The sequence below is a fragment of the Hassallia byssoidea VB512170 genome, assembly GCF_000817785.2.
Lineage (GTDB): Bacteria > Cyanobacteriota > Cyanobacteriia > Cyanobacteriales > Nostocaceae > Hassallia > Hassallia carrinoi.
The window spans coordinates 1-52,789 of record NZ_JTCM02000044.1 but is presented as its reverse complement, the minus strand read 5'-3'; the positions used below and the strand labels follow the sequence as shown (position 1 = coordinate 52,789).

Below are 52,789 nucleotides of genomic sequence, written 5' to 3'. Positions count from 1 at the left end.
AAGATCCTCAACACGATAGCGAGTCACAAAGGATGTTCGCGCTTCGCGTCTGGTGAAGGAGAAGCCTGTCCATTTTTGTCCGGGTTCAGTCCAAGGGAAAAGCCCAATTACCTATTACCAATTACCAATTCCCACTCCCCACTCCCCACTCCCCACTCCCCAATCCCAAATGGAACGTCCAATTTTATACATTGCTATCACTAATCATGGCTTTGGTCATGCTACTCGCACTGCATCTGTAGCGGCAACAATTCAAAAGTTATGTCCAGAAGTTCTGTTAATTATGGTGACGACTGCCCCACGGTGGTTGCTAGAATGCTATATAGAAGGAGATTTTATTCATCGTCCCCGCGCATTTGATTTGGGTGTTGTGCAAGCAGACAGCTTGACAATGGATAAAGCAGCCACTTTGGAAAAGTTGCTGGAAATTAAGAAAAATCAGAATTCGTTGATTGCCTCTGAAGTCAACTTTATTCGCCAAAATCGCGTTAATCTAATTTTGGCAGATATTCCCTTTCTTGCTTCGTTGATTGGCAAAGCAGCTAATATTCCTTGTTGGATGATGAGTAACTTTGGCTGGGACTTTATCTACCGAAGTTGGGGAGGTGAGTTTGAAGAAATTGCTGATTGGATTAGTGAATGTTATTCCAAGTGCGATCGCTTGTTTCGTCTTTTCTTCCACGAACCGATGCAAGCTTTCCCAAACATCACAGATGTCGGCTTAACCGGTGGTTCTCCTCATTATCCGGCAGATGAATTACGATCTACTTGGGGAATAACTGCCCCAAGAGAAAAAACTATTTTACTCACTTTTGGTGGCTTGGGTTTGCAGCAAATTCCTTACGAAAATCTGCGACAATTTCCAGATTGGCAATTTATCGTCTTTGATAAATCTGTCCCGGATTTACCTAATTTTGTGAAAATAACTGATAAAGCATATCGACCTGTAGATTTTATGCCGATTTGTGGACGAGTTGTTTCTAAACCTGGTTTCGGTACTTTTGCTGAAGCCACACGATTAGGAGTGCCCATTGTTTCAGTAACTCGTGATAACTTTGCCGAAGCTGCTTTTTTGTTAGAAGGTATTACTAATTACAATCAGCATCAAATCCTTACTCCTAGAGAATTTTTTGCAAGTAATTGGGACTTTCTCAATCAGCCACCCCAGCAACCAAAGCTATCTCAACCTGTTCCTAAAGATGGCAATGAAGCTATAGCTAAAGCCGTTATCGAATACTTACAGAAAGCTGAAAAACTGAACAACTAACGACTATCGACTATCAACTAACCACTAATCACTAACTACTAACCACTAACAATTTTATGCATTACCAAAAATTACTGAGAATTCCCACCACTGGCAAATCTTTGTATAATATAACGCCAAAGATTGAGGCTATAGTTGCAGAATCAAGTGTGGAAATCGGGCTTTGTACGCTATTTTTACGCCACACATCAGCTAGTTTACTAATTCAAGAAAATGCCGATCCAGATGTGCTTTTGGATCTAGCTAATTTTATGGCAAAAATCGTGCCCGAATCAGCTAAGTACATCCACGATGCTGAAGGTCCCGATGATATGCCGGCACACATCCGCACTGCCTTGACTCATACCTCAGAACACATCCCCATCAATCGAGGTCATTTAGTGCTGGGAACTTGGCAGGGAATTTACATTTGGGAACATCGGCAACGCAGTCATACTAGAGAATTGGTTGTCCACATTTCTGGATGAAAAATTGAATGCAATATTGTTGAATTGCTAGAATTTCTTTAGTTCTTTCTTCTGGTGTGAGAGTGAGATATTTTTCATAACCTCCCTCCTGCATTATGCGTGATGACTCTTGTGCTAAACTTTCTGAATCTATAGGAAATTCAAATAACCCAGAACGCCAATAAAAAAAATCTGGCGCACGTTGAATAAAATATTTAATTGCAAATATCGGTAGCAAAAATACAAAACAGATATTAAAGTTATCTTTAAACCGTTCTCGCTGTTGATTAAGGTTAATTAAAACAGGTGGTACACCCTTCCAACTATATGAATATCTATCTATGCTATTCCAACCTGTTAAGCTTTTGCATTCTTCATATTCATAAAATGAATGCTCTAATCCTGTAATAAATAAAATATTTATCTCTTTTTTTTTATTTAATTTATCAATTTTTTCATATAAATTAGTGACGGCTTGCTCTAGCCGTAGAACTTCGATATTTTTATTGGTAATATTTTCTTTTACTTTAGTAATTAACTGCTCACCCTCAGCCGGTGCGTCCATCTTCTTGAGAGATAGGTACAATCCGGTCTAAGTTATCAGCAATTAATACAAGTTGAGAATATCCTGAAGGTAAGTGCTTTTTGGCATCTTGAATAAACTCATTTAAAGCTGTAATCAAAGTAACTGTATGGGGATTGACACGCTCCCGAATTTTTTGGCGTAGAGTAGGTTATGCTCGCAAATTTGCTGTTAATTTGGCGAATTGGGAAATTTGCGCTTCTATACTTAAATCTTTTAAAGAGACTTCAGTTAATGCTAAATCTTTTAAATCTTGCCAACGGTCCTTTAACCAGTTCAACAAACTAGCTGAATTAGTGCTACCTTTTAATCTTTCTAATAAGTGGCGGGTACAAGCTAAAAGAATATCAGTATATTGGGCATCTTGTGGATCGATATCTTGTTCATCGGCGGGAAAATAAACAACAAAGCAACCTTGCTGATCTAAATGTTGCTGAAGACGCAGTAATTCTGTAGATTTTCCAGCACCGCGATGACCTGCATACAGTTGAGAGGTCATTCTGTTTGACAACAAAATCTCATTACCTACTTCTAGTAATATGTCACCATCTCCCCGCACTTTTGTACAATCAACGTAAGCGGGATCTCCTGCGGGTAAGGGGCGAGATGGGTCAAAAGCATTGTATATCCGCTTGAAAAAGGCAAAATCCTGGGTCATAAATCTAAATTTCTCAGGTTAGCGCCATATTATCGCAAACTTACAGAGATAGGTAGAAGAGGCAGGAGGCAGAGGGCAGGAGGCAGGAGGAAATAAAAGAGAGAAGGAGGGAAAAGGATTAAAAATTATATAATAAGCTTTAACATCAAACTTCTGCCTTCAAACTTCTATTTATGAGTTATAGAGACCAATTTATTTGGAAGCGTGGAATTCAACTTTCTATCAACTGTTATCAATTAACCGAAAAATTCCCCAAATCGGAATTATATGGACTAACAAGCCAGATTAGAAGGGCTTCTGTCTCCGTCCCGTCTAACATTGCCGAGGGTTACGGAAGAAGAACTCAAAATGAGTACATTCAGTTTCTTCACATAGCATTAGGCTCTCTTAGAGAACTAGATACGCAGCTAATTATAGCTAACAAGGTAAAATTAGCTACTTCTGAGTTATTTAACCCAGTTTTAGAAGAAGTAGATAGGATGCAAGGAATTTTAGTCTCTACTATTCAAAAGTTAAAGTCTTAATTTCCCCTCCTGCCTCCTGCCTCCTGCCCCCTGCCTCCGCACTGTACTTAGCCTACGGACGGGGAAACCCCGCCGCTACTTTATGAAAATTGCTGATTTAATTACTTGGTTTGAAGAATGGGCAAATCCTGCTTGGTGTGAAAGCTGGGATAATTGCGGGTGGCAAATTGAACCAGGAGTTTTGCAGAAAAATGCACGGGTGTTGGTTTGTTTGACACCTACTTTAGCGGTGATGGAGGAAGCGATCGCCTTTCGCGCTAATCTCATTTTTGCTCACCATCCGCTGATTTTTAATCCGCCGAAGTCTTTACGCACCGGTGAAGCGATCGCTGAAATGGTGCGGTTAGCTTTTACCCACAATATCGGCATTTACAGCGCTCACACCAACTTTGACCAAGTTGATGATGGCACTGCTGATGTTTTAGCTCAAATTTTACAACTTCAAGAAGTCACCCCGATAGTACCCACACAAGCTAATTTAGGATATGGGCGCGTTGGTGTTTTAAATCCATCTCTGAGCTTACAGGATTTACTGGCGACAATTCAAACCCGACTCGCTCCGCCAAAGGTGATTTTTTCCCCCACGGCTGATTTACAGCAGATAATTTCGCGAGTTGCTGTTTTAGGTGGTTCGGGAGCAAGTTATATCTCAGCCGTCGTCAAAACTGATGCCCAAGCTTATCTGACTTCTGACTGTAAGTTCCATCAATTTCAAGAAAGCCGCGATCGCAATCTTATTTTAATTGATGCCGGACATTACGCTACCGAACGCCCCGCGTGCGATCGCCTGGTGCAAAAATTCCAAGCTTTAAACCTCGACTGGGTACAGTTGAGTCAAAAGGATGAGGATTTCCGTCAGTTTTTTCTTTAATCAAATGTAAATATTGTAATAGTATATAATTATACTACGTTACATTAAAAATTTTTTGTATGTTTTTAAACTTTTAACCTAAGCATTAATTGGGTGTAATAAAGGATAAATTTGGCTCGTTATGCTTTATTGATAGGTGTAGCCATAAGTTTACTTCTTTGACCGCCTGTGATTAAAATCACATCAATGGTATAATTATAATCACTACTAAATACTGTTTGATATCAACTCGCAGACTAGGGAAATGTTGCAAACTGTATTTAACACATTGCTAACTATGCCCTAATTAAAATGATTCGCGCACTCATTGAATCTGCTTTCCAAACTGGATGTCTTAGTGTTGAATCCGAGGGTCTACTTCATCAAGTTTTGGCTACCAAAAGCTATGATTCAAAGGATTTAGCAGCTTTGGCAGCACTAGATGAAGCAGTTCGCGCCGGTCAAATTAAACGAGAGGCATCCTCCTCAAGTTTATTAATGAAATTTCCCACACAATACAAACGAAGCTGACAGAAGAAGACTTTCTTGAGGGGGGGATGGGGAAGACAAGGGAGAGGGGGAAGACAAGGGAGAGTTCTTGAGATGGGGAGATGGGGAGATGGGGAGAGTTCTTGAGATGGGGAGATGGGGAGACAGGTGGAAAGAATTATTCTCCTTGTCCTCCTTGTCCCCCTTGTCCTCCTTGTCTCCCACGCCCGTCGCCCTTGTCCCCTTGTCCCCCACGCCCGTCGCCCTTGTCCTCTTTAGTGACTGTCTTGCTTTGTGTCACCGAAAAAGATAAAGACGCAGTAAAGAACTTTTGGGGTGTTGTTGTTTAAAACCATTAAGGTGACAGGAGAATGAGTTAAGATCAAATACATAGGGGTAAAGACTTCCCAAAAATGCCAATGATTACAAGTAGGCAACTTAAACAACCGCACTTACCACTTGTTTTGGAGTATTATTTATTACATAATGGTAGAAGTATTCACCAGAAAATACTCACGCTTGTCAGGACAACTCCCGAATTATGTACAGACGTTGCATCTAACGTCTCTACTATATAAGTAGCCATTTCTAATGTTACCCCCAAAGAGATTTCGTTGAAGTGGTGGAGTAACCAAGCTGTATGCGATCCAATCATCAAATATGACGGTTTGGATCAAGATATGCACTTGTTCACCAACCGTGAAACTAGCTTCTTAAGGGTACTATATATTGGGATAAAACCCAGATGTTGACAGGTTTAACTACGTCGTTTAAAAAGGCAGAAGCAGTACATGCTACACCGCAAGATTTATCAACTGTGTTGCGACGGGCGGGAGGTATGTGTATTCTTGCGGGACCAGCAACGCTGGATTGAACGCGCCCGCATCCTCGACATAGAGGGAGATTTAGTCACCCTACGCTATGAAACAGAAGAAGAGGACGAAATTTGTTCTTGGGAAGAGATGGTTCGCCTTGAAAGTATTGGCGCTGTAACGCAAAAATTAGCTTCAGTGCCCCGTGGTAATGTCGAACCTCTTATGACTGAAGATTGTCCAGAAGCTGAACGCATCCGCAATCGTTACACAGACTCAAATCCAGAGTAAGTGGTCATTGGTCATTGGTCATTGGTCATTGGTCATTGGTCATAATATTTTGACTCTTGACTGTTGACTGTTGACTCTTGACTGTTGACTACTGACCGTCACTTAACCGTTCAAAGGCAGGGCAGTAACCTTCAAGAGTAACCTTGAAGTTATACAGGGGGGAAGCGGGGTTCCAACACCGCTGCCCCCTTTGATGTCTACAGGTACCGCAGCAATCGACATCAGACCAAATAAAGCGATCGCTATTTTGATTGAGTAGTTCTCGTTGCGACAAACCGCGCAATACGAGTTCTTCTCCCTGCCAACGCGCTTCGATTAAGCCAGTATCGCCAAATTGTTGCCACCTAGGGTCAGCGGTAACGGCATCCGGGAGGGTAATTGTGATTACCGTTCCCAATTCTGTTAATTCACCCTCATAATTAGTCTCTGGGGCTGCTGGTTGCAAAAATGTATCGCCAATCGGCAATTCTACTAATGTACCACTGGGGGGCGAATGTACGTGGTAGCGATTTTGCAATTCTTCCAAACTAGTCAGGTCTGCCAAATAACCTGGGGAACCGTGGACAAAAATGACGTGCTGGGGTCGTAAATTATGAATTAGCTGGGTGGTACCAGGACCATCGCTATGCTGTGCCAAAAGATAAGTTTCGACACTAGTTTGTCCTGGGTTTGGCATCTTAATTTGTATATGACTTTTTTCTGGTGAGAGAATTACCCAAGAATTCATACCTAGTTGGCAGTATTCACCCAAATCAACTATCGAGTCAGTCAGGACAATACAAGGATTGTTACCAACAGTGTGACGATATTCTGGTTGCAAACGACGCACGCGGGGACGCACTCGTTCATCCCAAAACAACGGTTGATGACGGGCGAAGTTTTGTACCGATGGGGGCAGGTGGGGTAACAATTCTAAATAAGCATCGCATCCGGTGGCGACAGTACCATCAACCCAAATATCTATGTCGCGTCCGGTGAAATGGTGATGGCTGCGTAACAGCATCAATAATTCTTGACCTAGACCCAATGCTGGTGTAGGTAGTAGTACGGAGGAGCGGTCAGCGATCGCCCGATTAATTCGTTCTGCTAGTTGATTTTCTTGATTGCGGCGGTGCGGATGACGCGATGTGCCATAACTGCCTTCAATAATTAGCACATCCAATTCTAATCCGCGCAATTCCTCTAAACGCAAACCTTCTACCAGCCGCGAATTCGATAAGAAAAAGTCACCTGTATAAAGTAATTTGTAAGAGCGTTCCTGGGTGGTGTAGGTGAGGAGAATCGCCACCGCTCCGGGTAGATGACCTGCGGGGTATAATTCTGCTACTAAACCTTCTTTAAATTCCACAGGCGATCGCAACGGCAACGCTTGACAAAATTGGGGAATTTCCTTATTTCCTTGGTCTTGCCAATTCAGCGGTAGTAACTTGGTTGTCACCTCGCTGGCGTAAATCGGTAATAGAGGAAAAGCCTCATGCAGTGCTAGCAACCCGCTAGCATGATCTGGGTGAGCGTGACTTACCAAAACTAAATCTGCTGGTAAAGGCGAATTGCCTCGCTTTGCCGACTTTTTCAGCCCCTTTACCAGCGATGAAATATCTTTTAAGCCACAGTCAAGCAGAATGCGGTGCGGTCCCATCCGCACTAATAAACAGACACCTTCATCCTTATGGTGGACACCATAGGGAAAACATTCTAATTCATTCGTCCCCTCGGCTGCATCAATGCGAGAGGATACTGACAGATCCTCACTCATGGTCTTTTCCCCTCAAACCTCATATTTGTTGCACATTTCCCAAAAGCCTAGATTTACGCGGTTTTTGGTCTTGTGACCTTGGGGTAAGTTCCTAAGTGCGTCCCTGCCCGAATGCGGATTAGGGAATTGGGGAGGACGCCTCCGAACCCGCGCTGGTTCGGAAAAACGTGGATAATGACAACCCATCAAACTAGGGGCTAAGGGCGTTTGTTAATGTGCCGAGCCATTACCGTGGTAGTTGTCTGAGTCATAAAAGCCATTTTTCGTGCCGAAAAATAAGCAGGCAACGGTAAAGATAACTGTTAATCCAACTAATATCAATTTTACATCCATTTGTTTGTCGCCCTCTACTAAAGACGTCTTTATCTTAATAGAGCGATCGGCGCAATTGAGCCGAATCACCAAAATTTTTTACTATGTTTGGGTTGATTGGGCAATAGGTAAGATTACCACAATTGAAACTGATTGTAGAACTTTTCGGTTCACCTGTCTATCTATCTGGGAATAGAGGAGGAATGCGATCGCACTTAAAAGTCTTGTAGGGGCAATTCATGAATTGCCCCTACGTGTTGTTCTGGAGAAATATTTATATAAAATATTACATGTAGTTCTGAAGATTATTGGTAAAAATTCAACAACCATTAATAGTGTGGTTTACTGATTAAAATTGTAATGAAGTAAACATCACAATATTGGGAGATACAATGTTCGGCTTGGGAATTACTCGTTTGTGTCGTGTGTTGTTGGGTATTGCGATCGCCGCCGTATCGCAGACACTCGCTGTTTCTGTAAATTACGCTAATGCTCAAATTACACCAGATGGCACTCTACCCAATAATTCCAATATCAGTAATATAGGTAGCACTTTTAACATCACTGGCGGAACCCAAGCTGGAAGCAACTTGTTTCACAGCTTTGGGCAGTTTTCTGTACCTACTGGTGGCACTGCTTTCTTCAACAATGCTGTTGATATTCAGAATATTATTGGTAGGGTAACAGGTGGTTCAATCTCTAACATTGATGGTTTGATTCGCGCTAATGGTACTGCTAATTTGTTTTTCCTCAATCCGTCGGGGATTGTTTTTGGTAAAAATGCCAGTTTGAATGTTGGTGGCTCATTTCTGGCAAGTACAGCTAGTAGTCTGAAGTTTGCCGATGGTTTTGAGTTTAGTGCAACTGCTCGACAAAGCACACCCTTGCTAACCATCAGCGTTCCCATTGGTTTGCAATTTGGAGCGAATCCGGGAAGCATCCAAAATCAATCTGTTGCAACTAATAGTAACGGTGAAAGTGTAGGTCTTCAAGTCGAGCCAGGAAAAACCTTAGCCTTGGTGGGTGGTGAGGTGAGATTGGATGGTGGGTTGTTGCAAGCTGCAAATGGTCGAGTCGAGTTGGCAGGAGTAGCAGCTTGGGGAACGGTAAATTTTCAAGTTAATAATAACAATCTTTCCTTAAGTTTTCCTGTAGATATACCAAGAGCAGATGTATCCCTATTAAACGCTGCTAAAGTTGATGTGACTGGTAATGGTGCGGGTAGTGTAGGAATTACTGCCCGTTCCATTGATATTTTGGGAAGTAGCAAGATTTCTGCTGGATTAAACAAAGAAGCGGGAATTGCCTCTGTGCCAGGAAATATTACGCTCAATGCTACAGGGGTAGTAACAATCAATCAATTGAGCAGAATAACCAATATCAGTGCTGAGGGTACTACAGGTAATGCGGGTAACATCAGTATTCAAGCAGGTGATATTTTCGTCGATAATCGGGCTAGTGTTCCCGATGGAAATGAGATTTTTGCAGCACTAGATACAAGTAGCAATGGACAGGGACGTGCTGGAAATGTATCACTCTCTGCTACTTCTGAAATTACTTTAATTGGACAGGATGCCAACATTCAGGATAAAGTGATATCTACCTACGGCAGCCAAGGACTCGGAGGTGGAGATATATCACTCTCTGCTGCTGGCTCTATTTTATTATCCAATGCTTATCTGCTAGCTGGCGGTGGAAAAGCAAATGGGGGAAACATATCACTACTTGGTAACAATGTATCCATAACTGATAATAGCTCGTTAATAACCGGAACTGGTGGAGGAAATGCAGGAAATATTACAATCAAATCGCCTGGTAATGTCTCTATCAAACGTAGCTTGGTTTCGACTAACGTTGGTAGCGACATCACCGTTAATGCTGGTGATATCAATATAAGCGGACGTTCTGTTTCTGTAACTGAGGGGGCAGAATTAACAGCTAGATTGTCTAGGGGTAGTGGAAAAGCCGGAAATATTTCGATTAACGCTGTTGATAAAGTGGAAATATCAGGCAACGATCCATTTCATAAGATGGGTGGCGATCGCGCAGGGGACTTCCAAAATACTGTGTTAACGACGCGCACTCAAGAAAATGCCATAGGAAACGCAGGTAACATCAGTATTCAAGCAGGAGAGATTTTTGTCGATAGTCGCGCTAGTGTTCCCGATGGGAAAGAAAGACCTACAACACTAGATACACAAAGCAGCGGACAGGGACGTGGTGGAAATGTATCACTCTCTGCTACTGGCAAAATCACTTTAATCGGACAAGATGCGAACGTTCTGGATCGGGTAATATATACCTACAACGAGCAAGGACTCGGAGGTGGAGATATATCACTTTCGGCTGGTGACTCTATTTCATTAGAGAATGCTTATCTGCAAGCTGGCGCTGGAAAAACAAATGGAGGAAGCATATCACTATTTGGTAACAACTCTATATCCATAGCTGATAATAGCTCACTGATAAGCGGAACTGGTGGAGGAATTGCCGGAAATATCACAGTCAAATCTCCGGGGAATGTATCTATTCAAAATAGCTTGCTTGTTAGTGCTGTCAGTGGCGAGTTAGCGGGTCAAGCCAAAGGTGGTGATATTAATATAAGCGGGCAATCTGTTTTTGTGACTGACGGTTCTGAACTTACAGCTCAGTCGTCTAAGGGTGGTGGAAACTCCGGCAATATTAACATTAATGCTAAAGATACAGTGCAAATCTCTGGGAAAGAACCAACATCCTCACCTCCAAGACAGGATCGATCAGGAACCTATTTTTATACTACGTTAACAACGCTCAGTGATAAAGATGCTAATGGTACGGCAGGTAACATCAATATTAATACTGATAAATTACGTATATTAGATGGGGCAGCTATAGCAGCCGACACTAAAAGCGACTTCGGGGGCGGTGATATCATGGTTAATGCCAAAGTCGTTGAGCTTTTTGATGGCGGACAAATTCTCACGACTGCTCGAAGTAGGGGTAATGCGGGTAACATCTTCCTTAAGGTAGGTGACAATATCGTGTTATCAGGCACTAACCCAAATTATGCCGCCGATAAAGTTACATTTCCCGACAAAGTGCAAGCAGATAGCGCTAGTAGTGGTTTATTTGCAAATACTGAAGCTGGAAGTTCAGGCAATGGCGGCAGTATAGAAATTAACTCAACCATCCTTAGCATTAATAACGGCGCAGGTATTGGAATTAATAGTAATGGTCAAGGTAGTGCTGGAGGATTTTTAAACATAAATGCTCGTGATTCAATTACCCTTGCCAATGGCTTTATTACCAGTGGCTTAGGTAGTCAGGCAATCGGTCAGGGAGGTGAAATCAATCTGAATGCTGGTGAGCTCTCTCTCACCAATAACAGTGAAATTACTGCTCAAAGCCAAGGAAAAGGTAATGCGGGCAACATTAATATTGATGCGCCAAATGGTTCGGTCAGCATTTCTGATTCGAGTAGACTGTTGACCCAAACGAGTTCTGATACAGGCAAGGGTGGTATTATCACAGTCACGACCAAAGGCTTTGAAATTAGCAATAATGCGACTTTGAATGCCACAACCAATTCTGCAAGTGATGGTGGTAGCGTTATTATCAATGCTAATACTTTTGACTTGTTTAGTGGGGGCAAATTACTAACCACGACATTTGGTAGTGGAAATGCCGGAAATATTAGTGTTAATGTAGGCGATCGCTTTTCCATATCCGGTGCAGGTACTGATTTACTTGCAAATACTGGTGCTGAAAGTTCCGGCAATGGCGGCAGTATAGAAATCAACTCAAAAACTGCCGTAATTCAGGATGGCGCAAGGGTGAGTGTAGACAGTCAAGGCGCTGGAATTGGTGGTAACATTCAGATTCAAGCAGACAGTTTGAAGTTAGATAACAGAGCTTTTCTATCAGCAGAAACCGTTAGCACCCTTGGTGGTAACATTGAAATTCAAAGTCAGGACTTGCTACTTTTACGCCGCAACAGTCGGATATCTACCAATGCAGGCAGAGGACAAGGTGGTGGAGATGGGGGTAACATCACCATCAATTCTCCCAATGGATTCATCGTTGCCGTCCCCCAAGAAAATAGCGACATCAGCGCCAATGCTTTCACCGGTTCTGGAGGTAGAGTTAATATTACAGCAAGTGGGATTTATGGCATTGAGCCTCGCCCACGCCCAACTGAGCTTAGTGACATTACTGCTAGTTCGGAAAGTGGGGTACAAGGCACTATAGATATCAACACGCCCATTGTTGACCCGAATCGAGGATTATTGCAATTGTCCGCAGGTGTAGTAAATACTCCAAGACTGGTTTCGTCTAGCTGTGCTGCTTTTGACAAAAAGGGTAGCGAGTTCACTGTCACCGGACGCGGTGGTTTGCCTCTAAGCCCGGACGATTTCCTTAGCAGTGACGTTATTTGGACTGATACTCGTCTACTAAGCGCTACCACTGCACAACAATCCAGGACATCTGCGGCTAAACTAAGCATACCAAAAGTGGAAATTGTGCCTGCTACGGGTTGGGTGTTTAATGGCAAAGGGGAGGTAACGCTTATCTCTTCAGCGTCTGACGCTACAGCTAGTGTGTCTGTTCCTACTTGCGCTCAACAGTAAACTAGTAGAGAAATTGTGGATTGCAGCTTTCGCTTTTCTGTTTATTTCATTTTTGCTATATAGCGATCGCACTTAAACCTATATCAAATTTCACGCACAGTTATTAATATTCTTGGCAAAAATCAAAAAATCTGACATCCCTATGATTTACTCATTAAGAGTGTAATGAAGTAAACATCGCAATACTTGGAGGGAGTGCAATGTCCGGCTTGAGAATTACTCGTTGGAGCGCTTTGTTAGGTATTGCGATTGTGTTATGTGGAAATTACGCTAATGCTCAAATTTCACCAGATAGCACTCTTCCCAATAATTCCAACATCAAATTAGAGGGTAGCACTTTTAACATCACTGGTGGAACTCAAGCTGGAAGCAACTTGTTTCACAGCTTTGGGCAGTTTTCTGTCCCAACTGGTGGCACTGCTTTCTTCAATAATGCTCTTGACATTCAGAACATTATTAGCAGGGTAACAGGTGGGTCAATCTCTAACATTGATGGTTTGATTCGCGCTAACGGTACAGCAAATCTGTTTGTAATTAACCCATCGGGGATTGTTTTTGGACCTAATGCCAGTTTAAATCTTGGGGGTTCATTCTTTGCCAGTACAGCTAGTAGTCTCAAGTTCTCTGATGGTAGCGAGTTTAGCGCTATTAATCCTCAAGCACCACCGTTGCTGACAATTAATATTCGTCCGGGATTGCAATATGGAGTCAGTCAACCAACGGTAGGTATTGCCAATGCAGGAAATTTAGCACTAAAGCCAGGACAAACTCTCACTCTATCGGGTAGCACTGTCACCAACACTGGTTCACTCACAACTGCGGGGGGGACTGTGGAAGTGTTAGGCGATCGCATTGGCTTATTTGATAATGCCCGAATTGATGTATCTAGTCAAACTGGTGGTGGTAAGGTATTGATTGGTGGTGATTTCTCACCTAATGCAACCTATATTGCACCGACTGCCAGTATTAATGCGGATGCACTCAACACTGGTGATGGTGGGCAAATTTCTGTCCGAGCAAATGAATCGCTACGAGTTTATGGTACTCTCACGGCGCGGGGAGGAATTGGTGGTAATGGTGGATTAATTGAAACCTCAAGTTCAGGATTTCTCGATGTTTCCGGAATTAATGTTAATGCTGCTGCTGTTAGCGGTAATGGTGGAACATGGTTAATCGATTCGGGTAATATCACAATTCAAAATGCCGATACGGTGAATGGCAATTTTAACGGTACTAACCCTGATGTGTTTGCACCAACTTCTGATGATGCAGTAATTAACAGTGCAGATATTGAAAACCGATTAAATACAGGCACAAATGTGACCATCACCACAGCGAATACAGGCGTTGGCGCTGGTAATATTACAGTTGCTAGTTCGATTGCCAAAAACCCGTTTAGTAGTCCGGCAACTTTGACGCTGCAAGCTGCTAATGATATCACGATCGATAACAACGTTGACATCCAGACTTTTTTTGTGCCCAGCGTGTTTAATGCTTTAAATATCGTCCTGAAAGCTGATAGTGATAATTCTGGTAGTGGTAATGTCAACCTGAATGGAAATCTTCGTTCTAATGCCGGAGATATTAGCATATCCGGTCGCTCAGTGCTACTAAATAACAGTTTTGTCTCCAGTGGTTTAGCTAGTACTCCCGATGGTGCTGGGGGATCTGGAGCTGTTAGTGTGACTGCTGACTCTGTTTCTCTAGAAAACAGCACTATCCAAGCAGACACCTATGGGGGGGGTGATGGCAAACCAATCAATATTACTGGGAAATCAGTTTCTCTGGCAAATAATAGTAGGATCAGTAACATTACCTGGACACCAAATAATAACGCTGGTTCCATCACTGTTACTGCTAAATCGTTCTTGCTTGACAACAGTTCAATTTCTAGCACTTCAAATGGCTTCAATAACAACCGTTCGGGGAGTGCTGGATTTATCAACATCACCGCTGATGGAATTAACATAAAAAACCAAGGCTTTATCGGTAGTACGGGCAACGCTGGAGGAGGAGCGGGAATCACTTTAAGTGCTAATGTTGACTCCGTGGTAATTGACAATAGCTCTGTCAGCAGTGATGGTAGAGGGGGCAATGGAGCGTCGATAACTATCAAGGCTCCTGAATCAATTTTGATTACAAACGATAGTTTTATTGATAGCCGCACTATTGGTTTTGATGGAGGACCAATCGCAATTGCTGCTAAATCAGTTTTAATTGACAACTCCCTTATTACTAGTTCAGCGTACTCCGGTAGGAGTGGCTCTGGCAGAGGAGGAGACATTACAATTAATGCTGCTGATATAGCGATCGCTAACGAAAGCTATATCACTAGCGGATCTTTTGGTCAAGGTGATTCTGGCTCAATTTTTTTAAATACAACTTCTTCAAGCATTGGTTCAGTCTTGATTAGCGGTGATAGCGCTCTGGGCAGCATCACCAGCCAACAAGGAAGAGCTGGTTTAATTGCGATTAAAACTAATTCTGTTTTGCTTGACAATAGCCGCATTCTCAGCACTGTCAACTCAGGTGCCTCTGGTAACGGTCAGGAAATTAAGATTGATGCCCAAACCCTCTCGCTAACTAACGGTTCACTAATTTCGGCGGCAACTTCTGGGCAGGGAAATGCTGGTAATATTGTAGTGCGAAATGCGGACTCTGTTTCTTTGTCTGATAGCTTAATTTCTACTGGTGTAAACCAAAATGCCAGGGGTGAGGGTGGCAATGTTGATATTCAAACACAATCTTTGTCTCTAACTAATGGGGGACAAATTAGTGCCAGCACTGAAAGTCAGGGAAATGCGGGTAAGATTCGTATCGATGCGCCAAATGGTTTGGTTAGCATTCGGGACTCTTCAAGTGGACTTTTTAGCGAAACTAATTCTAATACAGGCAAGGGCGGCGCGATCGCAGTCACTACCCAAGCTTTTCAAATTGGCAATAATGCGACTTTAAATGCCACAACCAATTCTGCAAGTGATGGTGGTAGCATTACCATCAATGCGAATACTTTTGACTTGTTTAATGGGGGCAAACTACAAACCACGACATTTGGTAGTGGAAATGCCGGAAATATTAGTGTTAATGTAGGCGATCGCTTTTCCCTTTCTGGTACAGGTACTGGTTTACTTGCAAATACTGATGCAGTCAGTTCCGGCAATGGCGGCAGTATTTTCATCGACCCCAGAACTGTGGTAATTGAAAATGGCGCAGGAGTGACTGTAGGCAGTCAAGGCGCTGGAATTGGTGGTAACATTCAGATTCAAGCAGACAGTCTTCAGTTAGATAACAGAGCTTTTCTATCAGCAGAAACCGCTAGCACCCTTGGTGGTAACATTGAAATTCAAAGTCAGGGCTTGCTGCTTTTACGCCGCAACAGTCGGATATCTACCAATGCGGGCGATGGACAACGAGGTGGAGACGGGGGTAATATCACCATCAATTCTCCCAATGGCTTCATCGTCGCCGTACCTAATGAAGATAGCGACATCAGCGCCAATGCTTTCACCGGTTCTGGAGGTAGAGTTGATATTACAGCAACTGGGATTTATGGCATTGAGTCTCGTCCACGCCCAACTGACTTAAGTGACATTACAGCTAGTTCTGAACTTGGGGTACAAGGCACTATAGAAATCAACACGCCCTATGTTGACCCCAGCAGGGGGTTATTGCAACTGCCCGCAGGTGTAGTAAATACCCCAGCACTAATTGCCTCTAACTGTACCGCATTTGACGAGGAAGGTGCTACCTTCCTCGTTACCGGACGCGGTGGTTTACCCCCCAGTCCTGACGATTTCCTTAGTAATGACGTTGTTTGGACTGATACTCGCCTCAGTGCCGCTACTGCACAAAATCCAGATCGGATACCTACGGCTAAACTAAGCATACCAAAAGTGGAAATTGTGCCTGCTACTGGTTGGGTGTTTAATGGTAAAGGGGAAGTAACGCTTATTTCTTCAGCGTCTGACGCTACAGCTAGTGTGTCTGTTCCTACTTGCGCCAACAAAGAGTGAAAAGCGCAAACTTCATTTATCGATTTTTGCTCGTAAGTCTAATAACAGCGGTCTTAACGACAAATTAAATGTTGCTTGTAACTGTTTGAATGTTAAGAACGATCGCACTTATGTTGGTAACGACAACTTCTGCATTTATAATGACAGCGCATGAAGTGCAGAGAACTGGTAAGCCGATACTAACTTTGTTGTGTAATTGCTTATGTCAATCTGAACACAACAAGCCTTAACTCAACTAAAGAGCGGATATAAGCGATCGCTTTTCTGCTTATTTCATTTTTGCGAAAGCGCGATCGCTTCTTTGCGAGGCGAAAGCGCGATCGCACTTAAACCTTCACTCTTATCCCACACAAACGCATAATCTGCCACATCTATTGTCTATTAATTAATAGTGTGGTCAAATAAATATGCAATACTTGGGGAGGGTGCAATGTCGGGAATAAGTAATCGTTGGCACTGGTTATTGGGTATTGCGGGCTTGTGTACAAGTGTTTTTTCTCCAAACTGCGTTGCTCAACAAATTTCACCCGATGGCACTCTACCGAATAATTCTAACGTCAGTAAGATAGGCAACACCTTTAACATCACTGGCGGAACGCAAGCTGGAAGTAACTTGTTTCACAGCTTCCAACAGTTTACTGTTCCTACTAGCGGCACTGCGTTCTTCAACAATGCTGCGGACATTCAAAACGTTATTAGTCGGGTAACAGGTGGGTCAGTCTCTAATATTGATGGTTTGATTCGTGCTAACGGTGCGGCTAACCTATTTTTAATCAACCCGTCGGGGATTGTTTTCGGACCTAATGCCAGTTTGAATGTTGGCGGTTCTTTTCTTGCAAGTACAGCTAGTAGTTTCAACTTTGCTGATGGTACTACATTTAGTGCTACTGCGCCTCAATCAACACCTTTGCTGACTATTAGCGTTCCGATTGGTTTGCAATTTGGACAGAATCCGGCAAATATCCAAGTGCAAGGATCTATATTACAAGGCGCACCTAATAAAACTTTAGGTCTTGTAGGCGGGAATTTAAGCTTAGATAATAGTATTTTACAAATTCCAGGCGGTCGAGTGGAGTTGGGCAGTGTCGGAAACAGCGGTACTGTTGGACTGAATGTTAATGGCAGTGACCTAAGTTTGAATTTTCCTGATGGAATAGGCAAGCAAGACGTATCTTTAAGTAATCGAACTAATGTCAATGTACTTGCAGGCGGAGGTGGTAGTATTGCCATCAATGCTCGCAATTTGAATATTTCTGGAGCCGGTACAGAAATACGAGCTGGGATAGCACCAGGGTTGGGTTCACCCCAAAGCAAAGCAGGAAATATAGAAATTAATGCAACAGAGGCGATAATTGATAATGGGAGTCTTGTATCCAATGCGATACAAGCTAATGCAGTAGGTCAGGGAAGCGACATCATCATCAAAACTGGGTCGCTCAAAGTCAGCAATGGTGCGAGGGTTGAAACTAGTTCCTTTGGTCAGGGGAATGCAGGGAATCTTCTGATTGATGCTCAAGGGCAAGTTACTTTTATTAATGGAGCTTTAGGTTTCACCAGTTTAGAAGCAACAGGTGCAGGCAATGGTGGTAATTTACAAATTCAAGCTGGGTCTGTATTAGTTACAAATAACTCCCAATTAAGAGCTAGCACTTTGGGTCGAGGGAATTCAGGCAATGTGATAATTAATGCTCGTGATACTGCCGAGTTTACCAATGGAGGTTTTGTCTTTAGCCAAGTAGAACCAGGAGGTATTGGTAATGGTGGTGAAACGAGGATAACCACAGGTTCTCTGTCAGTAACTGATGGTGCTATTTTGAGTGCGAGTACTGTTGGCGAGGGAGATGCAGGTAGAATAAATATAGAAGCCCGCGATACGGCGTCTTTTAATAGAGGTGGTGCAGCCTTTACTACTGTGGAAGCAGACGGGATCGGTAATGGAAATGACCTGCGAGTTAGGGCTAGGTCGCTTTCTGTTAGCAATGGGTCTTTTCTGACAGCAAATACCTTGGGTCGAGGAAATGCAGGCAATGTGATTATTGAAGCAGGTGATGTCCTGTTTGATAGAGGGACTGCCACAAGCAGCGTAGGATTACAGAACTTTACTGAAGCGCAAGGCAATGGTGGTACGATTAGCATTTCCACAGGCTCACTGCAACTGGCTAATCAGGCTCAATTGCTTGTCAACAGCTTTGGCAGAGAAGGAAATGCAGGCAATATTAACATAAATGCCCGTGATGCCGTCTCTTTATCTGACCAAAGTATTATATTCAGCCAATTAGGAGGAGGAATAACAGGCGCTGCGGGTAACATCGACATTAGCACAGGCTCGCTTCAGGTGAAGAGCGGTTCTATTCTCAGTAGTGAATCTTTCGGTCAGGGGAATGGCGGTAATATCACAATAAAAGCACGGGATGTTGTTTCTTTTCTCACCGAAGGAGGAGCTTTTAGTTCCGTGCGTTTTGGGGCAATTGGTAATGCTGGTGATATCAACATTACTACTGGCTCATTAAATACTGCTGATGGGTCTTTTTTAGCAGCTAGCACCTTAGGAACTGGAAATTCTGGCAATGTCAGGATTACAGCTACTGATTCTATTTCTTTAGAAGGGGTGAATCGAAGTGGATTTGCTGGTGGGATTTATAGCGAAGTCGCAACAGCAGAACCTGGTAGAGCGGGGAACATTGATATTAAGACGCGATCGCTCACAGTCAAAAATGGCGCTCGTTTAGCTACTGATACTAATGGTAGAGGAGATGCAGGCAGCATAAATATTAATGCCACTGATTTTGTCACTTTTGATGGCATTGGTAGCAATCAGCGGATAAGTGGTGCATACAGTCTTGTGTTACCAGGTGGAATGGGCAATGCTGACAATATCAACATTACTACGCGAAATCTCTCCTTAACTAATGGCGCTATATTAACTGCCGGTACTCTTGGACAAGGAAATGCAGGCACGATTAATATTAATGCCACTGACTCTGTAACAATTACTGGGACTGGTTCCCCTACAAGCAGCACTTTTGTTGGTGCAAATACAGAAATTCCCGGAGAAATTGGAGTTACATCTTCCAATGTCAATGGTATATTCGTTCAATCAGAAAGTACAGGAAAGGCAGGAGATATTATAGTTACCTCTCCAAAAATTAACTTGGACAACCAAGGAGGGTTAATTGCACAATCTCAATCAGGTAATGGTGGAGATATCAAGCTAGAAGTAGGAGACTTACTGCTGCTGCGTCGTGGCAGTCAAATCTCTACTACTGCGGGTACTGCACAAAAAGGTGGAGACGGTGGTAATATTACCATCAATTCTCCGTCGGGCTTCATCGTTGCCGTACCTAATGAAAACAGCGACATTTCCGCTAATGCTTTTCGCGGACAGGGTGGCAAGGTTGATATTACAACAAGTGGCATTTATGGCATTGAGTCTCGTCCACGCCCAACTGACCTAAGTGACATTACTGCTAGTTCTGAACTTGGGGTACAAGGTACTATACAAATCAACAACCTAAATGTTGACCCCAATAAGGGATTATTGCAATTGTCCGCAGGTGTAGTAAATACTCCAAGGGTGGTTGACTCTAGCTGTGCCGCTTTTGACAATAATGGTAGCGAATTCACTGTCACCGGACGCGGTGGTTTACCCCCCAGTCCTGACGATTTTCTTAGCAGTGACGTTGTTTGGACAGATTCTCGTCTGAGTGCGACTACTGCACAAAATCCAGATCGGACATCTGCGGCTAAACCATCAAAACCAAAAGCTATAGAAATTGTACCCGCTACTGGTTGGGTGTTTAACGACAAAGGGGAAGTAACGCTTATTTCTTCTGCGTCTGATGCTAATAGTTTGGTGTCTGTTCCTAGTTGCGCTAAACAGTGAAAAGCGCAGAGAAAATGTGGATTGCAGCTTTCGCTTTTCTCCTGATTTCATTTAAGCTATATATTCCGAATACTAAAGCGATCGCCGAAGCTGTTAAATCCGCTTTGATAGATTATCGACCCACACAACTTAATTAAGCACAATCAGTACAAAACATATTATGCTGAAAAGTTTCCTGTTACCTTAAAAACTTGTATCTGAAACGAATTAGCTACATTCCCCTTTCGATGTGACTGAATGCTAGAGGTTAATCCGTTACGAATAGCCCCAGTTAACTCGCTAAATTTTGCTCTTTTTGCGTCATTATTAGAAGTTGAGTTAATTTCCTTGCTATAACGAATTGGTACGAGTACAGCCCCAATTGTTGTAGGCTGGTTTTTGACACCATTTCGCTGAATTTGTATGTTGCTTGAATCCGATGTTGGAGGTTGTCGATCTACTCTCCATAATTTATCTTGGCTATTTCCAATCGTTCCTGTGCTTCCGGTATAATTACTGGCATCTACAACAGTTGTAGCAAACTTTGCAGTACCAACACTTGTAAATGCCGGACTAAAGTTTCCATTACCTTCAACTTTAAGTGCAGCAAAAGCCGATGGAATGTTAAGTACGTTAAAACTAACAGCAATAAAAAGGATAATTAGTAAGCTGTTAAAAGTCTTAAGCTTGATTTTTATTGAACTAAATAACAACGAAAAAAAGTTTATTTTCATTTATTCTTCCTTTGAGTACAATAAATAACTTCGTTATTGTAACAAAAGTAATTATCAAAATCTCTCAAAAAAGAGTAATTTTCTAAAATATATATCTTGAGATAGATACCATAATTGGTAATTTTAAATAGCCAAGTAAATATATAGGTGTCAGTCATATGAACTTATGCAATTTTTCAGCAAATCAGTGATAAAACTTTAAAATTATTCTTTGCCAGTACAGCTAGTAGTCTCAAGTTCTCAGATGGTAGCGAGTTTAGCGCTATTAATCCTCAAGCACCATCGTTGCTAACAATTAATATTCGTCCGGGATTGCAATATGCAGTCAGTGAACCAAGTGTAAGTATTGCCAATGTGGGAAATTTAGCACTAAAGCCAGGACAAATCACACTATGCGGTAGCACTGTCACCAACACTGGTTCACTAACGACGTTGACATCCAGATTTTTTTGTGCCCAGCGTGTTAGGAGCGATCGCTCCTAACTCTCGTACAGACGTTCCGCCGCAAGTACAGACGTTCCGCCGCAAGTAGAGACGTTCCGCCGGAACGTCTCTACTGCGCTTGGCAATTAAAGAATAATTTTCTTACCTCTTTCGGTGAAGCGAACGTTTTTAATATTTAATTGAGCATTGCTTGTCAAACTTTTGCGAAGGCTGCCAAATAAAGCAAACTGTTCGCATTGCGAAAGAGAAACTAACTGCCGTTTGGAATCAGGCGATATTCGTAAATCTACGGTGGCTATCCGATTTTTTACACTTACACGATAACCAGATAAATTAAAGTCGCCTGTATCTTGTTGCTCTATGATTTTACTCACAATACCCGTTGCAGGTTCTGATGCTGGCACTGAAACTGTATTCGGAATCAGTTCTTGACATTCGCTATCACTTGTGTATAGGGTAATATTAATAGTCTTGTCAGTAGCAGCTTGAGAAGTTGACAAAGCGGTATTTTCAGTAAAGGGTTCTGTAGAAAAAGGCTGCTCGACGCTCGATTTAGCTCGCAGTTGAGCCATGCTGGGAATTTGGGATGAAGGACTGTTGGTTGGTGTTGTTGTGGCTGCTGTAGCCGTTTGGTCGAGATTTTGAGAGGCTTGGTTAGCATTACAACTGCTGATGCTGGAGGCGATCGCTACAACAATAAAAGGGATAATATATTTTTTATTTGTATTCATAATTTTGTCGCTGGATTGTTTTATCAACTTCAGTGTGAGTGGTATAAAATCCGCATAAATTATCGAGAAGTGGTATGAGTTAATTTTGGTGGAAATCAAGGCGATCGCTTCCATCATCGCGACAATGTTATTTTCACAAGCTAAATAGGGAAACATACATACTGAAGTCTACTTCAAACCCCTAGCTAGCAACCGACTTTGATTATGGCTTGCAATTCCATCACCGTAGATAAAAGTATTTATGAATCTCTTCAACAAGAATTGGTAGAACTGCGTCAGATAGTTTCTCAGTTGCAATCGCAGACAGAAGTACCTGTATGTAAAAGCGAAGCCTGGTTTGCACGCTTGGCAGACAATGTACCAGGGGTAATTTACCAATTTCAGCTTTTCAGTGATGGTACTGTATCGTTTCCTTATGTTTCTTCTGGATGTCGAGAACTTTATGAGCTAGAACCTTCACAAGTGTACCAAAATCCACAATTGTTATTTGCAGTGGTTCATCCTAAAGACCTTCCTGGGTTACAGGAAACAATTGCCATCTCCACTCAAACCTTAGAAAACTGGGAATATGAGTGGCTAACTATCACACCTTCTGGGAAGCAAAAATGGTTGAAAGGAATTTCTAAACCAGAACCACAATCAGATGGCTCGATTCTTTGGGATGGCTGCATAATTGATGTTAGCGATCGCAAACAAGCAGAAATAGCGCTGCAACTCTTGAATGAAGAGTTAGAAGTTAAATTCCAGCAACGTACAGCAGCCTTACATGAGAAAACTTCAGAATTAGAGGCTATGCTTAATGCCTTTCCTGACTTATTCTTTCGATTGGCTGGGGATACCACTATTTTAGATTACAAAGCTGGCTCTCAAGATGCTGAATTGTATGTTCCAGCAGAGGTATTTTTAGGAAAGCGGATGGTGGAAATTCTTCCTCTAGAAGTTGCCCAAAAGATGCAGCAAGCAATTGTCCAAGTTCAAGAAACTTCATCTTTAGTGAGTGTTGAGTATTCGCTATCAATGCCCAACGGTGAAGAATACTTTGAAGGGCGATTCGTTCCCTTTGCCAATAATAATATCATATTGATTGTCAGAAATGTCACCGAAGAGCAAACTGCATTGCGCGATAGCGAGAAAGCAGAACAACAACTTCAACAGCAAGCACAGTTTCTACAAAGCATTTGGGAAGGTGTAGACTATGGCATCTTTGTTATGGATGTTTTGGATGACGGAAGAGAGTTTCGCTATGTCAGCTTAAATCCAGCGATGGCAAGAACCAGTCTTGTACCGATGTCCAATGTTCAAGGGAAAACCATCAGCGAGGTACTACCTGCCGAAAGAGCGGATCTTTATCGTCAGCGTTACAGCGAATGTGTCAAGTCTGGCAAAAGCATTTTTTTTGAGAAGCATTTCTCTACAGATGGTAAAGATACTACTTGGTGGCTGTTGAATATCACACCTCTAAAAGACAGCAACTCACGAATTTATCAACTCGTCATCACAGCAACTAATATCACAGAACGCAAACGAACCGAACAAGAGCGGCAAATGTTTGTCTCACTAATTGAAAATAGTAATGATTTTATTGGTATCGGCAACTTAGAAGGACATCCGCTGTTCATTAACGAAGCAGGAAGAAAGTTAGTTGGTATTGATAGCTTAGAAGCTGTCAAAAGTATCAAGATCGAAGAATTATTTTTACCAGAAGACAGAGAATATTTGCAGCAACGCATCATACCTGCGGTGGTAAAAGATGGTTTGTGGCAGAGTGAATATCGCTTCCGACATTTCCAAACTGAAGAACCGATTCCAGTTGATTGCAACACTTTTCTAATTAAAAATCCTGAGACTGGTGAACCATTGTGTATGGCAACAATTACTCGCGATATTCGCGAACGGCAAAAAGCAGAAGCTCGACAACAACAGCAAGAGCAATTTTTACGCAGTATATACGATGGAGTTGAATGCTCTATATTTGTCATCGACGTTCTAGAAAATGGCGAATTTCGTTCTGGAGGTTGGAACTTAAACGCAGAAAAATCAACAGGCAAGCGTAGTGTTGAAGTAGTTGGTAAAAGCTTAACAGAAATTTTTGGTGCTACAAAAGCCGCAGAAATACTTCATAAATGTAACACTTGCCTCGTTGCAGGCGTTGCTATCTCTTTTGAAGAATGCCTTACATTACGCGGTGAAGAAAATTGGTTACTAACTACATTTAATCCTCTCAAAGATAGCGAAGGTCGAATTTATCGTTTAATAGGAACAACCTTTTATATTACAGAGCGTAAAAAAGCAGAAGAAGCACTTAAAGCTAGCCAGCATTTCATTCAACGTATTACTGACTCGATTCCTAATACTATTTATATCTACGACTTAGAAGAACAGCGCAATATATACGCGAATCATGAAATAGCTGAAATTCTCGGCTACTCGATTGAAGAAGTTCAAGAAATGGGAGCAGAATTTCTTCCCAATACTCTTCATCCAGACGATTGGGAAAAAGTCATAACCTATCACCAAAAATTTACTAGCGCTGTTGATGGCGAGATTTTTGAGATTGAGTATCGAATGAAAGATGCAAATGGAAAATGGCACTGGGTTTACAGTCGAGACACGTCTTTCAGCTGTAATGCTGACGGGAAAGTAAAACAACTTCTTGGTGTGGCAACTGATATCACCGTTCGTAAAGAAGCCGAAATTCAATTACAACAACAGGCTGAGTATTTAGAAAATACTCTAAACAAATTGCAACGCACCCAAGCTCAACTCATCCAAAGCGAGAAAATGTCTTCGTTGGGTAATATGGTTGCAGGTGTCGCTCATGAAATTAACAATCCGGTTAACTTTATTCATGCTAATCTGACTCCCGCTTGTGAATACTCCCAAGATTTGCTGCAACTAGTAGAACTTTATCAACAATACTACCCCAATCCTCCAGAAGAAATTGAAGAAAAAATTGAAGACATTGACCTTGATTTTATCAAAGAAGATTTAATGAAACTTCTTCAATCGATGCGAGTCGGAACTGAACGCATCCGTGAAATCGTTTTGTCGCTACGGAATTTTTCTCGTCTGGATGAAGCTGAATTTAAGCGAGTAAACATCCATGAGGGAATCGAAAGTACGCTGATGATTTTGCACAACCGTCTGAAAGCTAAACCAGAACATCCAGAAATCTCGGTTATTAAAGAGTATGGCAAACTTCCCTCTGTTGAGTGCTATCCCGGTCAACTAAATCAGGTATTTATGAATATCTTTGCCAATTCTATAGATGCGTTAGAAGAGTCATTTGTCAAGAACAAAGAACAAAAAATTAATCCACAGATTTGCATTAGTACTGAAGTTGTTAATGGCAACTGGATAGTAATCAGAATCGCAGATAATGGTCAAGGCATTCCACCAGAAATACTTTCAAAACTATTTGACCCTTTCTTTACTACGAAAGATGTAGGTAAAGGTACAGGATTAGGACTATCTATAAGTTATCAAATTGTGGTAGATAAACATGGTGGTAAATTATCTTGTCACTCAATACTTGGACAAGGTGCAGAATTTGTAATTGAGATTCCTGTTACTCAGGTAAAAGCGAGTTAGTAAATGGGTTTAATTAAATATAAAATCTTTAATTACGTAGTGAGCGGTTTACCGCTCAAAAGTATTTTAAGGGCTGAAGCCCTTACTACGTTATATTTTAAGGGCTGAAGCCCTTACTACGTTATATTTAAGTTAATTCCAGACTATTTGCATATCTAGAATAAAACCTGGTAAAACATCTTCTCCTGATAATGTTTTTGGAGATTCGAGTATTTCTACTGGTTGTCCTTGACGATAAATTTCAACTTGACGTGCTTTGCGGTTAATTAGCCAGCCAAGCTTCACTTGGTTATCTATATATTCTTGCATTTTAGATTGCGTTTCTTGCAATCTATCAGTTGCCCCGATTAATTCTAAAACAAAATCTGGGGCAATTGGCGGAAATTTCTCTTGCTGTCCTGGGGTGAGTGCATCCCATCTATCTTGTCGTATCCAAGAAACATCGGGGGAACGATTTGCACCGTTGGGTAGTTTAAAGCAGGTGGAAGAATCAAAAACTTTACCTAGTTTATTTTGTCGATTCCAAATAACAAAATCTGTCGCTATTTCAACATTACAGTTTCCTGTTTCTCCTCCGGTGGGTGACATTATAAGTAATTCTCCTTTGGCATTGCGTTCAAATTTGACATCAGGGTTTTTCCGACATAGTTGATAAAAGTCGTCGTCTGTGAGTGTAATGATGGAGTTGAAGTTTACAGTAATGTCTGTCATGGTAATAAAGAATTTTGAAGGACTTGTCTATAGTTTGAGGCTTTGAGTTCAAAGGTGCATCGAAGAGTGGATAATTAAGCGATCGCTTTTATTCTTACAAGCCTGATCATTTCATCTTCTTTATCATATTATATTTAAAAAGTCAATAAATCAGGCAAAGGCTAAAACATTGAATTAAGGAGGCAATATAGATGATACGACCGCGCAAGAACTTTGCCCAGCATTGGCTCAAAAGCGAAAAGGCACTTCAGTCAATAGTAGAAGCAGCTGAATGTAACCAAAGCGATCGCATTCTGGAAATTGGACCTGGTACCGGCATTCTCACTCGTCGTTTATTACCAAACGTCAAATCTTTAGTTGCAGTAGAAATTGACCGCGATTTGTGCAAATTATTAGTCAAGCAACTCGGTAAAAGTGATAATTTCTTACTTCTGCAAGGAGATTTTCTCACTTTAGATTTACCATCTCATCTTGCAGCTTTTGAAGCTTTTCAAAACCCTAATAAAGTTGTTGCTAACATTCCTTACAACATCACCGGACCAATTATAGAAAAGCTACTTGGTACGATTGCCAAACCAAATCCTCAACCATTTGATTCAATAGTACTATTAGTACAAAAAGAAGTAGCAGAAAGATTATATGCTAAACCAGGCTCAAAAGCCTTTGGAGCATTAAGCGTGCGGGTACAATATTTAGCTGAATGTAAGTTAATTTGTCCAGTACCCGCAGCTGCATTTTCCCCACCCCCAAAAGTAGATTCAGCAGTTGTGCGGTTAGTTCCCTACCAAATAGAACCACCAGCAAATGACCCGCGACGATTGGAAACTTTGGTAAAGTTAGGATTTGGAGAAAAGCGCAAAATGTTAAGAAATAATTTGCAATCGATTGTAGAACGCGCCAGCCTGACACAATTACTAGAAAAATTAGAAATAAATCCTCAAGCTCGTGCTGAAGACCTTAGCGTCTCTCAATGGGTAGCACTGGCAAATCAGTTAGAAGTTAAAAGTGAGGAGTTACAAGTAGGAGTGGGGAGTGAGGAGTGAGGAATTAAAAGTTAAGAGTGAGGAGTGAGGAGTTAGGGATTAAAAATCAAGATAAACTCCCCACTTTGCTCGTTGTAACTTATAACTCCCAACTCCTAACTCCTAACTCCTAACTCCTAACTCCTAACTCCCCACTCCCCACTCCCCACTCCCCACTCCCCACTCCTAACTTTCAACATGCATTCCTACACCTTAATTGCTCCGGCTAAAATCAACTTATACCTGGAAATCATAGGCGATCGCTCAGATAACTACCACGAGTTAGCTATGATACTCCAAAGTATCGACTTGGCAGACGAAATTGAGTTGCATTCCATCAGCACTGACACGATTCGCGTTCATTGCAACCATCCCCTAGTACCGACAGACCGAAGTAATCTGGCATACCGAGCAGCCGAATTAATGGCAACGGAATTTCCTAACACCTTTGCTAAATATGGAGGTGTAGAAATTACCATCACCAAGCGCATTCCTGTAGCTGCGGGTTTAGCTGGGGGTTCGACGAATGCAGCAGCGGTTTTGGTAGGAATTAATTTATTGTGGAAGTTGGGACTAACTCAGTCAGAATTAGAAGAATTGGGAGCTACTTTAGGTTCAGATGTACCATTCTGCGTTGCGGGTGGAACAGCGATCGCTACAGGTAGAGGTGAACAACTTTCTCCACTGCCAAGTTTAAATAATATATATATAGTATTGGGTAAATACAAAAGCTTAGAAGTTTCTACTCCTTGGGCTTATAAAAGCTATCGACAAGAGTATAGTGATTCTTACATTAGAGATAGCGATAATTTGGCAATTCGTGCGTCAGCAGTACATTCAGGAGAAATGGTAAAAGCGATTCTGCATCAAGATGCCAAAGAAATCGCCCAAAAACTGCATAATGATTTAGAAAAGGTAGTATTACCAGCTTATCCGCAAGTATTGCAGTTGCGAGAAACTTTTGCAAATGCCGGAGTTTTGGGTACAATGATGTCTGGTTCTGGACCAAGTGTATTTGCGCTGTGTGAGTCTCAAGAACATGCAGAAGAAGTTAAGCTGCAAGTGAAAACAGCGACGAAGAACGAAGATTTAGAATTGTTTGTAACTAAAGCGATCGCACATGGAATTCAGATAGTATCCTAACAGAACATAGTCGTATGAATTCTCCATTTCCAGGGATGAATCCTTATCTGGAAAATCCCGTATTTTGGTCAGAAGTACATCATCGGTTAATCGCAGTCATAGCTGACGAAATTGAGCCAAACATACCTTCTCAATATCGAGTTGCCATTGAGCAACGTACTTATTTAAGTGATGAAGAGGATTCTATATTAGTAGGTATTCCTGATGTGACTATTTTTTCTCAACAATCAAATCAGAAAGAGCATTCATCAACGACTACACAAGTATCTACCACAGATGGGGTAACGGTGACAATACCCATACCAGAAAATGTCACAGAAAGTTACTTAGAAATTCGAGAGATAGACACGGGATTTGTTGTCACAACAATTGAAATTCTCTCTCCTAAAAACAAACGAGCAGGTGAAGGAAGAAAAGCTTATGAACGAAAGCGAAAACAAGTTTTAGCTAGTCTGACGCATTTAGTAGAAATTGATTTACTTAGAAGTGGTCGGCAAATGTCTTTATTAGGAGAAGTGCCAGCAACAGATTATCGCATAGTTGTTAGTCAAAGTGAAACTCGCCCTCAAGCTAAATTATACGGCTTTAGCGTTCGCGAAAAAATTCCTACTTTCGTGTTACCTTTGCAGTCAGGAGATAGAAGAGTGATTTTAGATTTGCAACCTTTATTAAATCGAATATATTTGCGTGCGAGATTTTATTTAACTATTGATTACAATCAAGAGCCAATACCACCACTAAAAGCAGAGGATAAAGCATGGGCTGATACAATTCTACAAGGGACTAGGGACTAGGGACTGGGGACTGGGGGGAGGGGGAGAGGGGGAGAAAGAATTGTCCCCTTGTCTCCCTGTCCCCTTGCCCAATTCCCAATCCAAAATCCGTCTTGGAAAGTTCTGATCGGAGGAAACCTCCGCTCAGACTTTCCGCAAAATCTAAAATCCAAAATAGTATGAGTGACCCAAATTTAATTGAACAATCAGAAAAGCCAAAAAATACAGCGACTCCATTACGGTGTTTAATTGGATCGATAATTTCCGCAGGACTTGCGATCGCATCATACTCTTTATTAAATGCGATCGCTATCAGTTTTGCCACGAACCCGATCCATTCACAAAACCAATTAACTATCAGAATCTCCTCCGCAGTGCGTACCCTAGTTATAGGTGTATTCACTTTAGGAACAGGGGTATTTGCGATCGTAACTCTTGGTTTGTTTGCTTTAGGAGTACAATTACTGCTACAGCAGTTGAGACAAAAAAGTTAGGAATGAGCGCAAAAATAATTGAAAGGCACATTATTCGGTAGCGGTAATTCATGAATTACCGCTACTTACGACGTAAAAGATTGCGCTCATTCTGTGAAAGTTAAACTGCGCCGATATGTTCCGGTATAAATTGATGCTTTTTGCGCCAGCTTTGGGGAGGTATCTCGTTGTGTTGACGGAACTGACGGGAAAAGTGACATGCATTTTGGTAGCCGAGACTTGTAGCAATTTGCTCGATACTTTGGTCACTATTTTGAAGTAAATTACGTGCTTCTGCCATTCTGCGCTTCACAATCCAAGTATTTACGGTGTCTCCCGTCTTCTTTGCTACTCGATTAGTTAAGTAAGCGGAGGAATAACCAACTGCTTGAGCGACATCACACAAAGTAATTCCTTCTTGATAATGAGCTTCGATATAATCAAAAACTTCTTTGAGTTGAGGAACCGATGGAAAGCTGAACTCAAGAGGTTCTTCGGTTGAAGTTTTTGGTGTGGGTAACGATGCTGACATTTGATGAGAATTGATCGCACACCAGTAGCGGATCTGAGTTTGCTTTTCTAATCGGGTAGCGATCGCTCTGAGCAATTGCTCTACTGTACACGGTTTGGTAAGATAGTCATCTGCGCCCAATTCCATGCCTTTACGCATATCTTCTGTGCTGTTGCTGCCAGTCAGAAAAATGAAGGGAATAATCGCTGTTATCGGCTCTTGCCGCAGCGCAGCCAGAACCGCATAACCATCCATATCCGGCATCATAATATCACAAATTATCAAGTCCGGTGAATGCTCTTGTGCTTGCTGGATGCCAGTAACACCGTTATGAGCAGCTATAGTATCAAAACCTTCAGCTTGCAGACTGTCTAAGAAGAGATTGCGGGTGATTGCATTATCTTCTATTACGAGAATTTTTTTGGCTGATTGTTGCATCATAATTAAATTACCACAATTTTTAGTAGAAAATAAACACTGAATATGCCGAGTACTTAATTAGTGCTGAGTAAAAGTTTTTATTCAAAACTTAAGACTCAGCAATTCTATTGGGCAACACGACAGTAAATTTAGTGCCTGCACCCACATCACTTTCAACAGCAATTCGACCTCTATGTATCTCTACAAGAGTTTTGACAACCGATAAACCCAAACCAGTACCGGGGATACTATCGACATTGCTACCGCGATAAAATGCTTCAAATATTTGTTCTCTATCTACTACGGGAATCCCAATACCTGCATCTTTAACTTGAAAAATTACTTCTTCATCTTGACAGTGCAACTCAAAAATAACCGTACTTCCATCAGGGGAATACTTAATTGCATTTGATAGTAAATTCGTTAAGATATGATGCAGTAGTTTTGGATCTAAATAAGCAGTTGAACAGTCACCAGGGCTGATAAAATCAATTGATGTTTGCTTATCAGTTGCTAAGTGCATCTGTGCTGTAATATCACGACAAAACTGTTGTAAGTCAACTGGTCTGGGGTTACATTCTAACTTTGCGGCTTCTGCTTTACCAAACAACAATACCTCATCTAACAGCTGGCTGATTTCATGAACAGCATTTTGAATTAAATCAAGATAAGAGCGGGTTTTCTCTTCATTCCATTGGTGAAGATGGCGTTTTAGCAAGTCAGAAGAAAATGAGACAATATTCAGCGGTGTGCGGAATTGATGACACAGCATAGACACAAAGCGTTCTCTCAGTTCGCTGAGTTTTTTTGCTTGTTCTAAAGCTAGACGAACTTCTGATTCTGCGTGTTTGTAATCGGTGATATCAATCGCTGTGACGAATTCTACTGGCTTACCGGAAAAATCAAGTAATCCATCCATCATTTCCACAGTACAAGCTAGCCAACGCTGCGAGCCACTTTTGGTGACAATCTGCATTTCTTGATATTCACAGGTAGCCGCATTATCTAGCTTATTGACTTGCCTCAGCTTTTTGCTTTTAATTAATCGGTCAAGATTAAAGTTATTCAGCAGTTCTTTTCTAGTGTAGCCTGTAAGAACCTCAGCCGCCTGATTTACGTAGCAAAGCTTTGAGTTTTGAATCAGGAAAACACTAGCATCTGTGCTTTCTGCCAAAGTGCGAAATCTCGATTCGTTCAGCTTGAGTGCTGCTTCAGTGCGTTTGAATTCTGTAACGTCCCAAATACTCCAGACTCTGCCGATAATTTTACCATCAAGTCGCTGCGGTTCCGAGTAGTGTGCAAAAGTTCTGCCATCTTTCAATTCTAGTAAATCGTACCTTTCGCTCGCGCATTGAATCTCCATTTCCCATACGCAATCACGAAATAGCTGTCTATCTTTAACTTGGCTCTCAAAAAAGCCTTTAGCTCGTTTGCATTTTCTGGATATGGTTATTGATTTGGGAAGTTGCCACATATCCATAAATTTTTGATTGTAGCAAAGAATCTCCCCTTCAAAATTTACCGCAAGTATACCATTAGCGGTAGATTCAAGAGTCGAACGCAGTAAATTAACAGATGTTTTGAGTTCTTCTTCTTTTTGCTGATATTGGGCAGATACTTCCTGATGTAATTCCAAGTTGGCATCTTTGGATTTCTCAGCATACCGCTGCATACTGAACTCTACTATCTCCTCACTGCGATCGCTTGCGATTGCACAAGCGATTTGCTTACCTTGATGTTCTATATAGGTCAGGGTAATCCCCATCAAAAACATCTGCCCTTTCTTTGTGCGGTAACGCGATTTCAAACAGAGCGAACCTTGTGATTTTAGCGATCGCCATTGTTGGGACCAAACTTCTGGCAAGAAATCTACATCGACATCCTGCAACTTCATCCTCAGTAATTCCTCACGGGAATACTCAGTAATGCGACAGGTCGCATCGTTTACATAGAGAAACTCGGAGTTCTCTTGTACGCAAAAAGCAGCATCTGCAACCTGATTTATCAGTAAATGACCCAATTGCAACTCTTTTGCCGTTGAAGCCGATTTAGAGTTGGATGGTACTAACTTGTAATCGCCAAGATTCATAGCCCTACTAAGCCTTTTCAATCCGTCTGCACCAATGTCATAAATGGGCTTGTAATCAGGAATTACTAGAAATTTATACTTCGGTATTAAAGGTATTAATTTCTTTAATCCCACTTATTAAATTATCAGAAAACTAATCCTCTTAATAAAACTTTACTTAATCTTTACAAAACAACATTTACGTATCTAAAACAACAAATACAAACTGCAATAAACGGCTAGTTTAAGATAATAGAAAGAGAAAATAAAACAATTTCTATTATTAACACTGACCGTTACCTTTTTTTGCTTCAAAATGCCAAAAAAATCCTGAATTTCCCCAAGGGCTGATGCAAATTCTGACTCAGGAATTTAATTTATCTTAATTTCCTCCTTTATAAACTTCACTACAATACCACATATTTGTCATCCGTCATAAGAAATACACTTTTCAGTAAGGAATATACCTAATTTTTCCACATCCACCAAAAGGTAGACAGTGTATTAAATATTGATGTGTTCAACAGCACAAACATTTGAGGTAAAAGCTACTTCGCAGAAACAGAGCTACAAATAAAAAATGATTTTTTGTTCACTTTGCCTCAAAAAAATATTGTAATTTTTAATACTAATATTTAAGTTATTCAAGGGATTGCTATTTCATTCAACTATCGCAAGGTAGAGATTTATAAGCTATGCAGAATGAGCATTGCAGCTATTGCTAAACAGCAAAAGAATTGACAAGGCGATCAAAAGATTATTCATTGTAAATACTTCTTAATCTCCCGTAGGCTTGTTTCCAGAAGCACAGCAGAAAGGTTTAGTACTAACTATCTATATACTTTTGCGATATTTAAGTGTTCCTACTGTCAACCAAGCCAGGTCAAAAGTTACAAGAAAAACTCAGTTTTTGGTTTTCTGCATTTCCGAAAAAATGAGTGTCAAGGCAGGTTGAGTAAGGTACAGAGATTCTTATGCCAGCAATTTTCGTTTTAATTACGTAAAAGCAATGACTCCAAAATATACCGCATCTACAAGACAAATCACCGCAGAACCGTACAAGCTAGACGGTTATTTAGAATCAGGCAAAAACTCCAAATCGCTGACAGTTGCGGATGCGATCGCCGAAATGTTAGAGAACTTGGGAGTAGGCTGCGCCTATGGTGTCGCCGGGGGAGCGATGGCAAGCCTTTGGGGTGCGCTATCAAATAGTACCATGCAGGTACTCAACTTTCGCCATGAAGCTGGAGCCGCCTTTGCTGCCACCGAAGCGTATTTTGCTACTGGTAGTCCGAGCGTAGTTTTCACCACCGCAGGACCGGGAATGACCAATGCCCTCACAGGCTTATTTGCGGCTCGTGGAGAAGGCGCAAAAGTGATTTTGTTATCAGCTTGCACCTCAGCAGGGAATCGCGGACGCTGGGGGATTCAGGAAACCAGCACCGACACATTGCCGAGTAGCGGCATATTCACTTCTGGAGCGCTGTTCAACTATGCTGTCACGATAGAATCTGCGGATCAACTTCCACAGATTTTTCGGAGAATTGCTCTTGGGTTAGCACAACCAGGCGGATTTGTGGCGCATTTGAGCATTCCCACACGTCTACAGACAAGCTTAGTTGATGAAACAAACCTGCCCGATTTAGGAGTTGGTTCTTTATCGGTAGCGGCATCAGAAGAGGCGATCGCCAAATCTGTTGAGTTACTATCCGAAGGACCCTTTGCCATCTGGGTTGGATTCGGTGCGCGAAATGCAGCCGAAGAAATTCTCCAGCTTGCAGAAAGAACAGGTGCAGCAGTTATGTGTTCACCTCGCGGTAAAGGTATCTTTCCTGAAGACCATCCGCAGTTTGTCGGAGTCACAGGTTTAGGTGGTCATGGCTCTGTCATGACATACATGCAATCTGCAACTTGCTTACGCACCCTAGTCTTAGGAACACGCTTAGGTGAACCGACCTCGTTTTGGAGTCCGGCAATGGTTCCCCCAGGTGGCTTCGTGCATGTAGACATTGATCCACAAGTACCAGGAGTAGCTTACGCATCTGCCCAAACCTACCCCGTGCAGGCTGACATCAAAGCCTTTGTCCAAGCGCTGCTGAAGCACATGCCAGAGAATACCGCGTCTGCGATTTCCTTACCCAACCCCGAACAAGAATTAATTGAAGCGGGTGCCCCAGATATTCCAGTGCGACCAGAAGTATTGATGGCAGCCATTCAAAAAGTCATCGTAGAAGGTAGCGATGCCGTAGTCATGGCAGAGTGTGGTAACTCCTTTACCTGGTCAACTCATTTCCTGAGATTTGCTGAAACTAATCGTTACCGAGTCAGCACCGGAGTTGGGGCAATGGGTCACGCCGCTACCGGAGTTGTCGGAGCCGCCCAAGCCCGTAATGGTAAAGCCGTAGCGATTGTTGGCGATGGAGCAATGTTGATGAATAACGAAATCAGCACCGCCGTCAAATACCAAATTCCCGCAATCTGGATTGTGCTTAACGATGCACGTTACAACATGTGCCATCAAGGGATGAAATTGTTGGGACTCACAGGAGCAGATGCATCAATTCCCCCCACAGACTTTGTGATGATTGCTAAAGGAATGGGAGCAGAAGGAATCAGAGTCCTGAAAGAGTCTGATGTAGAGGCAGCGTTAGAACAAGCGATCGCATCAGAAGTTCCCTTCGTTATCGACGTCATCATTGACCCGAATCGAGTTGCACCTTCCAAAGGTCGCAATCAAAGTTTAGCCGCACAAGGAGTTAAAGCAACTCCTGCGAAAAATTCCGCAGTGCAAATTTCATTTCCAAATATCTAATTTGAAGAGGGGAAAAGGTTAAAGGGTAAAGGGTAAAGGTATGGAAATAAAGAGTGATTTAAATAACTCCTGGGATATTTTTTTTACCCTTTCCCCCTTTCCCTTTCCCCCTCTTGAAAAAGCCCAATTCCCAAAATTCAAAAGTGGAGTGTAGTGTGAACCTTTTTGACACAGTACAAGAAATGGGTCACGAGCAAGTTTTATTTTGTCATGGCAAAGACCCAGATATCAAAGCAATAATTGCCATCCATGACACCAGCTTAGGACCCGCAATGGGGGCAACCCGAATGTTGCCTTATCTCAACGAAGAAGCAGCTTTAAAAGATGCCCTTCGTTTAAGTCGTGGTATGACTTATAAAGCAGCTTGTGCCAACATTCCCGTTGGTGGAGGCAAAGCAGTTATTATTGCTGATCCCGCACATAAAACCGAAGACTTATTTAGAGCTTACGGACGTTTTGTAGACAGATTGCAAGGACGTTTTATCACCGGGCAAGATGTGAATCTTACCCCCGAAAATGTCAGAACAATTAGTAAAGAAACTAATTATGTAGTTGGGGTAGAAGAAAAATCTGGCGGACCTGCTCCCATCACAGCCCAAGGTGTATTTTTAGGCATCAAAGCTGCGGTTAAATTTCGCCTGCAAAGCGAAAGTTTAGAAGGGTTGAAAGTCGCGGTTCAAGGTTTGGGCAACGTCGGCAGAAATGTTTGCCAACTTTTACACGAAAACGGTGCAGAGCTTTTTGTCACTGATATCAGTCAAGAAAAAGCAGAAGAAGTAAAACGTACTTTTGGTGCAACTGTTGTAGCACCAGACGAAATTTACTCCCTTGATGTCGATATATTTTCTCCTTGTGCTTTAGGTGGAATTCTCAACAGCCAGACTCTTCATAGCATGAAAGCTGCGATTATTGCCGGTGCCGCCAATAATCAGCTAGCTCAGGAAGAAATACACAGTCAGATGCTAGTAGAAAAAGGAATTCTTTACTCTCCAGATTATGTAATTAATGCTGGAGGACTCATCAACGTTTACAACGAAATGATTGGGTATAACGAAGAAAAAGCCTTTAAGCAATTGCACAATATCTACGACACACTACTTGAGATTTTCGCTCGCGCCAAACAGCAGGAAATCAGCACCAATGAAGCTGCTAAACAGTTGGCAGAAGAACGGATTATGAACGCCAGAAAAATTAAGAACAAGGAAATGATTGTTAGTTGTTAGTTGATAGTTGATAGTTGATAGTTGGAGTATTTAACTACTAACCACCAACCACTAACCACCAACCATTAACCACTAACCACCAACTACTAACCACTAACCACCAACCACTAACTACTAACATCTTAAAGGAGTGCCCAGTGGAAAAAAATACCTTTGCTACATCCGCTTATATTGCAAATTCACTAGAGAATACTTACGAGTACCTTTGCAGTCTAAAAAACTTAGACGAGTGGACACTTTATAGCCGGATGGCAGAGCAAATGGACGAAGATACCTGGCGCGGAAGTGCCTCAGGTTATCATAGAGACCTCTACTATCACGTTAAAAAATTACAGCACTCGCAGCTTCAAGGTATTGAGTGGCATTGCGGACTTGAGTATCAGAAATATTTTCAAGTTTATCCGGTTCTGCTTTTCCCTAGCGATTACATTGAGCCAGGAACAGATGAAAAGGGTGTGTATTTTCACTGGTTAAGTTTTGTCGATCCAAAGCGACAAACTCAGATGATTATGCAGGGAATTCATACCGTACATACTTCTGAATGTCGTTCGCTCAAAGCTAACTTGGAACGCAAAGCTGGTCTGACATCAGCCGAAAAAGGGCGTTACTTTATTGATACTGACACCATCTATGTTGATGCTCCCATAGAAGTAGGAGTCGCGTATTTGTCAGATTTGAGAAATATGAACGACTGGGCACATTTAGTGCGACCAGATGGCGAAATTTCTGCTTCATCGGGTGAGTATCGCGATGAATACGGTCATAAAGTAAAAGTTTCGCTGCGGGTAGAACCTGTTAGCAAATGGTACTTGGTAGAGCATGAATTCTTTTATCCTGAGCAAGGATTTTATCAGCGCTGTCCGAGCATGTTGATCCCAGCTTCTTATGCTTTCGGCGATCCAGAAGCTCCTGGTTTCATTTTGCACCGAATCACATTTTGGAAACATGGTGAACAACTACCATTAGGCAAACTTCAAATTGAAGACTTTGGTGCTGAGAACATGAACATCAAACGTTTGACAGAAGCCAAAGCCGGCAATCTGCAATCGTTTGACCGTGGTCAGAGCTACGCACCGCTGGCTAAATAAACCTCCTCCCGTACAGACGTTCCGGCGGAACGTCTCTACATAATTTCTAACTCTTACTTCTAAAATGAAACTGAAGGAACATACTATTACATCGTTTGCAGTAATTGCCGACGGTCTTGATAATCCTAAAGGTCTAAGCTTTAGTCCTGACGGTAGTCTTTATATTGCTTTATCGGGAATTGGGGGAGATGGCAAGAGTGTTCCCTCACCCAGCGGTCAAGGTAATTTATGTTATGGCACGAGTGGTGCGATCGCCAAAATTGAAAATGGCATCGTCAAACGTGTACTGACAGGATTACCTTCTGTCGCATTTGCCGATGGAACTGGGGCAGCCGGTCCTCACGATATAAAATTTGATGCTCAAGGCAAGGCTTATGTTCTGATTGGCTATGCTGCTAATCCAGCTTTACGCGATCGCGCATTAGGCAACACTGACCTAGGAAAAATTATCACTGCCGACTTTAGTACAAATACTTGGACTAGTACTGCCGATCTAGCCAATTATGAACTTATCAACAAGTCTGAATCAAGTTCATGTGAAGTCGTCAGTAACCCCTTGTCTTTTTACATAGACGCAGATAAACTTGTATTAGTTGATGCAGGGGCGAACAACGTCCTCAGTGGAAATATTGATGGCAGCGGTCTGAAGGTAATTGCTGCAATTCCCAACCAGATATTAACTAATCCAATCTTCCCCGGTTCTAACTCGCAAAATTTTGACCGGGGACACGTACCACCAGCTAGTGCTTATCGTCAGGCACCACCATCGCAGATAGCAATTCAATCAGTACCTACAGATATTGTTAAAGGTTCTGACGGTGCTTATTACGTCAGCGAATTTACTGGTTTTCCCTTTCCAGAAGGTCAAGCAAAAATATACAGAATTGATGCTGACGGACTAACAGTCTACGCAGATGGCTTTACCCAACTGATTGACTTAGCTTTTGATACTGAAGGCAACTTGTATGCATTGCAGCATATGAATGCTTCAGGTTGGAAAGGAAAACCAGAAGGATCTCTGATCAAAATAGCGATCGATGGTACTCGCACGACTTTACTCAGTGGTAATGGATTAGAGTCACCCGCAGCCTTCACCATTGGTCCAGATAACGCCTTTTATGTTATCAACCGAGGCGGTCGTCCAGGACAAGGACAAGTAATCAGAATTGAGAATACATCCGTGCCTGAACCCGCTTCTGCTTTAGGCAAGGGCAAAGCGTTGGTGGATATCTTGACCAACAGCTAAAAAGTTTCAAGCCAAAGCGATCGCCTCTCCATAAAGAGGGGCTGTATCAGGGAATGCTTGATTTCCCCCAGTAACTGGGACTCGTTGTCTAAATAACTATCAAACTTTCCACAACTAACAACTCTCACTCTCAATATGAAACTCAAGTCATTTGCCCTTACACTTTTAACTGTTAGCGTTGCCACTGTTGCTGTAAGCCAATCAGCAAAAGCTGCATCGCTGTCGGTAGTCGCCGACTATCTTGATAACCCCCGGAATTTGGACTTCGATAAAGAAGGCAATATTTATCTGACACTAAGCGGTCGTGGAGGCGACGGAAACGACGGAAGATGTATTGCATCACCTAGCGCCCAATATATTCCTTTATGTGCGGCTGAGAATGGTGGCGTTATCAAAATTGCTAAGGACGGTACAAAAACAAATGTACTTTCAAACCTTACATCTCTGGCATTAGTACCCTCTGGCGAACAAGCTGCAGGTCCTGCGGACTTCAAATTTGATGACAAAGGCAACGCTTATCTTTTGACCGGTCTTGCTGGCGATCCAAACAAACGCGAAGACCCATTGAAATCTCCTTCACTCGGAAAATTATACAAAGTAGACTTAAGCACCGGTTCACTGACAAGTATTGCCGATTTTGCTGACTATGAAGCAAAATATAATCCCGATGGCACTGATTTAATTAACAACCCCTATGCCTTCGCAATTAAGGGTGATACTGCTTACGTCGTTGATGGCGGTGGAAACACTGTATATTCTGTCGGACTTGATGGCACCGGTATTAAAAACGTAGCTGCGGCTCCTCAGAAACTAATAGACCCAAATAAACTAGAATTCCCAACTCTTCCTGAGGGGACAGTAGACCCTACAGGAGGCGCACCACTACCTCCTGGTTATACACAAGCTCCCAACGGTCTGCCCGTATCGAACCAATCAATACCGACAGGTATCGTAGTTGCTCCAGATGGCACTTTAACACTCAGCGAATACACTTACTTTCCTTATCCAGAAAACGAAGCACGTATCCTGTCAGTTAACCCTGATGATTTGTCAATCAAAACCATCTATGATGGCTTTACGCAGTTGACAGGTGTAGCATACGACCCTGAGGGCAATTTGTATGCGTTGCAACACATAAATCAGTCAGAATGGAAGGCAATTCAACAGGGTGGTGTGATCACTGGTGATATTGGCGGTTCTATCATCAAAATAGCCAAAGATGGTACTCGCGAAACTATCTGGAGTGGTAATGGACTAGAGGCGGCTTCAGGATTATTTTACAATGATGGCGCTTTATATACCTCAAACCGTACCAGACTCGTAGCAGGGGAACGAGGAGGACAACTCGTCAAGATTGATCTAAAAGCTACGAAGAAAGTACCCGAACCAAGTGCTGGTGCAGGTCTATTAGCGATCGCTGCTTTAAGTGCAACTGCTGCAATGGGCAAACGCAAACGCCAACAAAAAGTGGGCGAAGAGTTGCTAACTAAGGTAGAAATTCTCTAATTCCTCTTTTCCTGGCTGTGCCAAGGAATGCTCAAGAAATAAGCTGCTGTATTAAAAAGCAGCAGCTCGAATTCAACGTTCTCAGGCTAAACCTGAAAACAAAAACCCAGACAAGAGTATACCTCATACAACAGAGATTTCACTATGGGATTAGTCAAAAATTTATCATTTGCCTTAGTCGGTGCGGGAATTGCAGTTGTAGCAACAGCTACTCAAGCTTTCTCCTTAAGCTTGAAATACGACAGTTCTATTGGTGAACCGGGCTTCGGTCCTGGGCAACTCTTTGTTCCCCAAGGCTTAATTGTGGATGACGCAACCGGGAACATCCTCGTAAGTAACGGTCGCGGTGTTAACCCAGACGGCAGTTTTAACGCGAACCTCGGTAACAAAGTCGAAATATTCAGCCCTCAGGGTAACTATCTTGGGTCAATTGGCAGTGGTAGGCAGGGAGCTGGAGAGGGGTTCGACGAGCCAGGAGACCTAAAAATCAGCCCCGTGAATGGAAACTTGTATGTGGCTGATGTCTTCAACAGCGAAATCGACATATACGATCGCCAAGGTAACTATCTTAAATCCTTCGGCAAATTTGGCGGTCCTGTAGAAGGTAGGATATTCTTTGGACCTGGCGGTCTGTCATTTGATAAGAGCGGCAATTTGTATGTGACTGATTTTAGCGAGGACACCATCAAAAAATATACCGGAGATGGTGAGCTAATCCAAACCATTGGTAGCTCTGGTACCGGACTCGGACAGTTTCAAGGACCCGCAGGCTTAAGCGTATCCCCAAACACTGGGAATATTTACGTAAACGACCAGTACAACTACCGCGTTCAGGCTTTCGATCCTCAAGGTAACGCTCTGTATACCTTTGGCTCTCGTGGCTCAGAACTTGGGCAGTTAAGAGAGGGAATCGGCTTAGAAGTGGACGAATACGAGAATCTCTATGTAGCTGATTCTCAAAACAACCGCGTCCAAGTATTCGATAAAAACGGTAAGTTCCTGACTGCCTTTGGCGAACCAGTTGCCAACCCAGGACCACCCGCTGAGGGAGAGCTACCCTTTGCCACCGACCCCGCTGACCTCGCACCAGGCAAGTTTAACTGGACTGCTGGGGCACACTACGACGATGGCAAGCTGTATGTCGGTGATTTCTTCACTGGTCGCATCCAGGTGTTAAAAGTAGAAGGTCAAAGCAAAAAAGTGCCTGAACCTAGCACAGCATTAGCTCTAGGGTTCTTGGGAATTGGTGCTACTGTTGTCAAGTTGAAGAAAGATAAGCGGCAAAGGACAATCATCAGTTTAGAGAAGCAACTGCAAAAGACTACAGTTTAGCCTCGTACCCTCGTTCCCAGGTTGAACCTGGGAACGCAGTCTGGGAGGGCTGCTGCCTCCCGATACATATCCGTGAGGCAGCAGCCCACATGATTGCATTTTCTGTCAGAGACTCTTAACGAGAAAACAGGGAACGAGAATACCTCTAAAATTGTTATAAATGTTATGACTGCTGTTATTAATTTAAACCTAACGAGTGTTAGTGAGTTATTATATCGCTGGGTTGCACGGCAAATAAAAGCGGAAAGTCTCGTCTGGCTAGATGAAAAAAGAAAGCAGATAAGCAACGGGGCTAATGTGCGAGTGTTCTTTACTGCTTTCAGTGCTGTGCCTCGTTATACTGGCAAAAGTGACCTTGAGTTAACGCAAGACGATTTAAAAGCAGCTTCGGCAATAGTCACAGGTTGGGTTCCCGCTAAGTGGAGTGTGGATCAAGCCGCTCGTACTTTATTGCTGCTGTCTTTGCCCGATGATGATGCAGAGAAATATCTGCACACCTTGGAGCAAGTTTTCACCACTGCGGATGTGGGGGAATTAATTGCACTTTATCAAGCTTTACCGCTTTTACCTTACCCAGAAAAACTTCGTCACCGCGCTGCTGAAGGAGTTCGCAGCAATATGACAGCAGTTTTTAATGCTGTTGCTTTAACAAATCCTTATCCGGCACAGTATTTTGACAATCTGGCTTGGAATCAGATGGTGCTGAAAGCTTTTTTTGTCGGCAGCCCTGTGAGTTTAATTCACGGGCTTAACCAGCGTGCAAATCCAGAACTAGCAAGAATGTTAGTTGATTACGCCAATGAACGTCAAGCTGCTGGGCGATCGGTTTCTCCAGAGATTTGGCAATTGGTGAATTTGGTTAAGGGGTAGTGGGAATTTGAAGAAGGGAAAAGGGGAAAGGGAAAAGGGGAAAGGGGAAAGAATTATTACCAATGCCCATTAACCACGCTCCAACAACAAATAACAACTAACAATTAACAAATAACAACTAATATGATGTTTATTGATCCTCACATTCACATGACTGCCCGCACAACTTATGATTACCTGATGATGCGGGAATCGGGTATTGTGGCTGTAATTGAGCCGGCTTTTTGGTTGGGACAACCCCGGACTAATGTTGGTTCGTTCCAAGATTACTTTAGCAGCTTGGTGGGATGGGAGCGTTTTCGGGCGGCTCAGTTCGGTATCCGCCATTATTGCACGATTGGTTTGAATTCTAAAGAAGCTAATAACGAAGCTTTGGCAGAGCAAGTGATGGAATTGTTACCTCTGTTTGCTTGCAAAGAGGGTGTAGTCGCTATTGGTGAAATTGGCTACGATGACATGACGCGTGCCGAAGATAAATACTTCCGTCTACAGTTAGAGCTGGCAAAAGAACTTGACATGGTAGTGTTAATTCATACACCGCATCGCAACAAAAAGGCTGGCACCAGTCGTAGCATGGATGTATGTATTGAACATGGGTTAGATGCATCAAAAGTGATTGTCGATCATAACAATGAAGAGACGGTTGAAGAAGTTTTGGATCGGGGCTTTTGGGCAGGTTTCACAATTTACCCGAATACCAAAATGGGCAATGCTCGCATGGTGGAGATTGTACGCCAATATGGAAGCGATCGCATCATTGTAGACAGCAGCGCTGACTGGGGAATTAGCGATCCGCTAGCTGTACCCAAAACCGCTCAACTGATGATAGACAGAGGAATAAGAGAATCTGATGTCAAAGCTGTGTGTTATGAAAACGCACTCGCAGCTTACAGCCAAAGCGGTCAAATGCAAGACTCAGATTGGCTGTCTCCCTCACCCATCGACCAACGACAGTTATTTAACGGTAACTCCGTTTTGCGCGGACAACAACCAATTGTCGAGTCTATGCGTGAATATGCGTTGATTGAGTAAGAGTTAGGAGTTAGGAGTTAGGAGTTAGGAGTTATTTTTCCACCTCCCCCACTCCCCCTCTCAAGAACTCTCCCCCTCTCAAGAACTCTCCCCCTACCTCCCCCATGAACACCGCTACTTTCAGTCAAAATTCTCTCTGGGCATATCTTCAATTACTGCGCCCTGCTAATATTGTTACTGCTTGGGCAGATGTTTTAGCCGGCTTCGCAGCTTCGGGATACGTTGGCGATTTAACACCATTGGCGTGGTTGCTGCTGGCTACTACGGGTTTGTACGGTGGCGGAATTGTCTTTAATGATGTCTTTGATGCCAAATTAGATGCGGAAGAGCGACCGGAACGACCGATTCCTAGTGGTAGAGCATCGGTTTGGGGCGCAACTATCTTGGGAAGTATATTTTTGAGCGTTGGTGTAATCGCAGCTTTGCAAGTTTCTTGGAAGAGTGCAACTGTGGCTGCGATCGTTGCTTCGGCAGCTTTAGTTTATGATGCTGTGGGGAAGCACAACGCTGTTTTGGGTCCGATTAACATGGGTGTTTGTCGGGGTGGAAACTTATTGTTAGGTGTGAGTGTGGCACCGGCGATGGTAGGAGAATATTGGTATTTGGCTTTGATTGCGATCGCTTACATCGCCGGTATCACCACCCTCAGTCGAGATGAAGTTAAAGTCAGCAACAGTACAACTAGAGTCACAGCGCTATCACTGATTGTTATAGTCATTTTCGGACTTTTGGCACTAGGGCTATTAAACAATTATGAAGTTTTGACAGCATTACCATTTATCGTTCTTTTTGCGACGCGGGTGTTACTGCCTTTTATCAAAGCTGTGCGCCAACCAACCCCAGAACAAATAAGAATTGCAGTCAAAGCCGGGGTGTTGTCACTAATAGTTTTAGATGCTACATTGGCTGCGGGTTTCGCTAGTTGGACTTACGGGTTACTGGTTTTAAGTTTGTTGCCGATTTCAATGGCGCTATCACGAATCTTTGCGGTAACTTAAAATTAAAAGTGGCAATAATAACTAAAAATCATAAATAAATAGAGCTGACACTTATACGGTGAATCTAGGAAAATAACTAGATAGCTCTTAGGAGCGATTCTCAAACAAAAAAAGAAAAATATACTTTCTCTAATCCCTAGTCCAAGTGCCTTTATTTTCAAGACAGATCATGCAGATTCTGATTTACTCCTACAACTATCATCCAGAACCGATTGGGATTGCTCCTTTAATGACTGAACTGGCAGAAGGACTAGTGAAACGAGGTCATTCGGTTCGGGTAATCACAGGTATGCCGAACTATCCTCAGCGCCAGATTTACGATGGTTACCGGGGTAAATGGTATGTGACTGAAGAAAAAAATGGTGTCACTATCCAACGTAGTTATCTGCGAATTAAGTCTAAACCCAATCTTGTAGATCGGCTGCTACTAGAATTAAGCTTTGTCTTTACAAGTATCCCCCAAGCTTTAAACGGGTGGCGACCCGATGTAATTCTTTTGACAGTACCGCCGCTGATGGTGTCCTTGCCGGCAGCTTTGCTCGGTTGTTTGTATGACTGCCCGGTGGTACTGAATGTACAAGATATTTTACCAGAAGCTGCCATACGTGTTGGGCTGATCAGAAACAAATGGATGATCCGAGCCTTGGAAACACTAGAGAAATTTGCTTACCGGACTGCACATAGCATCAGTGTTATTGCCGACGGGTTTGTAGAAAATTTAGTGAAAAAGGGAGTTTCGCCGAGTAAAATTAGGTGCATTCCCAATTGGGTAGATGTAAATTTTATCCGTCCTTTACCAAAAGTAAACAACTCTTGGAAAAAAGCGAATAAACTAGATGATAAATTTGTAGTTCTCTACTCAGGTAACATTGCGCTGACACAAGGTTTAGAGACAGTAGTAGAAGCAGCAGCTCGGTTGCGTCACATACCAAAGATTGTTTTTGCGATCGCTGGCGAATCACAGGCTTTAGAAAGATTGGAGAAATATTGTCAAACTTGTGGCGCAGATAACGTAGTACTGCTACCGTTACAACCGAGAGAACAACTACCCGAAATGTTAGCCGGTGCGGATATCGGCTTGATTGTGCAAAAGAGCAATGTGATTTCCTTTAACATGCCTTCCAAAATACCATTATTGTTAGCAAGTGGTCGGGCAATTATTGGTTCAGTTCCTGCTAGCGGTACAGCAGCCAAAGCAATCCGTAAAAGTGGCGGGGGTATAGTAGTGAAACCAGAATCACCCGAAGCACTCGCAGCAGCGGTTATGGATTTATATACCAATCCTGTGAAAACAGAAATGCTAGGTAAGACAGGAAGAGAATTTGCCGTAGAGCGCTATTCTTTTGAGCAAGCACTCGATCAGTACGAGCAGTTATTTGTAGATGCGATCGCTAACCCAGCATTAGATTTAGATATTTTGCCAAAATTCACTTCTAGCGAATCACCTCTAGATATTTGATATCGCGCAACGCTGTTAAGAATTAGCAAGCATATCAATTCTAAATAAAAAAGTTTATTTAATGAAGTTGGAACGGCGACTGCTGGCGCTTGTAACTTCGTAAATTTGGATTATCTATGATTCCAGACAAGCTCAAACAAACCGATCAAAATATAATCGAGCTATTACGCGATCGCCTATCGCTGCAAGCAACATCAGAATTGCCTTCACCAGAAGAACAACTTGCTTATATAGCTCCTCAACTTGCCCAAGCAGGCATTCCCGAATTCGTTTGGGCAAGTATAATCAACAGTCATGCTATTACCACTCAATCATCCAAAGTCAATAATGTCAAGCCAATGCAAATTACCATCATTGGTGGACTTGGCAGAATGGGAAGATTTTTTACACAGCAACTTCTAGCGGCTGGACACAACGTAAGCATTCTGGAAAATGATGATTGGCAATATGCAGATAAACTCTTAAATCAAGCAGACTTAGTATTAATCAGCGTTCCGATAGAGCGAACCGTAGATGTTATCAAACGAACTGCAAAATACCTCGCGCCAACAACAGGAATATGTGACATCACCAGCATCAAAACTCAGCCAGTAGCAGCAATGCTGGCACACCATCCAGGACCAGTAATCGGATTACATCCTATGTTTGGTCCCAACATCAAATCATTCAGCAAGCAAAAAGTCGTAGTGTGTCCAGGTCGAGAAAATCATTTCTTTCAATGGTTTTTAGACTTCATTAAAAGCGAAGGTGGAGAACTAATTGTTTGCACACCAGAAGAACATGACCAAATGATGGTCATTATTCAAGCCACGCAACACTTCTCTAGATTTAGCCTTGGTGTTTTCTTAGCACAAGAAAGAGTAGACATAGAACGTAGTTTATCAATGTCAAGTCCCAGCTATCGGCAAGAGATTGATATCGTTAAACGTCTATTTGCTCAAAATCCAAATTTGTGTGTAGACATCATGCTTGCCACAGAAGAAAGATGTCAAGAAATTCGCTTTTTAGCAGAAACTTACAGCCGTTTAGCAACCCTAGTAGAAAAGCAAGATAGAGCCGCATTAATCCAAGAATTTGAAACCGCTCAAACATTTTTCACAGAGGAAAAAACTCATTTAAAAGCCTTACCCACAATCTTCAATCAGCGCCAGAAAAAAGCGGACGAACCACAAATAAACCTACAGCAGTTGTAAGTTTTTTATCACTTCTAGGCGCAGAGGTGCAAAGAAAGACGTTAAAATGAAGACTTGTGCAAGAACTCATCATAACTCTCTTCTTCTCCTTTCTCTGCGCCCTCTGCGCCTCTGCGGTTCGTTTTCAATTAATTATTTTCCCACCTCAGCATTCAAATAACAAAAACCATGCTGATCGACATCTTTCACGATACCGTTTGTCCCTGGTGCAGAATCGGCAAAAAACATCTTTTCGATGCACTTGACCAAATCCAACAACCAGTCAATATTCGCTGGCATCCCTTCCTACTTGATAACACCGTTCCTGCAAGCGGTTACGAATTTCGTAGCTTTATGCGAACTAGAAAAAACATTGGAGAAACAGAACTCCAGCAGATGTTTGACTATGCACAAAAAGCAGGTGAAGCCGCTGGAGTCAAGCTAGATATTAACAAAATTTCTCTAGCAGTCAACACGACACTTTCCCACCAACTAATTGCCATAGCACCAGAAAACATTAAAAATGATATTGTAGAAGCAATTTACAAAGCTTACTTTGAAGACAATTTAAATCTCGGAGACATCGAAGTTATTATTGCTATAGGTACGGCACACCAACTAAATCCTACAGAATTACGAAGACAATTAACTAATGATGCCGCAGTCGATAAAATTCTGGCGGAATCAATATTTGCTCGGTTGAATAATATCACCAGCGTGCCGTTTTTTATTATCAACAACCAAGTCAAAATTGACGGTTCTCACTCAAGAGAAGTATTTGTTCAAGCTTTAAATCGTGCAACACTTTTAGAAACATCATCAAAAATATGGTAGCTAGTATCCCGGAAAGAACTACATTAAATTTGCAACCGATTCAGCAACATGTTTCGGTTAGCTTCGACTATAAAGTTTACTTTACCAATGAAGTCTTTAAGTTGAAAAATCACATGCTGGCGCAATTAATTGCCGGCGATGGTGAGCAAAAACCAAAGAAAATAGTCGTAGTCGTAGATGCAGGCTTATTAGAGTTTCGGCGTAGCTTGCTCAGGCAAATAGCACTGTATACCAAGTATCATGCCGATATCTTAACCCTCGCTGGCGACCCGATAAAAGTTCCTGGTGGAGAAGCTGCTAAAAACAATCCCAAGTTAGTCAAGCAAATTCACAAATTGATTGATTCATCGGGGATATGTCGCCATTCCTACCTGATAGCAATTGGCGGTGGTGCGGTGTTAGACTTGGCTGGATTTGCCGCTGCAACTGCTCATAGAGGAGTTAGACTTATCCGTATTCCTACGACAGTGTTGGGACAAAATGATTCTGGTGTCGGGGTGAAAAACGGAATTAATGCCTTTGGGAAAAAGAACTTTCTCGGCACATTCGCTCCGCCTTACGCAGTAGTCAATGATTTATCATTTTTGAGTACCTTAAGCGATCGCGATTGGCGTTCTGGTATTGCCGAAGCTGTGAAAGTCGCCCTAATTAAGGATGCTGACTTCTTTGAATTCATCCGCACTAATAGCGAAGCACTGCGCCGCCGAGATATGGACGCAATGCAACAGTTGATTTACCGTTGCGCTCAGTTACATTTACAACATATTGCCACGAGCGGCGATCCCTTTGAAATGGGTTCATCTCGTCCCTTAGATTTTGGACATTGGGCAGCGCACAAACTAGAACAACTGACAAATTATAGTTTGCGTCATGGAGAAGCGGTGGCGATCGGTATTGCCTTAGATACAACTTATTCCTATTTGTTAGGAAAGATTTCGCGCTTAGAATGGCAGTGCATTCTAAATACACTGGTAACATTAGGCTTTGTCTTGTACGTTCCGGAACTCGAAGAAAAACTATCACAACCAGAACATTCGCGCAGTTTATTTCGTGGGTTGCAAGAGTTTCGCGAACACTTGGGTGGAGAATTAACTTTAACCCTGCTGCAACGAATTGGTCAAGGAATTGAAGTTCATCAAGCTGATTTATCTTTGTACAAACAAGCTATTTCCTTATTGCAAGAGTTTGTAGAAGATAGACACAGAAAAAGCATTTCCTCCTTCCTCAGTTCATCTGTATCTGAAAGTTTAACTTAACCCGTAGTAACGACTGAAGTCGTTTCCTCCAAGCGTGAAACGCTCACACAAAATGAAAATACAAAACAACATTCACTTAACCTATTGCACCAACATTCACCCAGGTGAAGAATGGACTAAAGTATTTAGTAACTTACAGCAATACATTCCAGAACTAAAAGCAAAAATAGCACCAAGAAAACCGTTTGGTATTGGCTTGCGTTTAGCAGCAATAGCAGCCAAAGAACTATTACAAGGAAACACCTTAAAAGAATTTAAATCATGGTTAGCCGAACATGATTTATACGTGTTTACCTTAAATGGATTTCCTTATGGTGGATTTCATCAGCAAGTAGTAAAAGACCAAGTTTATGCACCAGATTGGTCAAAACAAGAACGGTTAGATTACACATTACAACTAACCAATATTCTCGCTGAATTGTTACCTGCCGAAATGGAAGGTAGCATTTCTACACTACCGTTATCTTACAAACCTTGGTTTAAAGGAAATCAAATTTCTCAAACATCCGTCATCAACAGCGCTAGTTTGCACATAGCTTTATTGGTAGCGGAAATGGTACGCATCCGCGCTGATACTGGAAAGCTGCTGCACTTGAATTTAGAACCAGAACCAGATGGATTAATTGAAAATGCTGCCGAGGTAATTGATTATTTCCAAAAGCATTTATTACCTCTTGGTGGTGCTTATTTAGCACAACAATTGGAGATACCCCAAGAAGCAGCCGAAGCGCTTTTATTAGAACATGTGCGTGTATGTTACGACACATGCCATTTTGCGATCGCCTTTGAAAATCCAGTTTCCGTCTTCAAGCAATTTCAAGCTGTAGGAATTCAAATTGGCAAAATTCAGATTAGTGCAGCTTTACAAGTAGATGTGCCAGAAAATGCCGAACAACGCCGCCAAGTGAAAGAACGGTTGCTTCCTTTTGCAGAATCTACGTATTTACACCAAGTAGTTACCAGCGACTTCAATCAATATTCCGACTTAGAAGCCGCTTTACCAGATTTGGAAAATACCACCGCATCTCAATGGCGAATTCACTTTCATGTGCCAATTTTTATCCACGATTATAAACTATTGCAATCTACCCAAGACGACATTACCACTGTCTTGGAACTGCTGCAAAATAATCAGGTTTGCAACCATCTAGAAATTGAAACTTACACTTGGGATGTATTACCTGGTGAAATGAAGCTAGATTTATCAGCATCGATTCAACGTGAGTATGAGTGGGTTTTAAATAAGATGTTGGCTGTTAGTTGTTAGATGAAGGGCAAAAGGTAAGATATTTTGGGGGGTATGTAGTAAGCGTTTCAACGCTTATTTTAAGCATTTTAAGCACTGAAGTGCTTACTACTTAATTAATTTTATATTATGCAAAAAACAGTAGTTCTTAACGTAGTAGGATTGACACCCAGCTTATTATGTCAGCATACGCCGTTTTTATCGCGTTGGGCGGCTAGTGGGAAAGTCGCTTCGGTGGAATCGGTGTTACCTGCTGTCACTTGTTCGGCACAGGCTACTTATCTTACAGGGAAATTACCGAACGAACACGGAATTGTCGCCAATGGTTGGTATTTTCGCGATGAGTGTGAAATTAAGTTCTGGCGACAGTCTAACAAATTAATTCAGGCTCCGAAAGTGTGGGATATGGCGAAAGCGCTAAATCCTGACTTTACCTGCGCGAATTTATTTTGGTGGTACAATATGTACTCCTCGGTAGATTACGCAGTTACTCCTCGACCGATGTATCCTGCTGATGGTAGGAAAATTCCCGATATTTACACTCAACCGGCAAAATGGCGATCGCAACTGCAAATTGATTTAGGACAGTTTCCTTTATTCAATTTCTGGGGTCCCAACACATCGATTAAGTCTACTCAATGGATAGCTAATTCAGCAAAGTGGTCTGAAGAAGACTCTAACCCAACGCTGACACTAATTTATTTACCGCATCTCGATTACTGCTTGCAAAAATTTGGAACTGACGTAAACAAAATAGCCAAGGATTTACAAGAAATTGATGCAGTTTGTGCCGATTTGATTGAGTTTTATGAAAATCGCGGCGCTCAAGTCATCGTTTTGTCAGAATATGGAATTACTGATGTATCTCAACCCGTCCACTTGAATCGGATTCTGCGAGAAAAAGGCTTGCTAGCAGTGAAAGAAGAATTAGGACGAGAATTGTTAGATCCAGGTGCAAGTAAAGCATTTGCGGTTGCAGATCATCAAATTGCTCATGTTTACGTTAACGATCCGTTTTATATTCCCAAAGTGCGATCGCTTTTAGAAGAAACACCAGGAGTAGCTTACGTTTTAGATGATAGCCAAAAGTCAGCATATCATCTAGATCACTCTAGATCCGGAGAATTGGTAGCGATCGCCAATCCAAATTCATGGTTTACTTACTATTATTGGCTTGACGATAATCGCGCTCCCGATTTCGCCAGAACCGTAGACATCCATCGCAAACCCGGTTACGACCCTGTAGAATTATTTGTTGACCCGCAAATTAAGCTTCCCAAACTGAAAATTGCTGCAAAACTGCTGAAAAAACAACTTGGGTTTCGCTACTTAATGGATGTCATTCCCTTAGATGCTTCATTGGTAAAAGGTTCTCACGGTTGTATTCCCACGAATCCAGAGAATGGTCCATTATTTATTACCAAACAAAATCACCTGCTTTCTTCATCAATACAAGCGATCGATGTTTGTCAATTAATCCTCAATCATTTAACTGTCGGGACACCCTCGTTGCAAGTGTCACAGAAATAATATCATGTCCGTTTGATTACTTATGATCGCCCAAAGAACCCCACCCCGCCAAAGCGTAGCTTTGTCTCCCCTCCCCGCTTGCGGGGAGGGGATT

Annotated in this window: 40 protein-coding genes and 1 pseudogene; 31 read left to right on the top strand and 10 right to left on the bottom strand. The window is 42.2% G+C overall.

Annotated features, from left to right (window positions below; genetic code table 11):
* Nucleotides 1-169 precede the first annotated feature (169 nt).
* Together PI95_RS18875 and PI95_RS18870 are read left to right on the top strand one after the other, a co-directional pair.
* Nucleotides 170-1,267, top strand: a complete 1,098-nt coding sequence (locus PI95_RS18875) for a glycosyltransferase family protein (RefSeq protein ID WP_039738026.1) — start codon at nucleotides 170-172, stop codon at nucleotides 1,265-1,267.
* Between the two features lie 56 nt (nucleotides 1,268-1,323).
* Nucleotides 1,324-1,734, top strand: coding sequence for a secondary thiamine-phosphate synthase enzyme YjbQ (locus PI95_RS18870; RefSeq protein ID WP_039738027.1), 411 nt, complete (start codon nucleotides 1,324-1,326; stop codon nucleotides 1,732-1,734).
* On the opposite strand, the gene PI95_RS36035 is transcribed toward PI95_RS18870, so the two are convergent.
* Both PI95_RS36035 and PI95_RS18865 read right to left on the bottom strand, forming a co-directional pair.
* Complete coding sequence (locus tag PI95_RS36035; RefSeq protein ID WP_236117108.1) at nucleotides 1,703-2,278, bottom strand: hypothetical protein; 576 nt, start codon at nucleotides 2,276-2,278, stop codon at nucleotides 1,703-1,705. The genes PI95_RS18870 and PI95_RS36035 overlap by 32 nt on opposite strands.
* A pseudogene (locus PI95_RS18865) lies at nucleotides 2,268-2,954 on the bottom strand (P-loop NTPase family protein); the annotation flags it as partial. The pseudogene PI95_RS18865 and the gene PI95_RS36035, both read right to left, overlap by 11 nt.
* Nucleotides 2,955-3,127: 173 nt before the next feature.
* On the opposite strand from PI95_RS18865, the gene PI95_RS18860 reads away from it, so the two are divergent.
* From PI95_RS18860 to PI95_RS18850, 3 genes are all read left to right on the top strand, one after another.
* Nucleotides 3,128-3,478 (top strand): four helix bundle protein, encoded by a 351-nt coding sequence (locus tag PI95_RS18860; protein WP_039738028.1) that lies wholly within the window; start codon nucleotides 3,128-3,130, stop codon nucleotides 3,476-3,478.
* Between the two features lie 82 nt (nucleotides 3,479-3,560).
* Nucleotides 3,561-4,349 carry a Nif3-like dinuclear metal center hexameric protein gene (locus PI95_RS18855; protein WP_039738029.1) on the top strand — a complete coding sequence of 263 codons (789 nt, stop codon included), beginning with the start codon at nucleotides 3,561-3,563 and terminating at the stop codon, nucleotides 4,347-4,349.
* A gap of 291 nt (nucleotides 4,350-4,640) precedes the next feature.
* Nucleotides 4,641-4,859 (top strand): hypothetical protein, encoded by a 219-nt coding sequence (locus PI95_RS18850; protein WP_039738030.1) that lies wholly within the window; start codon nucleotides 4,641-4,643, stop codon nucleotides 4,857-4,859.
* A gap of 136 nt (nucleotides 4,860-4,995) precedes the next feature.
* On the opposite strand, the gene PI95_RS36880 is transcribed toward PI95_RS18850, so the two are convergent.
* A complete protein-coding gene (locus PI95_RS36880; protein WP_268896794.1) occupies nucleotides 4,996-5,118 on the bottom strand; it encodes a hypothetical protein in 123 nt (40 codons plus the stop codon).
* Nucleotides 5,119-5,608: 490 nt separating this feature from the next.
* Here PI95_RS36880 and PI95_RS18845 point away from each other — a divergent pair, with 490 nt between their 5' ends.
* Nucleotides 5,609-5,920: a DUF6679 family protein gene (locus PI95_RS18845; RefSeq protein ID WP_039738032.1), complete on the top strand. Its 312-nt coding sequence runs from the start codon at nucleotides 5,609-5,611 to the stop codon at nucleotides 5,918-5,920.
* A gap of 88 nt (nucleotides 5,921-6,008) precedes the next feature.
* Here the strand turns inward: PI95_RS18845 and PI95_RS18840 are convergent, their stop codons facing one another.
* Both PI95_RS18840 and PI95_RS36875 read right to left on the bottom strand, forming a co-directional pair.
* A complete protein-coding gene (locus PI95_RS18840; RefSeq protein WP_039738034.1) occupies nucleotides 6,009-7,676 on the bottom strand; it encodes an MBL fold metallo-hydrolase in 1,668 nt (555 codons plus the stop codon).
* Between the two features lie 210 nt (nucleotides 7,677-7,886).
* Nucleotides 7,887-8,009 (bottom strand): DUF8629 family protein, encoded by a 123-nt coding sequence (locus PI95_RS36875; RefSeq protein ID WP_039738360.1) that lies wholly within the window; start codon nucleotides 8,007-8,009, stop codon nucleotides 7,887-7,889.
* A gap of 371 nt (nucleotides 8,010-8,380) precedes the next feature.
* On the opposite strand from PI95_RS36875, the gene PI95_RS18835 reads away from it, so the two are divergent.
* From PI95_RS18835 to PI95_RS18820, 4 genes are all read left to right on the top strand, one after another.
* Nucleotides 8,381-12,595: a two-partner secretion domain-containing protein gene (locus PI95_RS18835; protein ID WP_039738037.1), complete on the top strand. Its 4,215-nt coding sequence runs from the start codon at nucleotides 8,381-8,383 to the stop codon at nucleotides 12,593-12,595.
* Between the two features lie 200 nt (nucleotides 12,596-12,795).
* Nucleotides 12,796-16,608, top strand: coding sequence for a two-partner secretion domain-containing protein (locus PI95_RS18830; RefSeq protein ID WP_039738038.1), 3,813 nt, complete (start codon nucleotides 12,796-12,798; stop codon nucleotides 16,606-16,608).
* A gap of 430 nt (nucleotides 16,609-17,038) precedes the next feature.
* Nucleotides 17,039-20,491, top strand: a complete 3,453-nt coding sequence (locus PI95_RS18825; protein ID WP_052324681.1) for a two-partner secretion domain-containing protein — start codon at nucleotides 17,039-17,041, stop codon at nucleotides 20,489-20,491.
* A complete protein-coding gene (locus PI95_RS18820; protein WP_163519000.1) occupies nucleotides 20,488-20,628 on the top strand; it encodes a hypothetical protein in 141 nt (46 codons plus the stop codon). The genes PI95_RS18825 and PI95_RS18820 overlap by 4 nt, the downstream gene beginning before the upstream one ends.
* A 21-nt stretch (nucleotides 20,629-20,649) precedes the next feature.
* Here the strand turns inward: PI95_RS18820 and PI95_RS18815 are convergent, their stop codons facing one another.
* A complete protein-coding gene (locus PI95_RS18815; RefSeq protein ID WP_039738040.1) occupies nucleotides 20,650-21,204 on the bottom strand; it encodes a hypothetical protein in 555 nt (184 codons plus the stop codon).
* 285 nt (nucleotides 21,205-21,489) lie between these two features.
* On the opposite strand from PI95_RS18815, the gene PI95_RS35285 reads away from it, so the two are divergent.
* Nucleotides 21,490-21,687: a hypothetical protein gene (locus tag PI95_RS35285; RefSeq protein WP_201280510.1), complete on the top strand. Its 198-nt coding sequence runs from the start codon at nucleotides 21,490-21,492 to the stop codon at nucleotides 21,685-21,687.
* Between the two features lie 86 nt (nucleotides 21,688-21,773).
* On the opposite strand, the gene PI95_RS18805 is transcribed toward PI95_RS35285, so the two are convergent.
* Nucleotides 21,774-22,535, bottom strand: coding sequence for a sporulation/spore germination protein (locus PI95_RS18805; protein ID WP_336507251.1), 762 nt, complete (start codon nucleotides 22,533-22,535; stop codon nucleotides 21,774-21,776).
* 48 nt (nucleotides 22,536-22,583) lie between these two features.
* Between PI95_RS18805 and PI95_RS18800 the strand changes: the two genes are divergently transcribed.
* Nucleotides 22,584-25,970 carry a PAS domain S-box protein gene (locus tag PI95_RS18800; RefSeq protein ID WP_052324682.1) on the top strand — a complete coding sequence of 1,129 codons (3,387 nt, stop codon included), beginning with the start codon at nucleotides 22,584-22,586 and terminating at the stop codon, nucleotides 25,968-25,970.
* A 132-nt stretch (nucleotides 25,971-26,102) separates the two neighbouring features.
* Here the strand turns inward: PI95_RS18800 and PI95_RS18795 are convergent, their stop codons facing one another.
* Nucleotides 26,103-26,681, bottom strand: coding sequence for a Uma2 family endonuclease (locus tag PI95_RS18795; protein WP_039738041.1), 579 nt, complete (start codon nucleotides 26,679-26,681; stop codon nucleotides 26,103-26,105).
* A gap of 191 nt (nucleotides 26,682-26,872) precedes the next feature.
* Between PI95_RS18795 and rsmA the strand changes: the two genes are divergently transcribed.
* The 4 genes from rsmA to PI95_RS18775 all read left to right on the top strand — a co-directional run bounded on the left by rsmA (nucleotide 26,873) and on the right by PI95_RS18775 (nucleotide 30,113).
* Entirely contained in the window at nucleotides 26,873-27,724 is an 852-nt protein-coding gene (gene rsmA, locus PI95_RS18790; RefSeq protein WP_039738043.1) for a 16S rRNA (adenine(1518)-N(6)/adenine(1519)-N(6))-dimethyltransferase RsmA, read from the top strand.
* Between the two features lie 177 nt (nucleotides 27,725-27,901).
* A complete protein-coding gene (gene ispE / locus PI95_RS18785; RefSeq protein ID WP_039738045.1) occupies nucleotides 27,902-28,846 on the top strand; it encodes a 4-(cytidine 5'-diphospho)-2-C-methyl-D-erythritol kinase in 945 nt (314 codons plus the stop codon).
* A gap of 14 nt (nucleotides 28,847-28,860) precedes the next feature.
* Entirely contained in the window at nucleotides 28,861-29,640 is a 780-nt protein-coding gene (locus PI95_RS18780; RefSeq protein WP_039738047.1) for a DUF4058 family protein, read from the top strand.
* A 158-nt stretch (nucleotides 29,641-29,798) separates the two neighbouring features.
* Nucleotides 29,799-30,113, top strand: coding sequence for a DUF3082 domain-containing protein (locus PI95_RS18775; protein ID WP_163518999.1), 315 nt, complete (start codon nucleotides 29,799-29,801; stop codon nucleotides 30,111-30,113).
* Between the two features lie 100 nt (nucleotides 30,114-30,213).
* Here PI95_RS18775 and PI95_RS18770 read toward each other — a convergent pair whose 3' ends face one another.
* On the bottom strand, nucleotides 30,214-31,044 hold the full coding sequence (locus tag PI95_RS18770) for a response regulator transcription factor (protein WP_039738050.1): 831 nt from the start codon (nucleotides 31,042-31,044) through the stop codon (nucleotides 30,214-30,216).
* Nucleotides 31,045-31,132: 88 nt separating this feature from the next.
* Entirely contained in the window at nucleotides 31,133-33,112 is a 1,980-nt protein-coding gene (locus tag PI95_RS18765) for a scytonemin biosynthesis sensor histidine kinase (RefSeq protein WP_039738052.1), read from the bottom strand.
* Between the two features lie 988 nt (nucleotides 33,113-34,100).
* Here PI95_RS18765 and scyA point away from each other — a divergent pair.
* The 15 genes from scyA to PI95_RS18690 all read left to right on the top strand — a co-directional run bounded on the left by scyA (nucleotide 34,101) and on the right by PI95_RS18690 (nucleotide 52,695).
* Nucleotides 34,101-35,903, top strand: coding sequence for a scytonemin biosynthesis protein ScyA (gene scyA, locus PI95_RS18760; protein ID WP_039738054.1), 1,803 nt, complete (start codon nucleotides 34,101-34,103; stop codon nucleotides 35,901-35,903).
* Between the two features lie 155 nt (nucleotides 35,904-36,058).
* Nucleotides 36,059-37,126 (top strand): tryptophan dehydrogenase ScyB, encoded by a 1,068-nt coding sequence (gene scyB, locus PI95_RS18755; RefSeq protein WP_039738055.1) that lies wholly within the window; start codon nucleotides 36,059-36,061, stop codon nucleotides 37,124-37,126.
* 137 nt (nucleotides 37,127-37,263) lie between these two features.
* Nucleotides 37,264-38,214, top strand: coding sequence for a scytonemin biosynthesis cyclase/decarboxylase ScyC (gene scyC, locus PI95_RS18750; protein ID WP_039738057.1), 951 nt, complete (start codon nucleotides 37,264-37,266; stop codon nucleotides 38,212-38,214).
* A gap of 64 nt (nucleotides 38,215-38,278) precedes the next feature.
* Nucleotides 38,279-39,460, top strand: a complete 1,182-nt coding sequence (locus tag PI95_RS18745) for a ScyD/ScyE family protein (protein WP_052324683.1) — start codon at nucleotides 38,279-38,281, stop codon at nucleotides 39,458-39,460.
* Between the two features lie 135 nt (nucleotides 39,461-39,595).
* Nucleotides 39,596-40,966, top strand: coding sequence for a ScyD/ScyE family protein (locus tag PI95_RS18740; RefSeq protein WP_039738060.1), 1,371 nt, complete (start codon nucleotides 39,596-39,598; stop codon nucleotides 40,964-40,966).
* A gap of 144 nt (nucleotides 40,967-41,110) precedes the next feature.
* Nucleotides 41,111-42,298, top strand: coding sequence for a scytonemin biosynthesis PEP-CTERM protein ScyF (scyF, locus tag PI95_RS18735; protein ID WP_039738063.1), 1,188 nt, complete (start codon nucleotides 41,111-41,113; stop codon nucleotides 42,296-42,298).
* A gap of 165 nt (nucleotides 42,299-42,463) precedes the next feature.
* On the top strand, nucleotides 42,464-43,168 hold the full coding sequence (locus tag PI95_RS18730) for an EboA family metabolite traffic protein (RefSeq protein ID WP_039738066.1): 705 nt from the start codon (nucleotides 42,464-42,466) through the stop codon (nucleotides 43,166-43,168).
* A gap of 123 nt (nucleotides 43,169-43,291) precedes the next feature.
* Nucleotides 43,292-44,200, top strand: coding sequence for a TatD family hydrolase (locus PI95_RS18725; RefSeq protein ID WP_236117107.1), 909 nt, complete (start codon nucleotides 43,292-43,294; stop codon nucleotides 44,198-44,200).
* A gap of 104 nt (nucleotides 44,201-44,304) precedes the next feature.
* Nucleotides 44,305-45,198, top strand: a complete 894-nt coding sequence (eboC, locus tag PI95_RS18720; protein ID WP_039738068.1) for a UbiA-like protein EboC — start codon at nucleotides 44,305-44,307, stop codon at nucleotides 45,196-45,198.
* Between the two features lie 169 nt (nucleotides 45,199-45,367).
* Nucleotides 45,368-46,657 carry a glycosyltransferase family 4 protein gene (locus PI95_RS18715; protein WP_039738070.1) on the top strand — a complete coding sequence of 430 codons (1,290 nt, stop codon included), beginning with the start codon at nucleotides 45,368-45,370 and terminating at the stop codon, nucleotides 46,655-46,657.
* Between the two features lie 116 nt (nucleotides 46,658-46,773).
* Entirely contained in the window at nucleotides 46,774-47,850 is a 1,077-nt protein-coding gene (gene tyrA, locus PI95_RS18710; protein WP_052324684.1) for a bifunctional chorismate mutase/prephenate dehydrogenase, read from the top strand.
* Nucleotides 47,851-48,018: 168 nt separating this feature from the next.
* Nucleotides 48,019-48,663: a DsbA family oxidoreductase gene (locus PI95_RS18705; protein ID WP_039738073.1), complete on the top strand. Its 645-nt coding sequence runs from the start codon at nucleotides 48,019-48,021 to the stop codon at nucleotides 48,661-48,663.
* On the top strand, nucleotides 48,657-49,919 hold the full coding sequence (locus PI95_RS18700) for a 3-dehydroquinate synthase (RefSeq protein ID WP_052324685.1): 1,263 nt from the start codon (nucleotides 48,657-48,659) through the stop codon (nucleotides 49,917-49,919). The genes PI95_RS18705 and PI95_RS18700 overlap by 7 nt, the downstream gene beginning before the upstream one ends.
* A 52-nt stretch (nucleotides 49,920-49,971) precedes the next feature.
* A complete protein-coding gene (gene eboE, locus PI95_RS18695) occupies nucleotides 49,972-51,186 on the top strand; it encodes a metabolite traffic protein EboE (protein WP_039738075.1) in 1,215 nt (404 codons plus the stop codon).
* A gap of 108 nt (nucleotides 51,187-51,294) precedes the next feature.
* On the top strand, nucleotides 51,295-52,695 hold the full coding sequence (locus PI95_RS18690; RefSeq protein ID WP_039738076.1) for an alkaline phosphatase family protein: 1,401 nt from the start codon (nucleotides 51,295-51,297) through the stop codon (nucleotides 52,693-52,695).
* The last annotated feature ends 94 nt before the right edge of the window (nucleotides 52,696-52,789 follow it).

What these genes read in the sequence shown, in the direction of transcription:
- PI95_RS18845 (WP_039738032.1), top strand. Translation starts at nt 5,609, where the DNA reads ATGCTACACCGCAAGATTTATCAACTGTGTTGCGACGGGCGGGAGGTA.
- eboC (WP_039738068.1), top strand. Translation starts at nt 44,305, where the DNA reads ATGAACACCGCTACTTTCAGTCAAAATTCTCTCTGGGCATATCTTCAA.
- PI95_RS18830 (WP_039738038.1), top strand. Translation starts at nt 12,796, where the DNA reads ATGTCCGGCTTGAGAATTACTCGTTGGAGCGCTTTGTTAGGTATTGCG.
- scyA (WP_039738054.1), top strand. Translation starts at nt 34,101, where the DNA reads ATGACTCCAAAATATACCGCATCTACAAGACAAATCACCGCAGAACCG.
- rsmA (WP_039738043.1), top strand. Translation starts at nt 26,873, where the DNA reads ATGATACGACCGCGCAAGAACTTTGCCCAGCATTGGCTCAAAAGCGAA.
- PI95_RS18815 (WP_039738040.1), bottom strand. Translation starts at nt 21,204, where the DNA reads ATGAAAATAAACTTTTTTTCGTTGTTATTTAGTTCAATAAAAATCAAG.
- eboE (WP_039738075.1), top strand. Translation starts at nt 49,972, where the DNA reads ATGAAAATACAAAACAACATTCACTTAACCTATTGCACCAACATTCAC.
- PI95_RS36875 (WP_039738360.1), bottom strand. Translation starts at nt 8,009, where the DNA reads ATGGATGTAAAATTGATATTAGTTGGATTAACAGTTATCTTTACCGTT.
- PI95_RS18700 (WP_052324685.1), top strand. Translation starts at nt 48,657, where the DNA reads ATGGTAGCTAGTATCCCGGAAAGAACTACATTAAATTTGCAACCGATT.
- PI95_RS18705 (WP_039738073.1), top strand. Translation starts at nt 48,019, where the DNA reads ATGCTGATCGACATCTTTCACGATACCGTTTGTCCCTGGTGCAGAATC.
- PI95_RS18850 (WP_039738030.1), top strand. Translation starts at nt 4,641, where the DNA reads ATGATTCGCGCACTCATTGAATCTGCTTTCCAAACTGGATGTCTTAGT.
- PI95_RS18775 (WP_163518999.1), top strand. Translation starts at nt 29,799, where the DNA reads ATGAGTGACCCAAATTTAATTGAACAATCAGAAAAGCCAAAAAATACA.
- PI95_RS18875 (WP_039738026.1), top strand. Translation starts at nt 170, where the DNA reads ATGGAACGTCCAATTTTATACATTGCTATCACTAATCATGGCTTTGGT.
- tyrA (WP_052324684.1), top strand. Translation starts at nt 46,774, where the DNA reads ATGATTCCAGACAAGCTCAAACAAACCGATCAAAATATAATCGAGCTA.
- PI95_RS18805 (WP_336507251.1), bottom strand. Translation starts at nt 22,535, where the DNA reads ATGTTTCCCTATTTAGCTTGTGAAAATAACATTGTCGCGATGATGGAA.
- PI95_RS36035 (WP_236117108.1), bottom strand. Translation starts at nt 2,278, where the DNA reads ATGGACGCACCGGCTGAGGGTGAGCAGTTAATTACTAAAGTAAAAGAA.
- PI95_RS18800 (WP_052324682.1), top strand. Translation starts at nt 22,584, where the DNA reads ATGGCTTGCAATTCCATCACCGTAGATAAAAGTATTTATGAATCTCTT.
- PI95_RS18860 (WP_039738028.1), top strand. Translation starts at nt 3,128, where the DNA reads ATGAGTTATAGAGACCAATTTATTTGGAAGCGTGGAATTCAACTTTCT.
- scyF (WP_039738063.1), top strand. Translation starts at nt 41,111, where the DNA reads ATGGGATTAGTCAAAAATTTATCATTTGCCTTAGTCGGTGCGGGAATT.
- PI95_RS18870 (WP_039738027.1), top strand. Translation starts at nt 1,324, where the DNA reads ATGCATTACCAAAAATTACTGAGAATTCCCACCACTGGCAAATCTTTG.
- PI95_RS18840 (WP_039738034.1), bottom strand. Translation starts at nt 7,676, where the DNA reads ATGAGTGAGGATCTGTCAGTATCCTCTCGCATTGATGCAGCCGAGGGG.
- PI95_RS18780 (WP_039738047.1), top strand. Translation starts at nt 28,861, where the DNA reads ATGAATTCTCCATTTCCAGGGATGAATCCTTATCTGGAAAATCCCGTA.
- PI95_RS18770 (WP_039738050.1), bottom strand. Translation starts at nt 31,044, where the DNA reads ATGATGCAACAATCAGCCAAAAAAATTCTCGTAATAGAAGATAATGCA.
- PI95_RS18715 (WP_039738070.1), top strand. Translation starts at nt 45,368, where the DNA reads ATGCAGATTCTGATTTACTCCTACAACTATCATCCAGAACCGATTGGG.
- PI95_RS18740 (WP_039738060.1), top strand. Translation starts at nt 39,596, where the DNA reads ATGAAACTCAAGTCATTTGCCCTTACACTTTTAACTGTTAGCGTTGCC.
- PI95_RS18855 (WP_039738029.1), top strand. Translation starts at nt 3,561, where the DNA reads ATGAAAATTGCTGATTTAATTACTTGGTTTGAAGAATGGGCAAATCCT.
- PI95_RS18730 (WP_039738066.1), top strand. Translation starts at nt 42,464, where the DNA reads ATGACTGCTGTTATTAATTTAAACCTAACGAGTGTTAGTGAGTTATTA.
- PI95_RS18795 (WP_039738041.1), bottom strand. Translation starts at nt 26,681, where the DNA reads ATGACAGACATTACTGTAAACTTCAACTCCATCATTACACTCACAGAC.
- ispE (WP_039738045.1), top strand. Translation starts at nt 27,902, where the DNA reads ATGCATTCCTACACCTTAATTGCTCCGGCTAAAATCAACTTATACCTG.
- PI95_RS18745 (WP_052324683.1), top strand. Translation starts at nt 38,279, where the DNA reads ATGAAACTGAAGGAACATACTATTACATCGTTTGCAGTAATTGCCGAC.
- PI95_RS18765 (WP_039738052.1), bottom strand. Translation starts at nt 33,112, where the DNA reads ATGAATCTTGGCGATTACAAGTTAGTACCATCCAACTCTAAATCGGCT.
- PI95_RS18825 (WP_052324681.1), top strand. Translation starts at nt 17,039, where the DNA reads ATGTCGGGAATAAGTAATCGTTGGCACTGGTTATTGGGTATTGCGGGC.
- PI95_RS18725 (WP_236117107.1), top strand. Translation starts at nt 43,292, where the DNA reads ATGATGTTTATTGATCCTCACATTCACATGACTGCCCGCACAACTTAT.
- PI95_RS18835 (WP_039738037.1), top strand. Translation starts at nt 8,381, where the DNA reads ATGTTCGGCTTGGGAATTACTCGTTTGTGTCGTGTGTTGTTGGGTATT.
- PI95_RS18690 (WP_039738076.1), top strand. Translation starts at nt 51,295, where the DNA reads ATGCAAAAAACAGTAGTTCTTAACGTAGTAGGATTGACACCCAGCTTA.